The organism is Kribbella polygonati (assembly GCF_050320105.1).
GTDB lineage: Bacteria > Actinomycetota > Actinomycetes > Propionibacteriales > Kribbellaceae > Kribbella.
The window spans coordinates 4,788,046-4,843,406 of the sequence record NZ_CP190129.1; the positions used below are offsets into that span (position 1 = coordinate 4,788,046).

Sequence of the window (55,361 nt, forward strand, 5' to 3'; positions counted from 1 at the left end):
GTGGTAGGTGTTGGACTTCAGCTGCAGGTAGATGGCGGTGGAGAAGGTACCGAGCCCGATGACGGCCGCCAGCGGGATGCTGACGGTGCCGAGGTAGTCCGACGCGGTCTCGCCGATGCCGGTGGTCAGCAGCTTGACCACCCAGAACATCACGAACACCGCGGGGACCTTCGGGGCCGGGAAAACTCGTGGTCGCATGGCCCCGAAGGCTAGGCGGAACTCGCTGAGAGCTACCTGATTCCGGCGAGGAAGTCGAGCGTGCGCCGGATCAGCTGCTTCGCCGCGCCCGCGTCGTACCCGGGCAGCGAGGAGTCCGCGAACAGGTGCTCCTTACCGGGGTAGAGGAACAGCTCGACGGTGTCGGCCGCGGCGGTCAACGCGCGGGCCGCGTCGATGTCACCGCCCTCCTCGGCGAAGAACGGGTCCTCCTCCATCGCGTGGATCTGGGCCGGCACAGCTTGCGGCCAGCTGCCGAACTCCTCGGCCGGCAGGCACGAGTAGTAGAACAGTCCGCCGAGCGCCCCCGCGCGGGTCTGGGTGAGTTGCTGGGCGGGCACCACGCCGAGCGAGAACCCGGCGTACACGACGTTCGCCGGCAGGTCCTGCGCGGCCGCGACGCCGCGCTCCGCGATCGCGCCGAAGCCCGTCGTCCGGGCGTAGTCCATGCCCTCGTCGAGGGTCGCGTAGGTGTTGCCCTCGTACAGGTCCGGCGTGTGGACGGTGTGCCCCGCCTGCCGGAGCTCGTCGGCGAACGCCTTCACCCCGTCGGTCAGCCCCTGCGCGTGGTGGTACAGCACAACCTCGGCCATCATCAGCTCCAATGATCCAAATATCTCGAACAATCGGCGATGCTAGTCTATTCGAACCATGTCGATCAAGAAGCCGGTGCCCGACTACGAGCTCGCGGACACCGTCGAGCTGACCACCGCGGAGCAGGTACGGGCGATCAGCGACCCGCTACGGACCACGATCCTGGGGCTGCTGCACGAGCGCGCGGCGACCGTGACCGAGCTGGCCACCGCGGTCGGGCGGCCGAAGAGCACGGTCGCGCACCACGTGAAGGTGCTGACCGACGCGGGCATCCTGCGCGTGGTCCGGACCCGGCGGGTGCGGGCGATCGAGGAGCGGTTCTACGGGCGCGCGGCCCGGATGTTCTTCGTCGGCCTCGGCCGGCAGGGCGCGGACGGGCAGTTGCCGCACGACTTCAACGACTTCGAGGTGGCGGCCCAGGAGTCCAAGCAGGCCTACGACGCGGGCGAGCTGCGCTCGTTCATCCGGCACGCCCGGATCCCGGACGAGCGGGCCGCCGAGTTCTGGCAGCAGGTGGACGCGTTGATCCACGCGTTCGACCAGCTCCCGCGGGCGGGCGGTACGACGTACGGCTTCACCGTCGGGCTCTACCCGATCGGCGACTACCCGACGCTGCCGCCGGCCGAGGACGAGGACTGACCTTCCGCCGCGATCCGGTCGAGCAGGCTGATCAGGCGGTCGAGCACGTCCCGGACCACGGCGTACTCCTGCTCGCCGAACTCCTGCTCGAACCGCTCCTCGAGGTCCGCCAGGTACTCGAAGCCGTCCCAGGACACATCCAGCCCGTGCTCGGTGTAGGTGACGATCTTGGCCCTGCCGTCGGCCGGGTCGGCCTTCATCTCCAGCAGGTCGAGCGCGACCATGTCACGGATCACCTCGCCCATCGACTGCCGGGTGATCCCGGCCCGCGCCGCCATGTCCGCGGCCCGCGCACCCTCGCCGTGCAAGGTGCCGAACACCGAGTTGTGCGCCATCTTCACCTCGGCGTGCCCGTCGGCGTGTGCCTTCCGCACCATCTCCGTCTGGAGCGCGCGATTGGCCCGGTCGATCAGCGCGATCAGCGGTTTGTGCTTCGGGCGGCGCCTCTGAGCTCTTGACATACCGTAAGGATACCTTCCAATATTTTGACAGGATTCCTTACGGTATCAGGGAGGGGCCGATGGATCCCAGGGAGCTTCACCCAGTGGTCGCCGGACTGTTCGCGCGGGGACGCGGGCGGTCGACACGGGTCGCGATCGAGCAGGAGTACGTCGTGGCCGCGGCGGACGGCGCCGTCGTACCGATCGACGTCGTACGGCGGGCGGTGGCAGGATCGCCGTACGTCTCCTTCGAACCCGGCGGGCAACTCGAACTGAGCCTGCCGCCGTCGCTCGACCCGGTCCGCGACCTGCGCCGTACGACGGCCCGCCTGCGGCGCCGGCTGGGCGGGATCACGCTGCGGCCGATCCCGGTCGATCCGCGCGAAGACGTGCCGCTGCAGCTGATCGCTCCGCGGTACGTCGCGATGCAGCGGCACTTCGACCGCATCGGGCCGGCCGGTCGCGTGATGATGCGCCGGACCGCGTCCACGCAGTTCTGCCTGGACTGGTGGCCGGGTCGCGCCGGCCTCGAACAATGGCGGGTGCTGAACCTCGCCGGGCCGGCTCTGGCAGCACGTTTCAACCGCAGCTCGCGGCTCGCGGTCTGGCAGGCGGTCGATCCGGCGCGGACGGCGTTCGACGACCGGCTGCTGTACGGCGACGACCCGGTGGCGGCGTACACGGCCTTCGCCGCGGGCGCCACGGTCTTCGTCGACGGCCCGGCGGGGCACCTGAGCACGCTGTTCCCGCCGGTACGGCCGCGCGGGACCTACCTCGAGGTCCGCTACCTCGACGCCCAGGAACCGCACATGGTCGAGCGCATCGCCCGAATCCTCCGGCAACTCATGTACGACGACGTCGTCCGGCGCGACGTACTCCGCAAAACCCCTTGCACAGAAGGGATGTGGCACGATGATCGGCGTACTCTTCGTCACCGATCCGCTGCCCGGCTTGCAGGCTGAGATCGACGCGAGCATCGGACTGATGGCCGCCACCCAGGACCTCGACCTCGACGTCTGGTGCTGCGAGCCGGCGGACCTCGCCGTCGTGGACGGGCGGCTGCGCGTACGCGCCCGGCGGATCCGCCTGCGCCCCCGAGTGCCGGGCGACGACCATCGGTGGATCGTCGACCCGCAGTGGTACGACGACCTCGGTACGGCGGTCCTGGACGTCGCGTCGTTCGCGCTCGTACACCTCCGGATCGATCCACCGGTCGACGCACGCTACCTGCACACGACGTACCTGCTGGACCTCGCCGGAACCCGCGTCGTGAACCGCCCGGCAGGCATCCGCGCCCTGCACGAGAAGCTGATGGCGCTGCACCACCCCGAACTCTGCCCGCCGACCCACGTCGGGGCGGATCCACACGCACTGCGGGCGTTCGTGACGCAGGTCGGTACGGCGGTCGTGAAGCCGGTCGACGGGTTCGCCGGGAACGGCGTATGGCTGGTCCGCGACGACCACGGGGCGATCGCGCTGCTCGAGTCGGCGACCTACGGCGGCCGCCGGCCGGTGATCGCACAGCAGTACCTCACTGCGGTTGCACAGGGCAACAAACGACTGTTCCTGCTGGACGGCGAGCTCGTCGGCGCGGTCCTGCGCCGCCCGGCCGCCGGCGACTTCCGGATCGGCCCACCGGTGGCCGTGGCCGGGATCGACGCGCACGACCGCGCGATCGTCGCCGCCCTCGGGCCGGAACTTCGCGACCACGGCCTGGTCGTCGCGGGCGTCGACGTGATCGACGGCCGGCTGATCGAGGTCAACGTCACCTGCCCAGGCGGCATGCACAAGACCGACGCGCTGCTCGGGACGCGACTGAGTCACACCATCGTGAGCCACTTGTTCGAAGGAGCACTCCTATGAGCACCATCACCGTGATCTGCATTGCCCTGCTGGGCATCCTACTGTTCCTGCTAGGCGCCAACGTGACCCGCAACCGCGCGCTCCGCGGCGCCGGCAACCAGCTGCCGACGGACCCCGCCGACCCGTTGCTGATCGCGGTTCGCGCGCACGGCAACGCGGCCGAGTACATCCCCACCATGATCGTGCTGCTCCTGGTCTGCTCGACGCTCTCGCACAGCTGGGTGATCGACGCCCTGGCGATCGCGGCGGTCTTCGTCCGGTTCACGCACGCGTTGGGCATGCTGCGCTCGCGGACGCTGGCGTCGCACGGGCCGCTCCGCGACATCGGTGCCATGGGCACCTATCTGGTCGGGCTGGCGCTCGGCGTCACCGTGCTCGTGACGCTCTGACCGCGGTCGGCGTACTGCCGGTGAGCTGCCGGAAGACCCGCGCGAAGTGCTGGCTGGAGCTGAAGCCGAGGCTCAGTGCGAGTGCGGTGACCGTGACGTCGCTGGACTCGAGCAGCTGGCGGGCGCGGTCGATGCGGCGTTCGTTGAGGTAGCGGTGCGGCGGCTGGCCGAGCTCGGCGGCGAACAGCTCGGCCAGGTACGCCGGCGCGAGCCCGGCACGGTCCGCCAGCTCGGTCAACCTCCAGCGTTCGTGGAACTCCTCGTCCAGCAGGCGTTTCACCGTCCGTACGGCGGGATGCATCGGCAACTGCGGTACGGCGGACGGCGCGAGCGACCGGGAGAACGCGAGGACCAGGTGGTCGACGGCGAGCGTCAGTCCGGTATCGGCGTACTCGTACCGGGTCGTGAGCTCCCGGACCAGCTGCGTGAACGCGTACGTCAGCTCACCGGCCTCCCGGTGTACGACGCCCGACGGCATCGCGAGTCCGGGATGCCGGCGGCGGACGACGTCGAGGTCGACGGCGGCGAAGAAGAAGTGGTGGTTGCCGGAGCGGCCGGCCAGGTGGTGCCGGACCCCGGGAGGTACGGCGAACAGGTGGCCCGGGTGCAGCACGTAGCTCTCACCGCCCGCGACCCAGTGCGTGGTGCCGTGCTGCTGCAGGTAGATCTCCCAGACGGGGTGCTCGTGCGGCTCGATCAGGAACTGTGCGGGCACCCACTGCTCGCCGGCGTGCAGCAGGCCGCTGGCCGGGGCGAACCCTTCGGCGTGGAAGCCGGCGCGGAGCCCGTCGGGGCGGAACAGGGACACCTGAAGATTGTGTCCATCCGGCTGAACATCGGCAACGCTTCCACTGCGCGTTCTCCTTAGGTTGGTCACCATGGACGCTGACGACATTGCCTTCTACCGGCAGCACGGGTACTGGATCTCGCCGGTGATCGTGCCGCCCGACGTACTGGACGCGGCCGAGCGCGGGATGGAGCGGTTCTACGCGAACGACCACGACCACGTGCTGCCCGACATCGGGCCGACGCGGGGCTGGCGGCCGGAGCACGGCGACGTACTGCGGAAGAACGACTACTCGTCGTTGCGGGTCGACGAGCTGGCCGCACTGGTGCACCATCCGGCGATCGCGGAGGCGGCCGCCGCGTTGTCCGGGGCGGACGGGATCCGGCTGTGGCACGACCAACTGCTGTACAAGCCGCCGGGCGGGTCGGCGGCGAAGGTGGGGTGGCACACGGACCGGCAGTATTGGCAGTCGTGTACGTCGGACGACATGCTCACGGCGTGGGTCGGGTTCCACGACGTCGACGAGGTGAACGGGGCGGTCGCGTTCATGCCGGGCAGCCACCGCTGGTCGGTGACCGGGCTGGACTTCTTCTCGCAGGACGCCGCCGGGTTGGAGGCGTCGATCGTCGAGCAGGGCTTCGACCCGACTCCCGTCGTACCGCGGATGAAGCGCGGCCAGGTCAGCTTCCACCACTGCCGGACGGTCCACGGCAGCTCGGCGAACCTGAGTACGGCGCCGCGCCGGTCGATCGCGATCCACCTGCAGCCGTCGGACAACCGCTGGCGCCCCGGCCCCGGCCATCCGAACGACCAGCTCGTCCGCCGGAACCCCGACCCCGACTACTCGGACCCCGCGATCCAGCCGCAGCTCTGGCCGCTGGGTTGACGCGCGCACATCGCCGGGTGTTACCGCCGGTAGCGTGGTCGAGGCCGCTTTCAGGCCCTGGTCGGGCAGATTCCGGAATTTTCCGGGTTCTGGCGTCATGGATCGGCAGGGCGAGCGTCTCAGGGCGTACGGGTCACCTGTCGGCCAGGTAGGTGACCACGATCGGTAGTCAAACGGGGATCTGCCATGTTGATCGACAAGCTGCGCAAACCGCTGCCCGCACCGACCGCTCCGGAACCGGAGCAGCTGGTCTCAGATCCAGTCCCCGGACGCGGGCGACATCGGCTGAGCGGGCCCAGCAACGACACCGTTTTCCGCCCGCTGCTGCAGTCGCTGGCGGCCGGATCCGACCCGGTTCCGCACGCGGCCGCGGCGGGACGGCGGCTCGCGGAGCGGGAGGTCCCGCTGACGGTCGCGCTCGACGAACTGCGGAAGACGTACCGGACGATCGGCGAGGAGCCGTCGTTCGAGGCGATCCGGATCCTCTGCCAGAGCTGGACCGAGTGCACGCTGACGTACCTGCACGCGTCGTCCTGCGAGGACCACGGCACCGGCCTCGCCACCACGCCGCACCTGCGGACCCGGCTGACCGAGCTGTACCGGATCGCCGAGCGCCAGGGCTGGTACCTCCCCGACACCCACATCCTGGTGCTCGCCGAACCGGTCGCCGCGCAGCCGTGCGACTCCCAGCTCGCGAACCTCGGCGGCGCGATCCGGACCGCGTTCCGCGACCCCGAGGTGGTCGCCCGGCTCGGCGCCGTCCGGGTCGCCGCGATCGTGCACGTCGACGACCACTTCACCGAACACCTCGGCACCCTGCGCTCGATGATCGGCTACTGGCCGGACAACGGCGAACCGACCACGGCCGGCACCCCCCGCACAAAGGTCTGGTCCGAACGCCTCCCCACCCTGTCAGACTGGTCCGACAGCTTCGTCAACGACCTCGCGATGGGCTGACCGCGCGGGGGCGGGCGGTCCAACGGGGTTTTTCAGCGCGGGGCGAAGGCCGTGCCCCGGTAGACATCACCTGCGGCCGCGGACCGCAGTACGCGGTAGGTCTGCCCGCCCGGCTGCGTCGTGGCGCCGAGCTGGTCGGTGACGGTGACGACCTTGTTCGGATTCGCGCCCGGGTCGGTCACGCCGCCGACAGTGCTGGTGACGCCGTACAGGCTGACGCTCCCGTCGGCGTTGACCTTGCCGGTGATGTTGCGGACGCCGTCGACGGCCGGCTGCCATGGCAGGCCGGTCGCCACGTTCGTACCTGCCGGCAGGCCCGCGGCGGAGTACGGCCGTCCGAGTCCAAGGCCGTTCTGCAGCGTGTAGGCGTAGGTCCAGGTCCCGTTGACGAGTGACCACTTCTGGATGCCGGCGAGAGTCTGGGCGGCCGCACCGGTGTAGACGCCGCTCGAGTACGTGTCGTCACCGTTGCCGGCGTCCGCGACGTACAGCGTGGTGTCGTTCGCGAACCACATCGCGCCGAACGCGGTCGTGTTCTCCGGTCCGCCGACCTCAGGCGTGGCGACCGACTTGGCGAGCGCCGTCGGGAAACCCTTGAGGATGCACATGTTCGGAGCGATCTCACCGGTCGCGGCGTTGTACTGCTGCGCGGCCGTCGGTGCGGGGGCACCCGGTACCGGTACTCCGACGCCGTTAGGGCACGCGGCGCCGGTCGTGTCGACGAAGTACACGGTGTCGACGCCGTTGGAGCCGGAACCCTTGGTGTAGTAGACGACGCCGTTGTGTACGGCGACAGCTCCGAAGTTGGTGTCCTTGCCGAGCTTGTCGGCCTTCTTCACGCCGGGCAGCTGCAGCACGCTGAACCCGCCGAGCGGCGTCGGCTGACCCACCGTCTGCTCGGCCTCGGACTCGCGGGCCGGTGTGACCAGCTGCGCCCCGGTGCCGTAGATCGTGCCAGGCACGCTCGTACCCTCGCCGTTGTTGGAGTTGCCTGCCGCGTAGTACAGGCCGGTCGCGGCGTCGTAGATCGCGGCCCTTCCGTTGTCACCGGAGTAGGCGTTGGTCTGGGTGACGAAGAACTGTCCCTTGGCATCGACCTCGCCGATGCCGCGGTACACGGACTGGGCGTCGGGATTGGTCGGGTCGATCACGCCGGGTGTGTTGCCGTTCGACGCGTCGAGCGTGTTCGGCGCGGCGACGTACCCCATGACGGTCAGCCGCGAGCCGTCGGTCGACAGGTTCAGCGCGCCCTCGGACTTCGAGGAGAAACTGCCGGTCAGTACGTCGTGGCCGCGGCTGCTCGGGCCGGGCCGGCCGGTCGGCGCCTCGACGGACGCGACCGTCGCACCGGCGGCGTCGAGCTGGTCGAGGTAGATCGGCGCGGTGACGCCGAAGTTGCCGTCCACGGTGACGTTGTCCCACACCCGCGCGAACGAGCCGTCGGCGACGGCGGTCGCGCCGGTCGGCAGTACCTGACCCGGCGCGAGCAGGCCGGGCGTGCCGACGTAGTGGAGCCGGCTGACCACCAGGGAGCCCGGGGTGAGGCCGGTGCGAGGCGCGGCGTCGGCCGGTCCGGCGGCGCACAGCAGGCCGGCCATCGCGAGTGTGGAGACCGCCAAGGCGGCACGGCGACCGCGCAACGTGGGTCGGGACATCGATCCTCATCTCGTCCTGAGGAACCCCACCGGCCCCTCGAAAACACGCCACCCAGCACCGGCCAATACCACGGACCACCTGAACGGCCAGCAGGTGAACGCTCCCCCAACAGCCAGGACCAGTCCCTCAGGAATGCGTTTTCTAAGGGAGCTCTAAAGCCGACCGAAACCACAGCTGAAGCCGACTTGGTCCTCTTGTCCCCACGGCGCCGGTTCTCGTCCGGCGCGCTCGGTGACGAAAGGAAATCACGATGATGAAACGCACCCGGCTGATCGCGGCCGCGGTAACGCTGGCCGCACTGGCCACCACCGGTACCGCCTCGGCAGCGACGTCCGGCGCTGGCGCAGCACCCGGTGCCGCGAAATCCGGTACGACGACCAAGCTCGAGGGCAAGCCCAAGCCGGCTCCGGACGCCGACTTCGCCGCGATGGCCGCGAAGCTCGGCGTGACGACCGACCGGCTCGAGGCCGCGATGGTCGCGGCCAAGCGGTCGCTGGCCAACGCGCAGAACGTCACGCCGCAGGCCTTCATCGCGGCCGTCGCGACCAACCTGGGGATCCCGGCCTCGCGGGTCAAGAGCGTCCTGGAACCGATGCTCCTCAAGCCCGGACGTGACGACGGCAAGCACGACAAGGGCAAACAGGACGGCAAGGGCAAGAAGGGAGCGGACGACCCGCGCACGTCACCGTTCACGACCGACGCCGCGGCGGCACGGTTGGCCGCCTCGCTCGGGTGCAGCAAGGCCAAGGCCAAGGCCGCTCTGCTCAAGCTGGTATCGGCTCAGCGCGGAATCGAGCCGGCGTCGAAGGCCTTCCGGGACATCGCCAAGTCGCTGGGGGTGAGCCCCGACCGTCTTGACAACGCGTTGCGAGATCTGAAGCAATCGATGGCCAAACGCTGACAACTGCCGGCGACCTCATCACAACCTCATGACCGACGGCGAGGATGGCTGACCATGCGGATACTTGTCGTGGACGACGACCCGGCCGTACGCCGGTCCTTGGAGCACGCGCTCGGCCGCGACGGGTACGACGTGGCATCCGCGGTCGACGGGGTGTCAGCCCTTGCCCAGCACGGCGTGTTCCGCCCGGACGCGGTGGTGCTCGACGTTCTCATGCCCGAACCGAACGGGCTCGAGGTATGCCGGACACTGCGTTCGGGCGGGTACGACACACCGATCCTGATGCTCACGGCCCGGGACCTGGTCACCGACCGGGTCGCCGGGCTCGACGCGGGCGCCGACGACTACCTGGCGAAGCCGTTCGCCCTGGAAGAGTTGCGGGCGCGGCTTCGAGCCCTGTTGCGACGCAGTGGCGCGAAGGCCGAGGTACTGCACTTCAGCGATGTCTCCTTGGACCTGAGCGGCCGCCGCGCCGCCCGCGCGGGCCGGTGGCTGGAGCTGACCAAGACAGAGCTGTCCCTGCTGGAACTGTTCCTGCGCAATCCCCACAAGGTGCTGAGCCGGACCCAGATCTTCGAGTCCGTCTGGGGGTACGACTTCGGCCCGGAGTCCAACGCACTGTGGGTCTACATCAGCTACCTGCGCGGCAAGCTCGAGGCCGGCGATGCCAGCAGACTGATCCAGACGGTGCGCGGCCTGGGATACGTCCTGCGCGAGGAGCCATGAACCTACGCACCCGGCTGGCCATCGCCGGAGGAGCCATCGTCGCGGGCGCCTTGGTACTTGTGTCGACGGTCCTCTACCCAGCCGTGGAATCCAGCCTCCGCGGCCAGATCGACAACTCCCTCGTGACGGCGGCGGGCCAGGCACCGGATGTGGCGAGAGCCATCAAGGAGAAGTACCGGGACAAGTCGGGCGTCGAGCCGGAGTTCCCGGCCGTTCCGCTGGGGATCGGGAGCACCCAACTGCAGATCGTGCCGCCCCCGGTCCAGGCCGGCCCGTCGACGAAGTTCGTCGACGTCACCGTCCACGACGTCGCGGTCGCCGGAGGAACCGCTCCCGCCTACTTCCGGAACGCGGTCTACGACGGCATCGCGTACCGCATCTATACCGCCCCGATGGCAGACTCAGGCGGCGCGCTGGTGCGGACGGCGATCCCGCAGTCCGACCCGGCACCGACCCTGCGCGAACTCGGCTGGCTGCTGGCCGCGTCGACGGTGGGCGCCGCACTCCTGGCGGCGCTTGCCGCCCGCCTGGTCGCACGCCGCGTACTACGCCCCGTACGCCGGCTCACCGACACCGTCGAACTGATCCGCACGACCGGCGACCTGGCGATCCCGATCCCCGCCGAGAGCCAGGACGAGATCGGCCGGCTCGGCTCCGCCTTCGCCGGGATGACCGCCGCCCTGGACGCGTCCGTCGGCGCGCAGCGCCGCCTGGTGGCCGACGCCTCGCACGAACTGCGCACACCGCTGACGAGTCTCACGGTCAACCTCACACTGCTGGCGGAGGACGCGTCCGACCGGCAGGCCCCACGCCTGGCCGCCGAAGCACTCGAACAGGCCGGCGAACTCACGCGGCTGACCAACGATCTGGTCGACCTGGCGCGCTACGGTGAGCCGTCCTTCCATACCGAAGACGTCCGTCTGGATCTCGTCGCCGAGGATGTCGCGGCGCGCGCAGCACGCCGGGCAGCACACCTCGAGTTCGGGCTTACCTGCGCGCCGACGGTCGTTCACGGCGACCCTGACGCCCTGGAACGCGCCGTTGCGAACCTCGTCGACAACGCCGTGAAATGGAGCCCCCCGGGTGCCCGCGTCCAGATCACCGTCAAGGACGGCGTTCTCGACGTCGCGGACGGCGGGCCGGGGATTCCGGACAGCGACCTCGACTTCGTGTTCGACCGCTTCTACCGTTCACCCGCCGCCCGCGCACATCCCGGATCCGGACTCGGCCTGGCCATCGTCCGGCAGGTCGCCGAAGCCCACGGCGGAACAGCCGAAGTCGTCCCGCGCCCTTGCGGCGCACTACTACGCCTCACCCTGCCGACGTGCGGCGAACATACTGTCCTCTAGTTTTCGGCCGTAGAGCGGCAGGGCTCGACCCTCCTGGCCGGCCGCACACGTACTGGGCGCCGGCAAACGGCGAGCCGTGTACGGCCGGCGCACGCCTGACCAAGGTCTGGTCCGAAGCGGCTCCCCACCCCGCCGGACCGGTCGCGCAGTTGCCTCAACGACCTCGCGATGGGCTGAGCCCCCTCACCAGCGCGGTCAAACCGACCGCGAACTCGTGATCCGGCCCCAGCGCCTGAACCTCGGCGACAAGCCGGAACAGGCGCTCGGCCCCCGGCGGCACATCGGCCGGCCCCGCAACGGCGGCCTCAGAGCCCGGCAGCGCGTCGGCCAGCCCCTGGCCGATGACCCCAGAGCCGGGCGGTCCCTCAACCGGCCCCGGGACGGCGCCCTGGGCACCGGGCGGTGCGTCGGCCAGCCCCGGGACGGTGACCTCAGAGCCGGGCGGTCCCTCAGCCTGCCCCGGGACGGCGCCCTGGGTGGCGGGCGGGTCCGGGAAGCGGATCTTGTTGCCGTTGGGGGCGGTTTGTTGTTCTAGGGTGGCGCCGATTGTGTAGCGGGAGACCGCTACGTACGCGAGGATCGCGTCGGTGCCGGTGAAGCCGTGGTGTTCGAGGAACGTCACCTGGGCGAGGGCGTTGCCTAGTTTTGGTGCGCGTGGACCGGCTACGGCGAGCAGCCGGGCGCCGTCGCGGACGCTGAGCATTGCCCGGCGGAGGCTGTGCGCGTTGCGGGTCAGGAACGCCCGCCAGTCCTCGCCCGGTTCCGGGAGCCGGTCGGTGTGCCCGCGCTCCAGGACCTCCGCGGCGACCGCGCTGAGCAGCGCGTTCTTGTCCTCGAAGTGGTGGTACAGCGCCGGCTGCCGGACGCCGAGCCGGGCGGCGATCGCGTGCAGCGACAACTTGTCCAGCCCGCGCTCGTCCAGCACCGCGATCGCGGCCGCCACGATCGCGGCCCGATCCGTCCGTCGCTGCTGAGGCACCACCGCACCGTACCCGCGCGAGCACCCCGGACGCGAAACTTATCAGTGATAAGCTTCAGCCGCCCACGCACCGTGACGAAGGAGTGACCGATGGCCGACGGGGACGCCTGGACCGGAGTCGTCGTGAAGAAGTCCCGCGCGATGTACGACGGCGCGAACCTCTACCGCAAGCTCGAAGTACAGCTGGACGGCGGCGAGGTCCGCGACGTCAAGGTGAAACGCGACCTGTGGAAGTCCCTCGAGGTCGGCGACCGGGTCACCAAGGCGGCCGGCGCCGATCCAGAGCGCGGCTGACCGTCGTGTCCTGCCCGCGGGCGGGTCGGGCAGGACACGTCTACCGCGTCAGTGCTTGACTCTGCGTTTCCGGCTGATCAGCAGGAACGCTCCACCGGCGGCCAGCAGGACGCCGGCCAGGACGAACACCAGCGGTGACACGTCGGCACCGGTCGACGCCAGCGGACCACCCGGCTTCTGCGGCGGCTGGCTCGGCGACGGCACGACGGTCGGCGTCGCGCTCGGCGTGACCGACGGGCTCGGTGACGGCGACACCGTTGGGGTCACCGTAGGCGTGGGCGTAGGTGTCGGTGTCGTCGGCGGCACCGGCTCCGGGATGTACACCCCGGCGTCGATCGTGTGGTCGACTCCACCCGGCGTACTCGGCGCCGTGACCTCCGTGGACGCCTTGCAGAGCTGCCCGCTCGTCGGCGGCGTGGGGTTCGAGTCGTGGGCCCGATCGGTCCCCGCGACCGGCAGCGTGAACCGCAGGTCCGTCGCCGGCGGCTGCTTCGGCACGTTGCTCGTGTCCGCCGTACACACGTTGAACTCCACGGTGTACTTCGCTCCTGGCGTCAGCTCGTACTCCGCCCCGACCCTGCCGAAGTAGTACTCGCCGGCCGGATCGGTCTTCGTGGTCGCGACCTGCTTCCCGGCGGCGTCCAGCAGGTTCACGGTCGCGCCCGCGAGCGGCACCTCGTCCTCGTGGTACGGGTCCTGGATGCCGTTGTGGTCGCCGTCGAACCAGACGATGTTGCCGATCTGGATCGGCGCGTTCGCCGCGGCGTAGGCGACGTCGCCGAGACCGCCGGCCTTGCCGAAGCTGTTGGTCGGGCCCACGAACTGGTAGCCGTGTGCCGGGTTGTCCTGCCCGGGACCCACGCCGGTCTCCACGTTGTAGAAGCCGGCCCCGTTCGAGCTGACGTCGCGGGCCGGGTCCAGTTCGGTGCTGATCACCCACTGCTGCTGCGGGATGTACGCCACCGAACCCTGCGAGGTCTCCTGGTGCAGCCCGTTGCCGGAGCGGTTCGGGTCGAAGAAGTCGCCGTGGAAGTACTCCTTGACGTCGCCCGTCTCATGGCCGTTGGTCGCGAAGGTGCCGTGGTTCGGGCAGCTGCCGGTGCCCTCCCAGTCGTACCCGCCGCCCGGCTTCGCGCACGCCATGTTGATGTCGCCGCCGGACATGCCGGCCTCGATCGTGTTGTTCAGCGGCCGCGGGTCCATCCCGCTGCCGATCACGTCCATGAACCGGTCGCGGAAGCCGAGGATCATCGACCCGTTCCGGGTGAAGGCCAGCGACGCCAGCTCCGGCTGCGGGTTGACGTACAGGCTCGGGTTGATCGAGCGGCTGTCCCAGTTCAGCAGGCTGGTGTCCCACGGGTTCCAGTGGTTCGTGGTCGGCGTGGTCCACCCTTGCAGGACCTGGCCGCGCTCGAATCCGAGATCCTGCGTGAGGACCGGCGTGAACGTCGTACCGTCGTAGCTGTAGACGACCGCCTTCAGGTCGGCCCGCTGCTTGGTGCTCTCCGCCGAGCACACGCCGCCGACGTACAGCTTGGCGTCGTGGGTGCTCAGCGCGAACGGGCGCCAGTCGGTCGCGGACGCACAATCCGGGTCGGGAATCCGCACGGTCTTCGCCGGCAGCGCCGCGTCCGCGCCGGTCGCGTCGAAGCTGACGAGTTGCCGGCTGCGCAGGTTCACGGCGTACAGCGTCTTGCCGTCCTCGGAGAGTGCGAGGCCGCCGATGCTCTCCTTGCCCGGGGCATCGGTGAACAGCGCGTCCTTGCGCATGTCGCCCGGTCCGTGCGGCGTCAGCGCGGCGCCGGTCACCTTCGCGAACAGGGTCGGCGTACCGGAGCCGTCGAGCGGGGTCGTGTAGATCGCGTCGCCGCCGTCCGGGCCGTACTCGGTGTAGCGCTTCGCGAACGCGGCCTGGAACATCCGCTTGCGGTACTTGTCGTACGCGAGGCCCCACGTGGTGCCGACCTGCGACTGCGTGTTGACCACCTTCGGGCAGGCCAGTTGGTCCGGACACGTGCCGCGGGCGTCCTGGCCGAACGACACGAGCGCACGGGCGTTCGGGTCCGGCGCGCTGCCGTCGGAGTTCACGGCCGGGCTCTGCACCGGCACGTAGTACCTCGCGTCCGGCAGCGTGTAGTCCGCCGGGTTCCAGACCGCGGTGATCACCGAGTCCGCCTTGCCGTTGCGGACGTCCACGAACGACGTGAAGCTGTCGAAGTGGTTGTCCTTCGTCGACGCGGGCGCCGCGCGCAGGTACCCGTCGTACGGCGCCGGGATCGACACGTCCACGCGGTACTGGCCACCGACCAGTACCGCCGAGGGCTGTACGACGACCTTGCCGGTCGCGTCCGTCGTACCGCGGACGTGGTGTCCCGCGGTGTCGGTGACCTCGACGGCCATGCCCTGCTGGGGCGTGTCCATCGCGGCGTTGATGACGCCGGTCCCGAAGAAGTCCCGCAGCACCTGGACGGTCAGTGTGCCGTCGTCCTGCTGCACGGCGGCGGCACCTGCTGATCCGCTCGCCGAAACCATCGCGCCTGCAGCGCCGCCGGCCAGTAGGAGGCCGGACAACCCTGCACGCAACAGCCGTCTTGTCATAGTTGCTGCTGTCCCCTTTTGGTTGGTGCACTCAAATCGACTCAGCCAACCAGAACGACGCGGGACGTGACCTTCCGTATCGGGTGAATTACTGGGTGAATCTGCCGGGCTGTTAGCGTCCGGCACCATGCACATCCTGCGAAGCCGCGTGCTGATCGCGGCCGGGGCCGTCGCCTGCGCCGCGGTAGCCACCGTCGTGGTCGTCGTCAGCTCGAAGTCCGACGCGTCGGCGCCCCGGGCCCTCACCGCGGACGAGGCGAACCGGCTGGCGATCACCCGGTTCCGCAACTACGAGACCGGCGGCCGGGCGGTCCGGATCACCGTGCCGGACACCGCGGGCGGGCTGACGGTGACGGCGTCGGTCGACTTCCGGGCCAAGCGCGCGTACGGCGAACTCCGCGGGGCGGGGCGCAACTCGTCGAGCGACGGCGCGATCCGGTGGACGCCGACGCAACTGTCCGCCGCGTCGCCGACCGTCGGGTGGACCAACCGTCCGCTGCAGACGACGGGGAGCACCCTCGACACCGCGCTGCGGATCACGCTGGGCCTCGGATCCGACCGCTCTGACAACGCTCAACTGCTTCCGCAGAACGGCGCCCGCCAACTGGGCCAGGAAACGATCAACGGCCACCGAACCGACGTGATGCTAGGCCCGGGTGCCCGCGACCGCCCCGACACCGAAGGCACCGTGAAGTACTGGATCGGCGAAGACGGCACGATGTACCGCGTCCAACTGACCGTCGCCTCGGAACCACAACCAGTGGTCATCGACTTCGACACCCAGCCGTACGTCCCACCCAAGTAGGGGTGTGGGTTTAGTTGATGTGGGTCAGGGAGAGGGCGGCCAGGAGGGTGGGAGGTGGTGGTGTCATTCGGGTGAGGTTCGGCAGGGGTGGGGTGGGCGGGACGGTTGTGGGGGCGGTGGTTGTGGGGTTGGGGAGTTGGGGTTGGGCGGGGGGTGCTGCGACTTCGCTGAACGGGATGCCGGCGGGTGGGGTTGGGGGTGTCCAGGTGCCGGAGGGAGAGACGGCGGCGGCCGACGGCGGGAGCGGGGCGCCGGGTTGTGGGCAGGGGGCGGTTGTTGTCAGGCCGGCGGGGACTGTGCGGACGGTGGGGCCTGTCAGGCAGTTGTTGTGGCCCTTGGTGGCGGTGGGGAAGGTCCAGCCGACGTCGACGGCGTTGCCGGCGAAGGCGTTTGCCGTGATCTGGTTGGCGTTCGCGGGGATGTCCTGGGTTGCGGTGAGGACGACTCCGGCGTTGGCGTTCCCGGTGATGCGGTTGTTCAGGAGTTGGTTGTTGCTGCCGCCGTCGATGCCGACGCCGATCCCCCAGCCGCCGTCCGCCTGCTCCGGTGTCGCCGGCTGCTGATTGGCCGCGATCAGGTTGCCCGCGACAACGGCACCCTGCTGCGGCAGCAGCTTCTCCTGGTGATCGGAGCCCGTGGTCAGCCCGACCCGGTTGCCGACGATCCGGTTGCGGACGAAGTACATCTCGCCGCTCGCGTTCGTACCCTCGATCCCGACCGCGTTGTACTCCGCGACGTTGTCCTGCACCACCACGTGGCACGGCTTGCACTGCCCGACGTAGATCCCGGAGTCGGCCCCGCCGGACGTGTACGAGTCCCGGATCACCCCGTTCCGCGCCGAGAACGCGTAGATCCCGTACAACCCGTTCCGCGTCGACGTCACGTGCGACACCAGGAACGAGTCCAGGAACCGCACCGGCTCGTCCCCCGTGTCGTACCCGCCCTGCCCCGGCTGCGTGTCGGCCGCCTTCACCGAACCGGTCACGAGTACGCCGTTCTGCGTGTTGCCGCGGACCGTCAGGTTCTCGACCGCGACGCCGGGCGCGGTGACCACGATCCCGTTCGGCTGCCGCAGTTCGCCGTCGATGACGACCTGGTCCCGCGACTCCCCGCGGAGCGTGACGTGCGCGGTCGTGATCCGCACCGACTCGTGGTACGTGCCGGGCGCGACCAGGACCAGATCCCCTTGCCGTGCGACCGATACCGCGGCCGAGATCGTCGGGGCGTCGGCCGGCACCCGGATCGTCACGTGCTCGCCCGCGGGCCGCCGTACCTGATCTGCTTCTGCTCCGCTGCACCCCGCGAGGGCCAGGACTCCCGCAACGACGACTACCGCACGCAACATGGCCGAAAGTGTGACACGAAGGACCGATTCGCGAGTACTCCGGGTGATGTGGCACTCTCGCTCCGTGACCCGAGCCGACGACCGCCCGTCACGCCGCACCCTCCTCGGCGCAGCCTCCGCCGCCGTCATCACCGCCGGCTGCTCCACAACCACCAACCGGCCGACTCCCGCAACAGCAGCCGCCGCGGTGCCGCCGACAGGCAAGCACCAGGCAGGCATCACCACACCCCAGACCGCCCAACCCCACCTGCTGGCGGTCATCGCCGACCTCACCCCGCCCGCAGTTGCCGTCGTACGCCGGTTGCTCGCGGAGCTCGGTGAGACGATCGTCGCGCTGACCACCGGTACCGCACCCCGCCTGCTCGGCCTCGACCCAGGCGACCTCACCGTCACGGTCGGCATCGGCCCCCGCCTGGTACGACTGGCCGGCCGTACCCTCCCCGGCACCACCGACCTGCCGCCCTTCGCCCACGAAGAGATCCCGCCGGCAGCACGCGGCGGCGACGTACTCCTGCAACTCTGCGCCACCGACCCCCTCGTCCTCTCGGTAGCGGCAGCTGCCCTCCTGGAAACGACCGGCCTCCGCGAACGCTGGCGCCAGTCCGCCCACCGCGGCCCCGCGGTCAAGGTGACCGACAACCTCACCGCCCCGCGCAACCAACTCGGCTTCATCGACGGCATCGTCGGCCCCCACACCGACCCCGAGCAGAGCCTCAACCTGTGGCTCGACGAACCCCGGGCAGCCGGCGGCACCATCGCCGTACTCCGCCGGATGGAACTGGACCTCCCCCGCTTCGCAGGACTGTCGACCGACGAACAGGAAGCGGTCATGGGCCGCCACCGCGACACCGGCGTCCCGCTCTCCGGCGGAGTTGTTGCCGACGGCCCCGATCTCGGCGCGAAGACCCCCGACGGCCGCTACCTCGTACCGGCCGGCGCGCACGCCCGGCGCGCGCACGCGGCCGTGGTCGGCGTACGCATGATGCTCCGCCGTTCGTACAGCATCGACGACCCCGCGCCCGGCCTGCTCTTCGTCAGCTTCCAGAACGATCTGCGCACCTTCACCGCGACCCTCACTCACATGCAGAACGGCGACGCCTTGCTGCCGTTCACGAAAACGACAGCCAGCGGCACTTTCCTGATCCTCCCCGGCTTCGATCACCAGCACCCGCTGGGCAGCACTCTCTTCTAGAGCAGGCCGAGCGAGTACGCCCGCAACACCGCATCCTCCCGGCTGGTCGCGCCGAGCTTGCGATACACGCTCTTCACCTGAGTCCGTACCGTGTTCACCGAAACCACCAGTTTTCCGGCGATCTCCGGCGTACTCCCGCCGGCGTCCAGCTCGCTGAGTACGGCGTGTTCCCGGCTGGTCAGCTCCACCAGGTCCAGCCGATCCGGGAACACGCCCGGCGCCCGCGCCAGCCGCTCCCGAGCCGCATCGGTCAACGGAAAGTCCTTGATTTCCTGGATTTCCGCGCGATCCGCGGGCGACAGCGACGCCAGCGACAACACCTCGTCCGGCGTCCGCAGCCGATCCGTCAGCTCCGCCGCCGCCCGCGCCTCCGGCACGTCGCCGGTCCGCAACGCCGCGATCGCCTTCAGCAGCAGCAGTTGCCGAAGATCCCGGTACGACGTCACGTTGCCCCACGACAACCGCGACGCCAGCGCCCGTACGGCGGCGTACTCGCCGTTGAGGAACCGGATCCGCGCGACCGAAATGGTCAGCCACGGCTCGTGAACACCGGTTTCCTTGATCAGCCGCAACGCCCGAGTGCCCTGCCCGGTCGCGATCAGCAGGTCGATCCAGGCGCGCCGCAGTACCTGCGAGGCCGCGGTCAGTTCGGTGAGTTCCGGCGCGTGGCTGAGGCGGAGCGTGCCGAGATGCGCGAGCGCGGCCGCCTGGTCGCCGCGGTACAGCCCGTGCGCGAACACCAGCGCCGCCGCGAACGGCCACACCTCGATCCGGCGGGTGCCGTCGCCGATGATGTCGAGCAGCCCGGCCAGTTCGCTGTCGTCGTACCGGTCCAGCGCGTCCCAGCCCTCGGCGATCGAACCACCGACGGTGAGCAGATACCGGACCCGCCTGGACGGTGCCTCGAACTCCCGCATCCGCCCGAGCCACTGCTGCGCGGGACCGGTGTGCCCGAGATTGGCGAAGATCATCGCGAGGTTCGCCGAAGCGTTCAGCGCGGTCGCCGCCGTGACCGGTTCGAGCGTGGCGAGCTCGTACGCGTGCCGGTACAGCTCGACCGCGGCCGGCAGGTCGTCCATCAACGTCCGGGTCAGCCCACGCTGCAACGGCAACCACCCCGGCCGCCACGCCCCGTCGGTCCCCGGCAGCGGACTGAGCTGCGCGGCCCGCGCACTGAGCCGCTGCCCCAACTCCTCTGCCTCGACGCACCGCCCCTGCTCCCGCAGCGCGATCATCGCCGCGACGCCGACCGTCGTCAGCGTCGCCACCGACGTCTCCCGATCGATGTCCATCGACGCCGCCAGCCGCGTCCCGAGCTCCGTGTAGTGCCGCAGGTACGGCCGCAACTCGAGCGCATCCGGCTGCGTCGCCGCGTAGTAGACGCTCAACCACGACAGCATCAGCCGCGGCCGGGACCGCAACTCGTCATCGGGAACCAACGTCAGCACGCCGAGCAGCCGCGCCGCCAGTTCCCCGTCCACCGAGAGCAGATGCTGGTCACACACGACCTGCAACGCGTCCCAGTCCCGTTCCTCCCCGATCCTTGCCAACTCCCCCAGAGCAATCACTGAGGGATCATATTCGCTCTCAGGGAGTAGTCGCCTAGCTGATGCCCTTCAGGAGTTGGCGGGCCATCACGATGCGCTGGACCTGGTTGGTGCCTTCGTAGATCTGGGTGATCTTGGCGTCGCGCATCATGCGTTCGACCGGGTAGTCGTGGGTGTAGCCGTAGCCGCCGAGGAGTTGGACGGCGTCGGTGGTGACGGCCATCGCGGTGTCGGAGGCGAAGCACTTGGCGGCGGCGCCGAAGTAGGTGAGGTCCTTGTCGTTGCGCTCGGACTTCGCGGCCGCGGCGTACGTGAGCTGGCGGGCCGCCTCGATCTTCATGCCCATGTCGGCGAGCATGAACTGCAGGCCCTGGAACTCCGAGATCGCCTTGCCGAACTGCTTGCGCTCCTGGACGTAGCCGAGCGCGTAGTCGAGGGCTCCCTGGGCGATGCCGAGCGCCTGCGCGGCGATCGTCACGCGGGTGTGGTCGAGGGTCTGCATCGCGGTCGCGAAGCCGGTGCCCTCGGCGCCGATCAGCCGGGACGCCGGGATCCGGACGTTGTCGAAGTACACCTCGCGGGTCGGCGAGCCCTTGATGCCGAGCTTCTTCTCCGGCGCCCCGAACGACACGCCCTCGTCGGACTTCTCCACCACGAAGGCGGAGATCCCGCGCGAGCGCGCGTCCGGGTCCGTCACCGCGAAGACGGTGTAGAAGTCGGAGACGCCGGCGTTGGTGATCCAGCGCTTGACGCCGTTCAGGACGTACGAGTCGCCGTCACGCACCGCGCGGGTCTTCATCGAGGCCGCGTCCGAACCGGCCTCCGGCTCCGACAGGCAGTACGAGAACATCGAGTCGCCCGCGGCCACCGGCGGCAGGTAGCGCTGCCTCACCTCGTCCGAGGCGGACAGCAGCAGCGGCAGCGAGCCGAGCTTGTTCACGGCCGGGATCAGCGACGTCGAGGCGCACGCGCGGGCGACCTCCTCGATCACGATCACCGTCGCGAGTGCGTCCGCGCCGGCCCCGCCGTACTGCTCCGGGATGTGCGGCGCGTGGAAGTCCGACGCCTTCAGCGCGTCGTACGACGCCTTCGGGAACTCGGCCAGCTCGTCCACGTCCCCGGCGTGCGGGGCGACCTTGGCGTCGCAGACGTCGCGGACGGCGTCGCGGATCGCCTGGTGCTCCTCGGACAGCGCGTACAGCTCGAATGAGTTACTCACGAGTCACACAGTACGACGAACCTTCCGCCGGCGGGGGACGTCGTACGCCGAAAGTGATCAACCGGACATGAGCCGGTCACCGGCTGATAACCACGATGGGTAGAGTCCCCGGCATGAGTGATGCGACGTCTCGACCGCTCCGGATCGCCGTCATCGGCACCGGTTATCTCGGCTGCAACACCTCCGCCGGGATGGCCGAGTTCGGTTTCGACGTGATCGGGGTCGAGATCGACGAGCACCGGCTGAAGCTGCTGAACGACGGCAAGGCGCCGCTGTTCGAGCCCGGGCTGGATCCGCTGCTGAAGAAGCACGTGGACTCCGGCCGGCTGCGGTTCACCAGCGACTACTCCGAGATCGCCGACTGGGCCGACGTGCACTTCATCTGCGCCGGCACCCCGCAGCTCGAGGGCAGCGAGGCCGCGGATCTGTCCCAGGTGAACTCGGTCGTCGACATGCTCGCCCCGCTGCTCACCGAGCCGACCCTGGTGGTCGGCCGGTCCACCGTTCCCGTCGGTACGTCGAAACTCGTCGAGGAGCGGCTGCACCGCCAGGCCCCGGCGGGTACGGCGGTTGAGGTCGCCTGGCAGCCGGAGTTCCTCCGCGAGGCGCACGGCGTCGAGGACACGCTGCACCCGGACCGGCTGGTCTTCGGGGTGCAGTCGGACGCCGCCGAGACCCGGCTGCGCGAGGTGTTCGCGACCCCGATCGCCGAAGGCTCGCCGGTGGTCGTCTGCAACCTGCCGACCGCCGAACTGGTGAAGGCCGGCGCGAACGCGTTCCTGGCCACGAAGATCTCGTTCATCAACGCGCTCGCCGAGATGGCCGACGCGACCGGCGCCGACGTGACCCAACTGGCCGACGCGCTCGGGTACGACAAGCGGATCGGCCGCGGCATGCTGAACGCCGGGCCCGGGTACGGCGGCGGCTGCCTGCCGAAGGACCTGCGCGCGTTCATGCACCGGGCCGGCGAGCTCGGCGTCGAGGAGATCATCACGCTGCTCCGCGAGGTCGACGACATCAACCAGCACCGGCGTGCCGGGATCGTTGACATCACCCACGAGATGCTCGGCGGCGAGTGGGCCGGCAAGAACGTCACGGTGCTCGGCGCCGCGTTCAAGGCCGGTACGGACGACGTCCGCGACTCGCCCGCGCTGGACGTGGCCGGCCGGATCCAGCTGCACGGCGCGAACGTCACGGTCTACGACCCGGAGGCGATGGAGAACGCCCGCCGCGTCCGCCCGACGCTGCGCTACGCCCAGTCCGCCGTCGACGCCTGCCGCGACGCCCACGCCGTACTGCACCTGACCGAGTGGCCCGAGTTCCGCGAGCTGGACCCGGCCGCCCTGAAGGACATCGTCAGTACGCCGGTCGTCATCGACGCCCGGCTCAACCTGAACGCCGACGCCTGGCGCGCCGCCGGCTGGACCTACCGCGCCCCCGGCAAGCCCTAGGCGACAGTCGCCGCACGGACGACCGGCCGGGTCACCACGACCAGGCCGGTGATGGCTGCCAGCACCGAGATCCCCAGGCAGACACCGGTGATGCCCAGGCCGCGTACGTCGGCCAGGCCGCCGAGCAGCGGGTTCATCACCATCAGCGCGATGTTCTGGCTGAGTACGACGATGGACTGCAAGCGGGACTGGAACTCGCGCTCCACCGAGTTCATCAGCAACGGCAGGATGTGACCGGTGAACGTACCGACGCCGACACCGCTGACGACACCCGCCGCGAACGTCAGCGGCAACGGGTCGAACAACGACAGGCCGAGCAGTCCGACGGCCGCGAGCAACAGGCCGCAGGCCGCGACGATGCCCGGCCGCGGGAACGCGCCCCGCATCAGGATCCGCAGCGCGATCACCCCGACGCCGAGACTGCGGCTGGCGATCAGCAGACCGGCGGTGGCGGCGTTCCAGCCGTGGGCCCGGGCGAGCAGCGGGAAGAGCAGGGCGTCGAGCGGCATCAGCAGCCCGGCCGCGACGAACATCGTGATCAGCAACGCGCGGGTCAGCGGACGCCCGAACGCGACCCGGATCCCGGCGCCGATCGAGCGCAGCATCCCGGTCGGCATCCGGCCCGCCGGGGCCATCGTCTTCCGCAGTACGAGCAGTACGACGATCATGACGCCGAACGTCAGCGCGTCGAACCCGCCGGCCGCCTTCAGCCCGGACCAGCTGACCAGCACACCGCCGACCGCCGTACCGGTGACCGCGAACACCACACCCGTCACCTGGAAGCTCGCCAGCGCGCGCGGCACCTGCTGCGGCGGAACGAGCAACCGCGGCATCGCCCGGGACGACGGCAGGAAGAACGCGTCGATGGATCCGACCACCAGCGCCAGGATCACCAGCAGCCAGACCGGTTCGCCCACGGCCGCCGACGCCGGAACGAGCGCGGCCGTCACCACGAACATCGCCGTACAGCTGGCGAGCAGGACCCGGGGGGCGCCGTAGCGGTCGCCGACGGCGCCGCCGATCAGGAGGAGCGCGGCGCGGGGGGCGGCGGCGAGCAGCAGGATGAGCCCGGCGACACTGCCGCCGTGCCGGGTGGCGGACCAGCCGATGCCGAAGCTCATCGTCAGGTCACCGAGGAGGGACACCGCAGCGCCGAACAGCCAGATCCAGTAGCGGACCGGAATGCGCTGCGTGTCCGATTCAGTGGGCGGAGTCACGATCGACGACCTTAAACGACAACCGATGGGATCTCACGACTACCCGCCCCCGTCCTCCGGAAACCAGTCCAGACCTCAACCTTTACGCAGCTCTGCCGCCCCGTCACGCACCGTGCTGCCCTTCCCCCGTGCCAGCTCCGCGAGCGACTCCTGGAACGCGATCATCCGGTCCCGCAGCACCTCGTCGGAAGCGGCCAGGATCCGGACCGCCAGCAGCCCCGCATTCCGAGCGTTCCCGATCGAGACGGTCGCAACCGGAACTCCGGCCGGCATCTGCACGATCGACAGCAGCGAGTCCATCCCGTCCAGGTACTTCAGCGGCACCGGGACCCCGATCACCGGCAGCGGGGTGACCGAGGCCAGCATCCCGGGAAGGTGCGCCGCGCCGCCGGCGCCGGCGATCAGCGCCTTGAGGCCGCGCTCGTGGGCCGACTTTCCGTAGTCGATCATCTCGGTCGGCATCCGGTGCGCGGAGATCACGTCTGCCTCAAAGGGCACGTCGAACTCGGCGCACACCTCGGCGGCCGCCTTCATCGTCGGCCAGTCGCTGTCCGACCCCATCACGATGCCAATCATCAGCAAGTCCTATTCGTCGATCGTGCCGGTCAGATAGTCGGCCGCGTGCCGAGCCCTCGAGCGCGTCTCCTCGAGGTCGTCGCCGTACGCCGTCACGTGGCCGACCTTGCGGCCCGGCTGCACGGACTTCCCGTAGAAGTGGACCTTCAGCCCCGGGTCGCGGGCCAGGCAGTGCAGCAGCCCGCGGTGCATGTCCTCGACGTCGCCGCCGAGCACGTTGACCATCACGGTGTACGGCGCCCGCGCGGCCGGCGAGCCGAGCGGCAGGTCGAGCACCGCGCGCAGGTGGTTCTCGAACTGGGAGGTGACCGCGCCGTCGATCGACCAGTGCCCGGTGTTGTGCGGGCGCATCGCGAGCTCGTTGACCAGCAGCCGGCCGTCGCGGGCCTCGAACATCTCGACCGCGAGGACGCCGACGACGCCGAGCTCGCCGGCGATCCGGAGCGCGGTCTGCTGGGCCTGCGCCGCCTTCGCCGGGTCCAGCCCGGGCGCGGGCGCGGTGACCTCGACGCAGATCCCGTCGCGCTGGACGGACTCGACGATCGGGTACGCGACCGCCTGGCCGTGCGGCGAGCGGGCCACGATCGCGGACAGCTCGCGGACGAAGTCCACCTTCTCCTCGGCCAGGATCGGTACGCCGCTGCCGAACGCGGTCGCGACCTGCGGGTCGTCCGGCCCGTCGACGAACCAGACGCCCTTGCCGTCGTACCCGCCGCGGGTGGTCTTCAGGATGATCGGGAACCCGCCGACCCGTTTCGCGAAGTCCGCGACGTCGGCCGGTGTCTCCACCACCTGGTGCGCGGGCGCCGGCGCGTCGAAGGTGTCCAGCCGGGCGCGCATCACGGCCTTGTCCTGGGCGTGTACGAGCGCGTCCGGGCCGGGGTACACCTTGACGCCGTCCGCCTCGAGGGCGTGCAGCAGGTCGGTCGGCACGTGCTCGTGGTCGAACGTCACCACGTCGCACTCCGCGGCGAACCGGCGTACCGTCTCGGGGTCCTTGTAGTCGCCGACCGGCGCGTCCGCGACCGCCTGGGCGGCCGAGACGGCGGGGCCTTCGGCGAGCACGCGGAGCTGGACACCGAGCGCGACGGCGGTTTCCTGGGTCATCCGGGCCAGCTGCCCGCCGCCGACCATGCCGACCACGGGTGTACCGACGGGGAGATCCTTGCGATCGAACTTCACGCTTGTGAGCCTAACCGGGCCGATTTCGGCCTCGCCCCCTGGCCGGGTACCGTGGGAAGCTGCCCTGCCGTCGCGGTGTGATCACAGAAGGTTCCGAACCCCGTTGAAGCTCGTCACCAAGCTGTACCACCAGTTCCAGCACCTGGTGCACGAAGTGGCCAAGTTCGGGCTGGTCGGTGTGCTCGGTCTGGTCGTGGACCTGCCGATCTACAACTGGCTCGTGTTCGACAACCCGACGGTCCTCGGGGACTCCGGGATCGGCATGATGCACCACAAGCCGCTGACCGCGAAGCTGATCTCGACCACGGTGGCCACGGTCGCGACGTACTTCGGGAACCGGTACTGGACGTGGCGGCACCGCGAGCGCTCCGGCCTGCACCGCGAGTACGTGCTGTTCTTCGTGCTGAACGGGATCGGCCTGCTGATCGCGGCCGGCTGTCTGGCCTTCTCGCGGTACGTCCTGGACCTGCACACCTGGCTGTCGGACAACATCGCCGCGAACTTCGTCGGCCTCGGGCTCGGCACGCTGTTCCGGTTCTGGTCGTACCGGAAGTTCGTCTTCAAGGAAGAGCTCGCGCTCGACGAGGTCGAGCACACCCCGGCGCCGGACTCCCCGGCGGAGCTCGACGGGGAGTCCACGGGCGACCTGCCCGTCGTGCGCTGACCTACTCCCCGTTCAGGGGCGAGCCCGGGTCCTTCAGCCGGGCGTACACGGTGTCGGCGAAGGTCGCGGGGACCTTGCCGAGCGACTGGATCACGGTGGTCGCACCGGTGAAGCGGCCGACGGCGTACAGGTAGGCCACATCGGTGTCCTTGTCGATTCCGAGCAGCACCGTGCCGTACACGCCGCACTTCTGCGCGAGCAGCGTCTCGAACCCCTGCCAGGTCCTGCTCCGGACCTGCTTCACGACCGGCTTCAGCACTGCTGTGGTCGGGATGTGGATCGTGTACAGCGCGCCGCCCCGGGTGTTGGCGACGAACGTGTCGTACGTCGCGGCCTTGCTCACCAGCGCCATCGACTTCACCGCGGCGAACCCGGGCGCGGAGCCGGCACTCCGCCAGACGCCCTTCGAGCTGACGGTCCAGCGGAACAGTACGCCGTCGTTGCGCAGCCCGTAGACGGTCCAGCGGGAGATCCCGGCCTGGGTCGGGCCCTGGTACTCCGCCTCCTCGACCATCGTGAAGCGCCCCCAGCCGCCGCCGATCCGCCGCAGCCCGGCCGGCTGGTCGGCGGTCCCCTTGTGCGCGCCGTACCCCGCCTGGTACAGGCTGTCGCCGACGATGACGTAGCCGTACACGGAGTACCCGCCGAAGCCGTCGTCGAGCACCGCCATGCTCGCCATTTCCTTCACCTGGCCGGGCCCGAACGCGCCCCTTCCGAGCGGCGCCACGGTGGCGCGCGGCGGCGTGGTCGACACGATCGACACGTTGTCGTGGTCGCCCGCGGCGGTGACGGACGACGCGCCCACGACGCAGTTGGCCGCCCTCGCGGCAGCCGCACCGGTCGCCGGCACCAGCGTCCCGGTGACCAGCGCGGCCGCCGCGATCGTTCCGAGTGGTTTGATCATTGGTCCACCCCCTTTATCTGCCTTGATGATCGCGCGAGCCCGATGGTTGTATGCGGGCATGACTGAGATCGAGGTGCGGACGGCCGTCGCGGCCGAGATGGATGCGGTACGGGCGGTCTTCGGGGGCGCGATGATGTTCGACCCCGGGACCGAGAGCGACCTCGACCGGCAGCTGTCCGAGGTCGACCGGACGCTGGTGGCGACCGACGGCGCGGAGGTCGTCGGGACGGTGACCGCGCGGACCCGGGACCTCTCGGTGCCCGGCGCGGTGGTGGCCGCCGCGCATGTGACCGGTGTCGGTGTCCTCGCGACCCATCGGCGGCGCGGCGTGATGTCCCGGCTGATCGGGCAGCAGCTCCGCGGCGTACCGGAGGCGATCGCGGCGCTGTGGGCGAGCGAGCCGGCGATCTACGGGCGGTTCGGGTACGCCGCGACCGCCCGCGAGGTCGGGTACGAGATCGACCTGCATCGTGTTGGTCCGGCCAACGACCGGATCCGGCCGGGCGCACTCGGCGTACTCACGGTCGACGAGGCGCTGAAGGAGCTGCCCGCGGTCCTGCGCCGGCTGCAGGAGCAGCGGCCCGGCATCTCCGGGCGGTCGGACGCGCGGTGGCAGAAACGCCTGCTGGACAAGCCCGAGGAGCGCAACGGGCGGACCGCGCGGCAGGTCCTGGTGCACCGCGACGAGACCGGCGCCATCGACGGGTACGCCTTGTACCGCGGCAAGATGAACTGGCTCCCGGTCGGCCCGGCGAACGAGGTGCTGCTCGAGGAGCTCGTCGCGCCGGACGCCACGGCGTACCGGGAGCTCTGGCAGTACCTGCTGACGATGGACCTCAGCGCGAAGCTGACCTACGAGCACGCCGCGCTGGACGAGCCGGTCCAGCAGCTGGTCAGCACGCCGACCGCGCTCGACCGGCGGGTCAGCGAGTCGCTGTGGTTGCGGGTGACCGACGTACCGCGGGCGCTGGCGCAGCGGCAGTACGTCGTACCGGTCGACGTCGTGCTCGACGTACGGGACGAGCTGATCGAGGCGAACACCGGGCGGTTCCGGCTGACCGCCGACGGGTCTTCCGTGACCTGTGAGCGGACCGGCGACCCGGCCGACCTCAGCCTCTCGGTGACCGAGCTCGGCGCGGTCTACCTCGGCGACCGCGCGCTGGCCGAGTTCGCCGCCACCGGCCGCGTCGTCGAGCACACGGCGGGTGCCCTGAACCGGACGACCGCGGCGTTCCGCTGGCCGGTCGCGCCGGTCAGCCTCGAAATCTTCTAGCGCTCGTCGTCCGAGCTGAAGATCGTGTCGCCGTCGTCCTCGCGCGGCTGCTTCGGCGGCTGCGCCGGACGGCGGCGCATGTGCTCCGGCGGCTCCTCGTCGTCCAGGATGCCGTCGCCCATCTTGCCGTCCGGCCCGCCGAACAGCAGGTCGGACATCTGCAGGTGGACGTGCTCGACGTGCGGTACGTCGGGCAGCACCACCTGACCGCGCTCGCCGGCGGACTCGATGTGCAGCGTGCCGCAGCCGAGCATCCGGTCGATCAGGCCGTGCTCGTAGGACACGTCGTTGATCCGCATCAGCGGGATGTCCCGCCCGGTCCGGGTGAGTACGCCGTGCCGGGTGATCAGCCGCCGGTTGGTGATCGTGTACGTCGAGAAGAACCAGTCCAGGAACGGCCGGACCGCGAACGCGGCCAGGATCACCACGCCGACCGCGAGGATCGCGATCCGGGCCGGCTGCTGCAGCGACCCGTTCGGCACGATCGCGGCCAGGAAGCCCCCGAGGCCGGCCACCACCAGCAGCAGGAAGACCGGCCCGATCAGCGCCTTCCAGTGCGTCCGGGTGCTGACGACGACGTACTCGTCCTCACCCAACAACTTCGCCGAGATCGCCATGGCCCCAGTCTCACAGGTCGCGGGTCCGAATGTCGTCTCCCGACACGATCGCCTTGCAAAAGTGGTTTAACACTTCACAAAGTGCATACAGTGAGCCAAGATGCGCGAAGAGTCGTCACCTGGGGGACGAGAGGAAGCTGTGATGCCAGTCTTGTCGATACTCGACCGCGAGCACACCGTCGCACCGCCGGGATACAGCCGCTGGCTGATCCCACCGGCCGCACTGGCCGTTCACCTCTGCATCGGCCAGGCGTACGCGACCAGCGTCTACAAGACCTCGATGGTCAAACACTTCGGCAGCAGCCAGACGGCCGTCGGCGTGGTGTTCAGCATCGCGATCGTGATGCTCGGGCTGTCCGCCGCGGTCGGCGGCACCTGGGTGGAGCGCAACGGCCCGCGGAAGGCGATGTTCGTCGCGGCCTGCTTCTGGGCGTCCGGGTTCCTTGTCGGCGCACTCGGGATCGGCACCGGCCAGCTCTGGCTGGTCTACCTCGGGTACGGCGTGATCGGCGGCATCGGGCTCGGGATCGGGTACATCTCGCCCGTCTCCACGCTGATCAAGTGGTTCCCGGACCGGCCCGGGCTCGCGACCGGCCTGGCGATCATGGGTTTCGGCGGCGGCGCGCTGGTGGCCAGCCCGCTGTCCCGGCAGCTGCTCAGCGTGTACGACTCCGGCTACGACCCGAACGTCAGTACGTCGGTCGCGGGCGGCGGCGCGCTCGTCGGGCTGTTCCTGACGCTGGGGGTCGGGTACTTCGTGATCATGATGTTCGGCGTCTTCACCATCCGGGTGCCGGCCGACGGGTGGGCGCCGGACGGCTTCGACGCGGCCGCCGTGCAGCAGAAGGCGCTCGTGACCAGTGGGAACGTGTCGGCGGCGAACGCGATCAAGACGCCGCAGTTCTGGTTCCTGTGGCTCGTGCTGTTCTGCAACGTGACCGCGGGGATCGGCATCCTCGAGCAGGCCAGCCCGATGATCCAGGACTTCTTCCGCGGCGCGAGCGGCACGTCGACGGTCGCCGTCGCGGCCGCGGCCGGGTTCGTCGGGTTGCTGTCGATCTTCAACATGGGCGGGCGGTTCGGCTGGTCGACGACGTCGGACGCGATCGGGCGGAAGCCGATCTACGCGATGTACCTCGGCGTCGGGATCGCCGCGTACCTGCTGCTCGGGACCGTCGGGCACACCAGCACGGTGGTCTTCGTGCTGCTCGCCGCGATCATCATCTCGTTCTACGGCGGCGGTTTCGCGACCGCGCCGGCGTACCTGCGGGATCTCTTCGGGACGTACCAGGTCGGCGCGATCCACGGCCGGCTGCTGACCGCGTGGTCCGCGGCCGGGATCGCGGGGCCGCTGATCATCAACGGCTTCCTCGACCACGAGGGCAAACCCGGCACGCTGACGGCATCGGCGTACCGGCCCGCGCTGTTCACGATGGTCGGCGTACTCGCGGTCGGCTTCGTCGCGAACCTGCTGATCCGCCCGGTCGCCGAACGATTCCACGAACAGCCCGCGTCGACGGTGGAGGCCAGGTCATGAATCAGAGCGCACGCCTGGTGGTCTCCTGGCTCCTGGTCGCCGTACTCCTCGGCTACGGCATCATCGAAACCCTGATCACCGCGGTCAAGATCTTCAAGTAGAGCGAAAACGATCAAGTACTACAACGCGAGCGGCGGCACGATAGGTGGCATGACCACCGACGTGCTCGCCGCTTTCGTCTCGGTGCTGGCCGATGCTCTGGACGACCGGGGCGCGACCGGGGACGAGCTGGCGGCGCGGGTGCGGTTGTCGCGGTCGCACCTGGACCGGATGGTGCGGGCGGCCGCGGGTGAGCGGCCGGCGCGGCTGCGGCGGCGGATCCTGCTCGAGCGGGCGGCGTACCGGCTGCTGACCGGTGGCGGGAGCATCCTCGACGTCGCGGTCGAGGCCGGGTACGGGTCGCACGAGGCGTTCACGCGCGCCTTCGCCCGGGAGTACGGCGTGCCGCCGGCGCACTGGCGTGGGCGGCCGGACCGGATCCGGCTGGACGCGCCCAGCGGTATCCACTTCCACCCGCCGAACGGGTTGCGGGTGCCGGCCAGGGACGAGGTGAGTTCGATGGATCTGGTGCGTTCGATGATCGACCATCATGTGTGGCTGCTCGGGCAGATGCTCAGCCAGGCAGCGCGGCTGGACGACGAGGAGCTGGACCGGCCGATCGAGATCTCGGTCGAGGGCATCGACGCCGAGCCGACACTGCGGTCGCTGCTGTCCCGGCTGGTCGGGCAGCTCGGGATGTGGCACGCGAACCTGGCCGGGCAGGAGTACGACTTCGCCGTCGAGCAGGGCGAGAGCGTGCAGAGCATGCGCCGACGGCTGGACGTGGTGGGGCCGGCGTTCGCGGGTGAGGTCGGAGAGCTGTGTACGGCGAACCGGCTGGACGAGCTGATCGTCTGCCCGGGCGACAGCGTCGAGGTGTACACGGCGGGCGGGATGATCGCGCACGTGCTGACGTTCGCGGCGTACCGCCGGACGCTGGTCGCCGGCGCACTGCACGACGCCGGCTGCGACGACCTGGACAGCGGCGACCCGATCCGGTGGATCAGCTGATGACCGGCGTGCTGGTGGCGGTCAACGTGGTGCACAAGCTGATCCGCGGGCCGACGCGCTGGACCGCGATCGACAAGCGCCCGGTGGACGGACCGGTTTCCGTTGGTGTGCTGGGTCTGGACGGCGACCGGCAGTGCGACACGCGGTACCACGGCGGCCCGGACAAGGCGCTCTACGCGTACGCCGCGGAGGACGCGGAGTGGTGGGCCGCGGAACTCGGGCGGGAGATTCCCCCGGGCTTGTTCGGGGAGAACCTGACGACCCGGGGCCTGGACATCACCGGCGCGGGGATCGGTGAGCGCTGGCGGATCGGCGAGGTACTGGTGGAGGTTCGGTCACCCCGGACCCCGTGCGGAAACCTGTCCGGGCGGATGGGCATCAAACGCTTCCACCAACGCTTTGCTCGCGTCGGCCGGGTCGGCGTCTACCTCAAGGTGCTGCAAACCGGCGTCGTCCAAGCCGGCGACCCCATCAGGCTCGACGCAAGTGCGTGACATCCCCCGCAGCCAACGGTCGAGGGCCATCAGCTGTGTCGACCATGAGACGACCATCGTCGGCCAGGTCGCGCGCCGTTCCTTCGAGGAAGGTGCCGTCGGGGAGTTCTACGCGTACTGCTTGTCCAAGGGTGGCGGACAACGCGCGGTACTCCGGAAGCACGACAGCCGGGTCCCCGTCCGCGTCGACCCAGGACTGGTAGCGAGAGGCGAGTTCTCGTAGTACTGCGGCCAGGATGGTGGCTCGGTCGGTTGTGGTGGCGTGTTCTAGGGCTAGGGACGTGGCGGCCTCGTGGGGTTTCTCGTCTTCGCGGAGGGTGACGTTCAGGCCGATGCCTACTACGGCAGCCGGGCCTTCGACGCGTTCGAGCAGGATCCCCGCCAGCTTGCGGTTCTCCACCAGTACGTCGTTGGGCCACTTCACCTCGGCAGGCACCTCAGCAACCCGCCGTACGGCGGCCGCCACCGCAAGAGGTACCAGCAGGCCCAACCACGGCCACCGTGCCGCGTCAACACTCGTAGGACGCAGCAAGGCCGACATCAACAGCGCAGAACGCGGCGGTGTGGTCCACGTACGTCCCAGCCGCCCGCGACCGGACGACTGGTACTCGGCAGCGACAACCAGACCCTCAGGCTGACCACCTGCGGCAGCAGCCGCAACAACAGCATTCGTCGACGGTGTCTCGGCGACAACGTCGATCTGCGTCCAGAACGAACCAGGACGCACCAACCGCCCCCGCAGGAACTTCTCGTCCAGCGGGGGCCGCTCCAGGTCGTTGAAACTCATCCTGTGTTCTGCAGACCTGCGGCAACGCCGGAAACGGTCAGCAACAGCAGCCGTCGGGTCCGGACGATCTGCTGCTCGTCCAGCGAGTCGTCGGTCCGCAGCGTCCGCAACGCCCGCAGCTGCAGGTAGCTGAGCGCGTCGACGTACGGGTTCCGCAGCTCGACCGCACGGCCCAGCACCCGCCGTCCCTGCAGCAGGCGCTCCTGGTCGAGGACCTTGAGCACCCACTCGGTGGTCAACGCGTGCTCGTCCAGCATCTGCTGGGTCAGCTCCGGCCGGTCCCCCAGCTCCAGGTAGCGGCCGAGGATGCGCCGGTCCGTCTTGGCCAGCGACATCTCCGCGTTCTCCAGCATCACCTGGAACAGCGGCCAGTTCTGGTTCGCGTCCCGCAGCAGGTCCACGTCGCCGACCGCGGCCAGCGCCGTACCGAGGCCGTACCAGCCGGGAGCGTTCACCCGGGCCTGCGACCACGCGAACACCCACGGGATCGCCCGCAGGTCCTCCAGCGACGACACCGCGACACCACGCCGCGCCGGCCGCGAGCCCAACGGCAGCTGCCCAAGCTCCTCCAGCGGGGTCACGGTGCTGAACCACTCCGCGAACCCGTCCGCCTTCACCAGCCGGTGGTACGCCGTCCGCGCCGCCTCGTCGAGCGTCTTCTCGACCACCGCGAACCGGTCCGCCGCCGCCGCGGCCCGCTCCTCGACGGCCGGCGTCGACGCCAGCAGGGTCGCCGCGGTCACCTGCTCGATGTGCCGCTGCGCGATCGGCGCGTTGCCGTACCGGGCCGGGATCGCCTCACCCTGCTCGGTGAGCTTGAACCGCCCCGCCACCGATCCGGGCGCCTGCGCGAGTACGGCGCGGTTCGCCGGGCCGCCGCCCCGCCCGAGGGCGCCGCCGCGGCCGTGGAACAGGGTCAGCCGGATCGCGTTCCGCTGCGCCCACGCGGTGATCCGCGCCTGCGCGTCGTACAGCGCCAGCGTCGCCGAGACCGGGCCGACGTCCTTCGCGGAGTCGGAGTACCCGAGCATGACCTCGAAGCGCCGGTCGTTTGCGGTCAGCCGGTGCCGCACGCGGGTCAGCTGGATCGCGTTGTCCAGCACCTCGACCGAGTTCTGCAGGTCCTCGCCGGTCTCGAACAGCGGTACGACGTCCAGCTCGATCGGGCGGCCGTCGAGCGCGGCGTCGGCCAGCTCGTACACGGCGGCGAGGTCCGCGGCGTTGCGCGTGAACGACACGACGTACCGCCGGCAGGCCTCCGGGCCGAACCGCTGCTGGATCTGCGCGATCACCCGGAGGGTCGCGAGCACCTCCTCGGTCTGGTCGGAGAGCTCGCCGCCGCCGAGGACCTCCTCGAGCGCCTTCGCGTGCACGGAGGAGTGCTGGCGGATCTCCAGCTCGGCCAGGTGGAAGCCGAACGAGTTCACCTGCCAGATGAGCTGCTGCAGCTCACCGAACGCCTGGCGCGGCGCGCCCGCCGTCACCAGCGAGTCCTGCAGGACCTTGAGCTCGTGCAGGAAGTCGGCGGACCGCGGGTACCCGAAGTCGGCGTCCCGGGACCGGGTCGCGGCCAGCCGGCGCGCAGCCAGCAGCAGGAGCTGCCGGTGCGGCTCGGCCGGCGACCGGGTCTCGATGTCCGCGATCAGCTCCGGGTTGACCGCGCGGGCGTCCTCGAGGATCCGGCGTACCGGCGCGGACGGCGGGGTGGTCGCGGCGTCCAGCGTCAGGGACCGGCCGAGGGCCTCGGTGGCCCGCTCCAGCGCCTGCAGTACGTGGTCGGCCTGGATCTGCATCGCCTCGCGGGTGATCGCGGCGGTGACGTTCGGGTTGCCGTCCCGGTCGCCGCCGATCCACGAACCCAGGTGGACGAACGGCGCCACCACCGGCGTCCGGGTCCCGGCCGCGTCCCCGGCCAGCGCGTCGTCGAGCCGGCGGTACACGTTGGCGACGACGTCGAACAGGGTCTCCTCGAAGACCGCCATCGCCGACCGGACCTCGTCCAGCGGCGTCGGCCGGCTGGTCCGGAGTTGCGACGTACGCCAGAGGATGTCGACCTGCTCGACCAGCCGGCGCCGGTTCTCCGCCAGGTCGCTGTCGCCGGCGCGCGGGTCGTGGCGCTCGTCCAGCAGCGACGTGATCCGGCGGATCGTCGCCAGTACGGCGCGCCGCCGGGCCTCGGTCGGGTGCGCGGTCAGCACCGGGCGGAACTCCAGCCCGTTCAGCAACGCCCGCGCCTGCTGCTCGCCGCTGTCGCGGGAGATCTGCTCGACGGCCTGCGCCAGCTCGGACACCACCGCCTCGCTGCCGGCCCGGTCCCGCTCGCGCAGCACCCGGGCGCGGTGCAGTTCCTCGCTCAGGTTCGTCAGGTGGAAGTAGCAGGTGAACGCCCGGGCCACGTCCTCGGCCCGCTCGTGCGGCCACGACGCGACCAGTTCCTCGGCAGCGGCGCCGTCACCGGCGATGGTCAGCTCACGCAGTTTCTCGACGTCGTCGAGCAGCGGCTGACCGGCGTACTCGACGAGCACCTTGCCGAGGATCTCGCCGAGCAGGCGGACGTCGGCCCTGAGTTCCTCAGGCACCTCGAACCGCGCGCGGGTACGGGTCTCACTACCGGTCTCGGTCACGTTCGCCCACCCTATCGGCGGACGCCCGTCCGTGCTGCCGAGTCCGCCCACTGGAAGCCGATCGTGACCGTGTGTTCAGCTACTTCACAGTATGTGAATCAAACGTTTCGGAAACCGGCCGCGACGACGCGGGACACCGTTTCGGCGAGTTCGGCCGGGGTGCGGTCGGTGGCGTCGTTGACGAGCATCCGGGCGCAGGCCTCGGTCATCGCGGCGAGCAGCTCGGCCAGCACCGGCAGCTGGGCGTCCGGGTCGGAGACGTCCGGGAGCGACTTCATCAGCGTCAGCCGGAGGCTCTCGACCAGGAACGCGCGGGCCGCCCGGACCCGCTCGGCGACGACGGGCGCGGCGCCGTACTGCGCCCCGAACACGATCCGCCAGGACTGCGGCTGCTCCGCGACCGCGGTCAGGAACGCGGTCAGGCCGTCGCGGACGTGCTCCTCCGGCGTACCGACGCTCGGGTCCGGGGGCAGCGCGCCGACGATCGTGATCACCAGGTGCTGCTCCTCGCGGGCGAGCAGGGCCAGGAGGAGCTCGTCACGGTTCGCGAAGGAGTCGTACACGACGGGTTTGGTGACGCCCGCGGCGTCGGCGACGGCCTGCATCGACGTACCGGAATATCCCTTGGCCGCGAACACCTCCAACGCAGCGTCCAGGATCAAGGGCCGCCGCCGCTCCGGCCCGAGGTGCGGCGCCCGCCGGCGTTTCTCGACCTCCCCGACCACTTGACAAAGCTACAACACCGTAGGAAATTCCTACAGTCTGGTAGGGAAGCACGCCGGACACGCTTCCGGCGACGGCGCCGAAGGGGCGTCCGGCGTGCTTCCCTTACGAACTGCCGCGGGGGTGGTCGATGACCGAACGAGGCAGTGCCCGCTGGCTCGAGTCCGAGGGTGTGACCGCCCTGGACGCGAGCGAGCTCGCTCGCTGGTCGACCGGACGTCGGAGCGGGAGCTTCGGCATCGACTCATCGGGGGAGTACGAGAGGTCGCGTTGCGCGAGATCTTTCGGCGGATGCCGGAGTACCTCCGACCCGCCCGGGCCGCCGGATTCGACGCTGTCATCAACTGGCAGATCACCGGCGCGGGCGGGACCGGCCGCCAGGTCGACGAGTACTGGCTGCACGTCCACGACGGCCGCTGCACCCCACTCCCCCCGCAGCCCACTCCCCCCGACATCGCGATCCGCACCGACCCCACCACCCTGCTGCGCATCGTCACCGGCAACGAGGACCCGATCCTCGCCCTCCTCAAACAACGACTGACGGTCCGCGGCGACCTGGCCGCCGCAGCCCGCCTCCCCAAACTCTTCACCACCGGCCCCACCTGAGCCGGGCGAGGCTGTCGCTACGGCTCCCAGAGTTCCCCGCCGTCGAGCATGTCGATGATCGACATCAGCAGTCCGTTCATCTCGAGCGCGGCGTCCCGCTCGCCCACAGTCGGCGCGGCGTACGCGATCCGGCTGATCTCCTCGATCCCGGCCTCGGCCCGGGCCCGCCGCTCGGCGGGCGTACCCTCCAGCCTGGAGGCTTGCAGCATCACGTCGGACGCCTGCTGCACCGGAACGCTTTCCGGGGTCCGAGCGGCCAGGACGAGGTCGTCCATCACTGTCAGGTAGCGGATCGCTTTGGCCCGCTCCGTCTCGCCGTTGACGGTCGGCGCCTGCTCCCGCAGCCGGTCGACGGCCTGCGCGAGTACCTCGGGGTCGGTGATCGATCGGCCCCAGGCGTGGACGATGCGGCGGCGTTCAGCGTCGAACTCGGCGTACTCCACGGGGCAATCCTTGCAACTCGTCGGTCCGTACGGGTCAGCTTGCGGAGTGCGGCCTGTCTATCTACTCGGAGTGTCGGTGGCCCGTCCGGCCGACTGCTCGCTCCCCTGGGAACCACTACGCCGCGCCGCAGCCGCCTGCCCCCGAGGCACCCGCGTTGCTCCAGCCGCCGGCGCCTGATGATCAAGCACCGCACGCAACGCAGCCACATCCTGATCCGGAGCCGGCGAACCCCCACCAGCCCCGCCCGAACCCACCTGCCCTCCCCGCGAACCACCCTCCTGCGACCGCCCCTGCTGCGACCACTGCCCCAGTTGCACGCCAGGCTGCTGGTGCGGTGCCTGCTGCTGGCGCGGTGCCTGCTGCTGGCGCGGTGCCTGCTGCGGGTGCGGTGCCTGCGGTTGTTGCGGTTGATGCCAACGCTGCTGCGGCTGGGCTTGTGGCTGCGGAGGCTGTTGGTGCGGCTGAGCCGACTGCTGGTACTGGGTCTGCGGTTGGGAAGACTGCGGCCCCCGCACGGGCTGCCCGGCACCCGGCTGTTGCTGAGTCTGGCCCTGCTGCGAGTACGGCGACTGCTGCGGCTGCTGGTACTGCGCCTGTGCTGGCTGCTGGTACTGCGCCTGTGCTGGCTGCTGGTACTGCGCCGGGGGCGCCTGCTGGTACTGCGGCTGCTGGTACTGCACCGGCTGGGCCCGCTGCTGCGCGTACTGCTGCGTCTGCGATTGCTGCGGCTGCTGGTACTGCGCCGGGGGCGCCTGCTGGTACTGCGGCTGCTGGTACTGCACCGGCTGGGCCTGCTGCGCGTACTGCTGCGTCTGCGACTGCTGCGTCTGCTGGTACTGCGCCGGGGGCGCCTGCTGGTACTGCGGCTGCTGGTACTGCACCGGCTGGGCCTGCTGCGCGTGCTGCTGCGTTTGCGATTGCTGCGGTTGCTGGTACTGCGTCTGGGGTGGCTGTTGGTGCTGCGGTTGTTGCGGCCGCTCGTTTGGGGGCTGCGGAGCGGCGTACTGGGGCTGCTGGTTGGCCTGGCTCGGTGGCTGCCACTGCTGGTGCTGCGGCTGTTGTTGGGCCGGGGACGCGGGCGGCTGCTGGTACTGCGGGTTCTGCTGAGCCGGCTGTTGCGTGGCCGGCGTCGGGGACCACCACTGCCCTCGCGCTTGCTGCTGCACAGGCGTCTGCTGCGGATTCCCAGGCTGCGGTTGCTCCTGGGACGACCACCACTGGGCTTGCGGCTGCAGACCTGGGGTCTGCTGCGGCTGCTGATGCGGCTGCGTCTGCTGACCGTGTGTTTGTTGTTGGCCCGCAGTCAGCCGGTACGCGGACTGCTGCGGCGTCGTCTGCGCCGGCTGTTGAGGCTGGTTCCACCACTGCCCTGGCGCCTGCTGCGGCTGAGCCTGCTGTGCCTGCGGGTAGGCCACCGGCGCCTGCTGAGGTCGCGCGGCAACCTGCTGCGACTGCGCCGTCGGCTGCTGGGCAATCGGCTGCGGCTGTTGCTGCGGCTGGGAGGGGAGCTGCTGGGTGGGGAGCTGCTGGGTGGGGAGCTGCTGGGTGGGGAGCTGCTGGGTGGGCTGGACCTGTGTTGGTCCTTGTTGTGTCTGCGCCGGCTGCTGCTGTGGCTGCTGGGTGGGGAGCTGCTGGGTGGGCTGGACCTGTGTTGGTCCTTGTTGTGTCAGCGCCGGCTGCTGGGTGGGTTGTTGCTGCGGCTGCTGCTGTTGTTGAAGTTGTTGAGACTGCTGGAGGTTTCGGTAGTAGTCGCGGTAGTGGGTTTCGGCGTCCCGGACCGAGGCGGCGGCACCGTCTGCTATTTCGATGCCGCGTTGGGTGGAGATCGAGTAGGTCTCGGCGGTGATGTTGGAGTTGAGCGGCTTCAGATCCGCGAAACCCTTGTCGATGTCGTCTGCGAGCTTCTGGCGAATGGTCTCGTGGTGCTCGGCGGGTGCGAGGTTCGGGAGGTCCGACGACTCGAACAGCAGGTCGGCGGCGGCTCGTGCCTTGCCGGCGCGGGGTTCGGCGGCCAGCCTGCGCAGTACTTCGTCGCCGTCCTGGCCCGACTCCGCGCCGAGCTGGTCGGCGAACGACCGGGCGGCCGGTTCCCAGCCGGGATAGGAGTGCGGGGCGTTCCGTGCCGACTTGATCTGGTCGGCCAGGTCCTTCGGCAACGCACGGTCGGCGAGCCGGTCGACGGCCGTCTGACTCCAGGCCTCGGTGACGCCTTCCTCGAGCGGCGTGAGCGTCAGGTTCCGCATCCCGGCGGCGCGGTCGTGGTGCGAGTGGCCGTTCGGGGACGCGAGGTGGGTGAACTCGTGGCCGATCGTCTTCAGCGCGTTCCGACGCTGAGTCCACTGCTCAGGGGTAGCCGGCTGTCCCCGGGTCGCGTACATCTCCTGCAGCGGCTCGATGACCATGTGGTCGCTGAACCGGACCTGGCCGTCCCAAGCCGCCGACCCGCGGTGTGTCGGCTCGGTCGTGTAGTCGAGTCGCCCGTTCCACAGCGACGTATCGGCCCTCATTTCGGCCTGGACGGCGTCCCGGACCCGTTCCCAGAGGCCGTTGTCGAGATCGGGGATCTCGCTGTCGGAGGCCCGGCCGATCGCCACGTCAGCCCACCCGGCCGTCGAGCACGTCGACGGTCTCGACGAGCGGCTCGATCATCTCCAATGCCGAGTCCCGTTCCGCGAGGGTGGGCGCCGCGGCGGCGATCCGGCCGATCTCGGCGATCGCTGCCTCGGCACGGGCGCGCTGCTCAGCCGGCGTACCGGCGGGTGTCAAGGCCCGCATCATCACATCGGAGGCCGCGCGGATCGTCGGGCTGACGGGGGTCCGCGCCGCGTCGACCAGGTCGTCCATGGTCTTCAGGTAGCGGATCGCCTTCGCCCGGGCGGCGTCGCCGTCGACGGTCCGGGCCTGTTCGTGCAGCCGCTCGACGGCGGCCGCCAGCTCGTCCGGATCGGTGATCTCGCGGCCCCACGCGGCCACGATTCGCCGCCGCGCAGCGTCGAAGTCCCCGTATTCCATCCGACCATCATCACATCGATCGTTTCACCGGGCACCGATTTCCCTGCCCGAGCGGCGATTGTCACAGGCCGCGATCGGGCGACGTGGGGCCGCTACCGGTGTTCGCCCGCCCGGTCGCCGCCCCGCTCGGGGCCGGCATCCGGGTCGGTGGCGCGATCGCGCGGTCGTTCGCGAACCCGGCGGTCCGTACGTCGACCGGCCGGCCGGATCCGCTGTCCGGAGTCGCGTCCAGTACGTCGAGAGTCTCGAAGAGCGGCTCGTTCATCTCGAGAACGGCGTCGCGTTCGGCGAGGGTGGGCGCACTGTCGGCAATCCGGCCGAGCGCGGCGATCCCTTCCACGGCGCGGGTCCTGATCTCCTCCGGAGTACCGTCTGCCCGGGCCGCCTCCTGGAGAACCTCCCCGGCTTTCCGGAGCGTCTCACTCACTGGTGTGCGGGCGGCCGTGACGAGGTTGTCAAGGTTCCGCAGGTGGCGCACGGCCCGAGTCCGATCGGCACCGTCCTGGATGGTGGCTGCCTGCTCGCGAAGAGCTTCTGCCGCCCCGGCCAGCTCGTCCGGGTCGGTGATCGAGGTGCCCCAGGCCTTGACGATCCGGCGGCGTTCGGAGTCGAAGTCGGCGTAGTCCACGGATCAATCCTCGCCAGGTGGAGGGTCAGCGCTCGAGGGGTTCGGGTCAGCGGTCCAGTGTGGGGTGCTTCTGGTCGGGGATGGTGGCGGGACGGTTCGTGGTGGTGGCCGGGTCGGGTTGCCGGCCCTGCGGATAGCTGAGGGCCGGGTCCGCGGAGGCGAAGCGCGACATCGGGTCCTGCTGGGCGGCGACCACTTCGGCCTGTGCCAGGCCCGGGTTCTCTGCGTAGGTTTCGGCCATCGACACGGCGACCTTGCCGATGGTGGCGCCGTAGTCCGATGCCGCCGTACCGTGCTCCAGAACCGTCGGCAGGTCCGCGAACTGGACGTTGGTCTCGTCGGCGATGCGGCGGATCGCGAACGGGCGTTCGGCCTGCGGTACGCCGGCCGCCGCCATCAGCTGCCCCGCCGCCGCGTCGGCCATCCGGACCGGGTTCTCACCGGCCATTCGGCGGAGCGTCTCGCCCTTGTCGAGGCCGGCCTCGTCGTCGATCACGGCCGCGAACGCGCGGGCCGCCGGGGCGAGGCGCCGATCCGGCTCGGGCGGTTGCGCCTGCCGTACCTGGGTCGCCAGCTCGTACGGCAGCACCCGGTCGGCGACGGCGGACAGTTCGTCCTCGGCGAACGCCGTACCGACGGCCTGCTCGATCGTCGCGTAGCGCGGCGCGACCTGTTCGGCGGCGAGCTCGTGTCGCGCGTCGTAGTCCTCCGGAACGGCCCAGCGCGCGTACGACGATGCCGCCGCCTGCAGCCCCGCCCGGGCGACGGCCGCGTCCGCCTTGCCGAGCGGATGGAGGTGGCTGCTCTCGAGCAGCTCGCCGAGCGCCACCGCCTGTTCGCGGGTGAGGCGCAGAGTGGTGTCGGGGGTCTGTCCGAGCTCCGGCTCGAGCCGGCCGTCCCACCGGGAGTTGGGTGCGTCGGTGAGCTCGCCGACAGCGGTCCGGACCTGGCGGCACAGATCGTGGACCGACTCCGGGCGCGGCACCGCGGCCGGCCGCCCGACCTCGTCGAAGAACCGCTCCAGGTGGGCGATCTCCTCGGTCGCGTCCCGGCTGGCCGTCGTGATCGCGGCCGAGCCGAACTCCGCCGTCCGCTGCCGGTCGGCGAGTACGGCGGCGATCTCCGGACCGGGCCGCTGCCGCTCGTGGTTCTCGAACTGGGCCTCGAGGTGATCGGCGATCCCCAAGGTGAGCGCGTTGCGCTCCGGCGCGGGCAGTGCGGCGAAGCCGGGCCTGGACTGCAGCAGCATCCGCGCTGCCGCGGTCGCGTGGGCGCCGCGGCCGGCGGCGACCAGCTCGGCCACCACGGCGCGCGCCGGCCGTCCGGTCCGCGCGCTGATCGCCACCGCGGCCGCGTGGGCGGCGAGCAGGTCGCCCTCGAGCGCCGGCGGCGGGAAGATGCCGAGATCGTCGGGCCGCCCGCCCGGCCGGAGCCCGGCGACGAACCCCGGCGCCTCGTACCGCGCGTACAGCCGGCTGTTGGCCGTCTCGTACCGCGCCTGGCCGTAGGAGTACAGCGGCTCCTGGACCGGCTCCCGCGGCTGCAGCACACCGGCGCAGCTCGCGATCGTCTCGGTCACCGCCGCCCGGATCTCGGCCCGCTGGTCCGCCTCGCCGGCCCGCGGCGTGAGCCGGACCGGGAGGTCGAGGTTGGCCGCGAGCGCCCGCAGCCGCCGCTGGTCGGACCGGATCACCCGCCGCGTGATCTGGTCGCCGACCGCGATCGACCGGCTGCCGGTGTCCGCCTCGACGAGCTCGTTGATCTTCCGGATCAGAGCACTGACCTGCGCGTCCGCCACGCCGGAAACCTACCGGCCGGACAGGTTCAGCTCACGGCTGCGGCGGAGGTCACAGGCGGTACGGCGTACTGGCGCGTAGGCTGCCCGTTCATGGGAGAGACCGTGAACATCCACACCACCGCCGGGAAGATCGCGGACCTCGAGCACCGGCTCGACGAGGCCGTGCACGCCGGGTCGGAGCGGGCGGTGGAGAAGCAGCACGCGCGCGGGAAGAAGACTGCCCGCGAGCGGATCGAGCTGCTGCTGGACGAGGGCTCCTTCTCCGAGCTGGACGAGTTCGCCCGGCATCGGTCGACGAGCTTCGGGCTGGAGTCGAACCGGCCGTACGGCGACGGGGTGGTGACCGGGTTCGGCACCATCGACGGCCGCCAGGTGTGTGTGTTCGCGCAGGACTTCACGGTCTTCGGCGGCAGCCTGGGCGAGGTGTTCGGCGAGAAGATCGTCAAGGTGATGGACCTGGCGATGAAGATCGGCTGCCCGCTGATCGGCATCAACGACTCGGGCGGCGCCCGGATCCAGGAGGGCGTGGTCTCCCTCGGGCTGTACGGCGAGATCTTCCGCCGCAACGTCCGCGCGTCCGGCGTGATCCCGCAGATCAGCCTGATCATGGGCCCGTGCGCGGGCGGCGCGGTGTACTCCCCCGCGGTCACCGACTTCACCGTGATGGTGGACGAGTCGTCGTACATGTTCATCACCGGCCCGGACGTGATCAAGACCGTCACCGGTGAGGACGTCACGCAGGAGGAGCTCGGCGGCGCCCGGACGCACAACACGAAGTCCGGCAACGCGCACTACCTCGGCTCCGACGAGGAGGACGCGATCGAGTGGGTGAAGGCGCTCGTCGGTCACCTCCCGCAGAACAACCTCGAGGATCCCCCGGTGTACGACGCGCCCGCGGACCTGGAGCCGAACGAGACCGACCTCGCCCTCGACACGCTCGTACCCGATTCCCCCAACCAGCCGTACGACATGCACACCGCGATCGAGGCGGTGGTCGACGACGGCGACTTCCTCGAGGTGCAGACGCTGTTCGCGCCGAACCTGATCGTCGGCTTCGGCCGGGTCGAGGGCCGCCCCGTCGGCGTGGTCGCGAACCAGCCGATGCAGTTCGCCGGCACGCTCGACATCGACGCGTCGGAGAAGGCGGCGCGGTTCGTCCGTACCTGCGACGCGTTCAACCTGCCGATCCTCACGTTCGTCGACGTACCGGGGTTCCTGCCCGGCACCGACCAGGAGTGGAACGGCATCATCCGCCGCGGCGCCAAGCTGATCTACGCGTACGCCGAGGCGACCGTGCCGATGATCACCGTGATCACGAGGAAGGCGTACGGCGGCGCGTACGACGTGATGGGGTCGAAGCACCTCGGCGCCGACATGAACATCGCCTGGCCGACCGCGCAGATCGCGGTGATGGGCGCGCAGGGCGCGGTGAACATCCTGCACCGCCGCGAACTCGCCGCCGCCGACGACGTCGAGGTACGCCGCCAGGAGCTGATCACCGAGTACGAGGACCACCTGGCGAACCCGTACATCGCGGCCGAACGTGGGTACGTCGACGCCGTGATCAAGCCGAGCGAGACCCGCGCCGAGATCGTCCGCGCCCTCCGCCTGCTGCGCACCAAGCGCGACACCCTGCCGCCGAAGAAGCATGGGAACATCCCACTGTGAGCACTGTGAAGGTCATCAAAGGCAACCCGACGCCGGAGGAACTGGCCGCACTCGTCACCGTGATCGCGGCCCGTGCCAACGCTCCACAACCAGCGGCCGGCACGGACCGCGCGAGCAGCTGGGCGACGTACTGGCGCAACACCCGCACCCCGTTCCACCCCGGCCCGGGTCAGTGGCGGGCGTCCGCGCACCCCTGACCGGTTCAGCGGCGGCGGAAGCGGACCAGCGGGTACGTCGGGGCGTTGCCGGTGTTGCGGACCGGGCCGGGGAAGGTGGTGGCGCCGTCGAGGACCAGGCCGTGGCGGGCGGCGACCGCGGTCAGGTGGGCGAGGGAGTCCTGGGAGCGGGTGTTGTCCGGGCCGCGGGTGTCGGCGTACCGGCTGGCGTCGGACTTCTCGGTGGTGGTGATGAAGACACCGTCGGTGCGGAGGACGCGGGCGACCTCGGCGATCACCGGTTCGCTGTCGTCGAGCAGATGCAGGAGCCAGACCGCGACGACGGCGTCACAGCGGCGGTCGGCCACCGGTAGCCGCGCGGCATCCGCGGCCGCCACATGCCCGGGCAGGCGGACGTTCGCCCGCTTCAGCATCGCGGTGGACAGATCGAACCCGTGCACCAAGTTGCCAAGAGCAACAAGCTCCGCCCCGACAATCCCAGTCCCCACAGCAAGTTCCAGCACCCGGCTACCCTTGGGCAGCAGTTCGTCGACCGCGTACGCCGCAGCCTGGGCTCGGGTTTCGCCGCCGCGGGTTTCGTCGTAGGTGGCGGCTACTGATTCGTCGTAGGTGTAGGGGTGTTGGGAGTTCCAGAGGGCGGGCCAGGTGATGCCTACCTGGATGAGGAGTTCGCGGAGCAGGGGCAGGGAGAGGCCGACGACGTTGTGGTAGTCGCCCTCGATCGCGGTCACGAACGGGCCGCCGAGGCCGTCGACGGTGAACGCGCCGGCGACCACGAGCGGCTCGCCGGTGGCGACGTACGCGTCGATCTCCTCGTCGGTGAGGTCCGCGAACCGCACCTTCGTCGACGACAGCTCGCGCAGCTCCTGGTGGGAGTTCGTGTCGATCAGGCAGTGCCCGGTGTGCAGTACGCCGGTCCGCCCGCGCATCATCCGCCAGCGCTCGCGGGCCGCCTCCGGGGTCTCGGGCTTCCCGTACGGCGCACCGTCGAACTCCAGCACCGAGTCGCACCCGAGCACCGTCGCGTGGTCGGTCAGCCCGGCCACCACCGCGCGCGCCTTCAACGTCGCGAGCAGCCGCGCGAGCTCGCCCGGGCTCTCCGCGGTGATGTGGTCCTCGTCGACGCCGGACACGATCACCTCCGGCTCGATCCCCGCGCTGCGGAGCGTCTTCAGCCGGGCCGGTGACGCCGACGCCAGCACCAACCGGATGCTCACAGCTTCGCCAGCGCCCGGCGCAGCGGGTCCAGGCCGAGCGATCCGAGGTTCAGCGCGTCCCGGTGGAACTCGCGCAGGTCGAACGCGGATCCCTTGCGCTGCTTGGCTTCCTCGCGCGCCTGCAGCCACATCCGCTCGCCGACCTTGTACGACGGCGCCTGCCCCGGCCAGCCGAGGTACCGGTTCAGCTCGGCCTGCAGGAACTCCGTCTCCATCCGGCAGTGCGCGCGCAGGAACTCGAACCCGAGCGCGGCGTTCCAGCGCTCCCCCGGCCGCCAGCCGAACGGGTTGTCCCGCGGTACCTCCAGCTCCAGGTGCATGCCGATGTCGACGATCACCCGCGCGGCCCGGAAGCCCTGCGCGTCCAGCATCCCGAAGCGCGCGCCCGCGTCCTCCAGGTAGCCCAGTTCCTCCATCAGGCGTTCGGCGTACAGCGCCCAGCCCTCGCCGTGACCGGAGACCCAGCAGGCGATCCGCTGCCAGCGGTTCAGCAGGTCGGTCCGCAGCATGGTCTGCGCGACCTGGAGGTGATGTCCGGGCACGCCCTCGTGGTAGACGGTGGTGACCTCGCGCCAGGTGGCGAACTTCTCGACGCCGTTCGGCACCGCCCACCACATCCGGCCCGGCCGGGTGGTCAGGTCCTCGCTCGGCTGTGTGTAGTAGATCGAGCCGTCCGAGGTCGGCGCGATCATGCACTGCAGCGTACGGATCTCGTCGGCGATGTCGAAGTGGGTGCCGCCGAGCTCCGCGACGGCCGCGTCGGACAGCTGCTGCATCCAGTCCCGGAACGCGTCCTTGCCCTGGATGGTCCGCGCCGGGTCGTTGTCCAGCAGCGCGGCGGTGGCCTCGATGTTCCGCTCACCATCGTTCAGCCCGGCGGCGATCTCCTGCATATCGTTCTCGATCCGGGCCAGCTCCTGCCAGCCCCAGGCGTACGTTTCCTCCAGGTCGACCTTCGCGCCGAGGAAGTTGCGCGAGGCCAGCTCGTACACCTCGCGTCCGCACGCGTCCCGCTCCGGCGCCCGCGGCGCGAGCTCGGCGGTCAGCCAGGCACCGAACTGCTCGAACGCCTTCCGCGCCGACGCGGCCGCGGCCTCCACCGCCGGTTTCACCGCACCCGACGGCGCCTGCGCGGCGAGGCCGGCGAAGAAGTCGTCGCCGTCGGCACCGGTCCAGCTGGCGATCCGGTCGGCCAGGCCGGTGACCTGCCGGACCGCGGACACCCGGCCCTGCGCGGCCTGGTCGAGCAGCGTGTCGCGGTACCCGTCCAGCGTCGTACCGATCTGGTTCAGCCGGATCGCGACGATCTCCCAGTCCTGCTGGGTTGCCGTCGGCATCAGGTCGAACACCTGCCGGAGCGCGGCCGGCACCGACGAGATCGCGTTCAGCTGGTGCTGCGGTACGCCGGCCTCGTACGTCTCGAGCTGCAGCCCGAGCCGCTCCACGAACGCGTCCTTCGCGACCTCCTCGCGCGGGCTCGACGGCTCGATCGCGCGGGCCTCGGCGAGCGACCGCCGGGTCAGGTCGATCCGGGCGGCGAACCCGGCCGGGGTGAAGTCCGGCAGTTCGTGGTCGTGGCCGGCGATGCCCATCTCGGTGGCGCCGATCGGGTCGAGGACGACGTCCTGCTCGAGGTGCCGCTCGGCGAGCTGATCGATCGGGCTGTTCGGTGTGGTCACAGGCCGACCCTACCCGTCAGGGGTCGCGCGGGCTGACCCGTTTGGCGGCGGATACTGTGGCGGTCGCGAATGCCAGCACGAGGGACGAGAGGAACGGCGCGTTGAGCCAGCCACCCTACGGGCCGCCGGGCCAGAACCCGCCGTACCAGCCGAACCCGCAGTACCAGCAGCCTCAGCAACCAGGTCCGCCGCCTCCGCCGCCGGGCCAGTACGGACCGCCACCGCAGTACGGCGCTCCGCAGTACACGCCGCAGTACGGGCCGCCGCAGCAAGGCCCCGGCTTCGGCTGGGGACCGAACTTCGGGCCCGGCCCGGGTCCCGGCTGGCAGCCGCCGCGGCGGAAGAAGTCCAAGGCCCCGCTGATCGCGATCCTCGCGCTGGTGGCCGTGGGCGTGGTCGGCGGCGCGCTGATCAGCCTGATGCGGAAGGCCGCCGACGACGTCACCACGCCGCCGGTGACGCCGAGCCGCTACACGCCGAAGCCGACCGCCTCCCCGACCGGCCGGCCGACCTCGACCTCGACCGGGTCGCCCACGCAGGCGTCGAACGCGACGATCGTCGCGAAGAACGCGATCTACACCGTCGGCCAGATGGCGGCGGTGGGCTGCACGGAGCCGAAGGTCCGGCCGACGAACGCGAAGAACGCGGCCGCCTACTGGGCCGCGCTCAAGCCGTGCCTGGACAAGTCCTGGAAGCCGCTGGTCGAGAAGGCCGGGTACACGTTCGACTCGCCGCAGATGACGTACTGGTCCGGGACCACCGTCACGAACCCGTGCGGCGGGGGTGCGATCAACGTGCCGTTCTTCTGCTCGGCGAACAACATGCTGTACATGAAGGTCGACGTGTTCGTGCAGGCCTACACCGAGTACCCCGGCGATCCGATCGCGCAGGCGTACGCGCGGATGTGGTACACCCGGTCGATCGCGCACGAGTTCGGGCACGGCGTACAGAACATGACCGGCATCCTGCAGGCGGCCAGCAAGCTGCGGTACGAGCAGACCGACTACGCGGGCCAGACCCGGATGACCCGGCGGATGGAGTTGCAGGCGAACTGCTTCGCCGGTGTGTTCCTGGCGATGAACAAGGCCAGCTACCCGATCAACGGCAACATGCTGTACGTCTGGAACAAGTACGTCGTCACCGCGGGCGACAAGCCCGAGGAAGGCGACCACGGCAGCGTGGCCAGTCAGGGCCGGTTCATGGGCCAGTCGTTCAAGACCGGGAACCCGGCCAGCTGCAACACGTTCTCGGCGTCACCCGCGAACGTCAGCTGACAACTCGGGCGGCGCAACCTGCTGCCAGGAGTCCCACAGGATGTCGTGCAGCTCGTCGGCATCCTCCAGCGCGCCGAGGCGGGCTCGAACCCAGTTCGAGCCCGCTTCGTGTTTCGGCACCCAGAACTTCTCCGGCTCCGCGGCGATCAGCTCGTCCCGCTCCAGCCGCGGGCACCGCACCGCGAACGACGTCCGGTCGTCCGGGACCGTGACGAACATCCGCCCCGCGACGTCGAACGTCGGGTGCCCCCAGCGCTGCTTCTCCACGGTCTCCGGGAAGGACAGCGCGATCCGTCGTACGTCGTCTGCGTCGAGCACCGTCACACTGTAGAACGCCGGCGGCCCGGGAGCAGAAGCCCGACCACCGCGCCGGCCGCGACCACCGCGGCGCCGGTCCAGACGGCGGGGACGAGCCCGTCGACGTACTGCGCCGGCGACCCGTACGAACCGGCCGACGCGAACACCGACGCGAGTACGGCGACACCCATCGCGACACCGACCTCGCGGATCGTGTTGTTCGTCCCGGACGCCACGCCCCGATCCGCCTCGGACGCGCTGTCCATCACCACACTCGCCGACGGCGCGAACGTCAGCCCCATGCCGACTCCGGCCAGCACGAACGGCGCGACCATGTCGCCGTACTGCGTGGTCGCCGTGGTGATCAGCGCGATCCAGCCGAGCGCGGTCGCGAGCAGGAACTGCCCGGTCACGATCAGCGTCCGGGCACCGACCCGGTCGACGATCAGGCCCGCGATCGGCGCGACGACGAGCGGCGCCGCGGTCCACGGCAGCGTCCGTACGCCGGACTGGAACGGCGTGAAGCCCTGCACGACCTGGAAGTACTGCGCCAGCAGGAACACCGACCCGAACACCCCGACCGCGAACGTGAACGCCAGTACGTTCACCACGCTGAACGCCCGCACGGAGAACAACCGCAGCGGCAGCATCGGGGCCGCCGTACGACGCTCCCAGCCGAGGAACGCCGCGAGCAGGACGCCGCCCGCGATCAGCGAACCGAGTACGCCGGCCGAGGTCCACCCGTCGTCGGCCCCGTGCACGACGCCCCACACGATCGACAGCACGCCGGCTGTCGCGAGCACGACTCCGAGCAGGTCGAGGCGCCGCGCCGTACCGGTGGACTCGGCCAGCATGCGGGCCGCGAGCAGTACGGCGACGACGCCGACCGGGACGTTCAGCCAGAAGATCCACTGCCAGTTCAGGCCGTCCACGACCGCGCCGCCGACGACCGGTCCGACCGCCACGCCGAGCCCGGAGATGCCGCCCCAGATACCGATCGCGGCACTCCGCTGCCGTTCCGGTACGGCGTCCGCGAGCAACGTCAGCGACAACGGCATCACGGCCGCGGCGCCGATGCCCTGGATCGCCCGCGCGCCGGTCAGCATCCACGGCTCGGTGGCCAGCGCGCAGACCGCCGACGCCAGCGTGAACAGCGTGATGCCGGCCAGGAACATCCGCCGCCGGCCGAGCCGGTCGCCGATCGCGGCCGCGGTCAGCAGCAGCGCGGCGAACGCCAGCGTGTAGGCGTTCACGAACCACTGCAGGTCGGACAGCGACGCGTTCAGCTCGCGCTTGATCACCGGGAGCGCGTTCGTCACCACCAGGTTGTCCAGCGTGACCATGAACGTCGGGATCCCCACCGCCGCGAGCACCCAACCGAACCCGCGGGCCGTTCCCACCTGTTGCCTCTCACCGAGAGCGGTCGATGTCATCTCGTACCCCTTGTTGTAATTGACTGATAACAACCTCGGTCACGAGAGTATGCATCGACTGATAACATGTCAACCGACGAGAGGGGAACGGGTGACTCCGAAGGTGCGGCTGACGGCGAAGGAACGCGGCGACGAGGTGCTGCGGGCGGCGGTGCGGGCGTTCGCCGAGTCCGGGTACGAAGGCACCAAGACCGACGAGATCGCCCGGCTGGCCGGAGTCTCCCAGCCGTACGTGATCCGGCTGTTCGGGACCAAACAGCAGCTGTTCCTGGCCGCCGTACGGAGCGTGTGCGACCGGATCGAGGAGATCTTCCGCGAGGCCGCCGCCGACTCACCGGATCTGGGCGCCCTCGGTCGCAACTACAAGCGGCTGCTGGCCGAGCGCGAACTCCTGCTGGTCCTCCTGCACGGCTTCTCCGCCAGCAGCGACCCCGCGATCGGCGACTGCGTCCGTGAACGCTTCGGCAGCATCTACACCTTGATCCGCGATCTCACCGGCGCTACCCCGCAGCAGGCCCGCGAGTTCCTCTCCGCCGGCATGCTGATGACCGTCATGTCCGCCATGCAGGTTCTCGGCCCGGACCCGATCCCGATGCCCTGGGCGGCCGAGATCGCGAAGACGTTCGACTAGTCGCGGTTGAGTTTCTGGCCGGCGGTCAGCCAGATGGTGGCGGCGGTCAGGGCGATGGCGGCGGACGTGACGGCCAGGGAGCCGGAGACGTTCGCGTGGTGGACGAGCGCGGCGGCGCCGGCGATCAGGCCGGTCAGGACTATGGCTGTTGCCGTGGGCAACCACCAGCGTTGCAGGGCGGCGCGGTGGACGCGGGCGTACGACGGGAGCTGGGCGGCGAAGGCCGACGCCAGGTGCAGGACAACCAGGGCGATCGCGGTGAGGACCAGGCTCCAGCCGACCGTGGCCGGTGCGCGCAGCACCCAGCCGAGCGCGATCACGAGCATGAACGCCAACCCGGCGAACGAGTCCGGTACGACGACGGCGAGCAGCAGCAGCGGTACGCCGACGTACGGCACGAGGTCCAGTTGGTCCCACGGCTGCACTGCCGACACCACCAGCGCGACCGCCCCGCTCACCGCGATCACCAACCGAGCAAGCAACACCGTTCGCCCGGCAGCACGCAACTGCGCGAGCCAGAGCGTGATCTTCTCGTCAGCCGTCATGAGCGGATCCTTGGTGCGGCGGACAGGCGGGCGGCGTCTCGCAGGACCTCGTCCAGCGTGCCGGATCCCTGCCACGGGACGGTCGGTACGCCGAGGTCGCTGAGGCGGTCGAGGTCGCGCCGGCGTTCGAGCAGCCGCAGGCGCCAGGCGAGCGGCCAGGAGCGTGCGTCGTGGGCGTCGACGTCGATGATCGACGCGACGTCGGGCGGCAGCGTGTCGATCGCGATCACCGTGCAGCCGGAATGCACGAGCGTGACGATGTAGCCGAGCATGGTCCGGCGCAGCAGCGGGCTGAGCACCAGCACGAGGCTGTCCGAGCGCACCCGGTTCCGCCGGGCGAGCTGTTCCTCGTCCTGCTGCCGGCCGCGCCGGTCCGCGTGTACCAGCGTGTCCAGGATCCGCCGCAGGTGCCCGCGTCCGCTGCCCGACCGGACGCCGCGGAACAGGCTGCCGGTGTCGATCAGCCGCACCCGGTCGCCGTTGCGCAGGTAGTGCTCGGCGATCGCGGCGGCCGCCCGTACGGCGGTGTCGAGGCTCGACGACCGTCCGTCGATGCCTTCGCTGATCCCGATCTCGCCGCCGGTGTCGACCATGATCACCACCTCGGTGTCCCGGTCCGACCAGGTCGACGTGACGTGCAGCTCCTGCGTCCGCGCCGACACCGCCCAGTTGATCCGGCGCAACCGGTCACCGGTCCGGAACGGCCGTACGCCGGACAGCTCCGTCCCCTCGCCCGGCCGCCGCGACCGGTGCAGCCCGACCAGCCCGGCCGGCCGCGGTACGGCGTCCACCGCCTCGAACCCTTCCCGCAACGGCAGCGTCGTGACGGCCTGCGGCTCCGCCGACGTCACCTGGACCCGGTACGCCCCGAGCACCGACGTCGCCGTCACCGTTGGCCGCTCCAACGACCGCAGCCCCCAGCGCTTCGACCGGACGCCGACCTCCAGCGTCACCTCCCCGTTCGCGACGGGTTCGGCGATCGCGGCCTGCGGCGGGTCGTACTGGAACCACAACGTCCGCGGCAGCGCCGCCACCACCAGGTCGATGTCCGGATCCACGTCCTCCGGCACCCGCAGCCGGTACGTCGTACCCTGCCCCTCGAACAGCACGTCCGCGTCCAGCTCGGTGTGTACGTCGGGACGCCCGTGCGGCCGGAAGTACCGCCCCCAGCCGGCCAGGAACGCGATCGGCAACCCGAACACCGCCGCGTCCGGACGCCGCAGCAGCACCGCGACCCCGAGCAGCACCGCGGCGACACAGACCGCCCGGATCTGCGCGTGGGTAGGACGCCAGCTCATCGCACTACGGCAACGGTGGGCGGCGCGGGCACCGACCCCAGCACGGTCCGTACGACGGTCGCGCCGGTCACCTCGTGCAGCCACAGCTCCGGCCGCACCGTGATCCGGTGCGCCAGCGCGGCCACGGCGACCGCCTTCACGTCCTCCGGTACGACGTAGTCCCGGCCCTGGATCACGGCGTACGCGCGCGCCGTCAGCAGCAGCGCCAGCGATCCACGCGGCGAGGCCCCGACCAGGACCTGCGAGTCGCGACGGGTCGCGGTCGCGAGGTCCACGCAGTACTGGCCGACCGTGTCGTCGACCGTCACGGTCTCGACGGCCCGCTGCGCGGCGAGCAGCCCGGCCGCGTCGGTGACCGCGTCGACCGACTGGTCCTCACGGCGGCGGCTCATCCGGCGACGCAGTACCTCCCACTCCTCCGCGGGGCTCGGGTAGCCGAAGCCGATCCGGAGCATGAACCGGTCGAGCTGCGCCTCCGGCAGCGGGTACGTGCCCTCGTACTCTACCGGGTTCGCGGTCGCGAGCACGTGGAACGGCACCGGCAGCGGGAACGTCTGGCCCTCGACGGTGACCTGGTGCTCCTGCATCGACTCCAGCAGCGCGGCCTGCGTCTTCGGTGGCGTCCGGTTGATCTCGTCGGCCAGCAGCAGGCCGGTGAAGATCGGGCCCGGCCGGAAGACGAACTCGGACTCCTTCTGGTCGTACACGAACGCGCCGGTCACGTCCGACGGCAGCAGATCCGGCGTGAACTGCACCCGCCGGAACTCCAGCCCGAGCGCCTGCGCGAACGACCGCGCGGCCAGCGTCTTCGCCAGGCCCGGGTAGTCCTCGAGCAGCACGTGCCCGCCGGCCAGGATGCCCGCCAGCACCAGCTCGAGCGCCTCGCCCTTCCCGACCACGGCCTGGCCGACCCGGTCCAGCACCTGCCGGCTCAGCGCGGAAACCTCTCCGAGCGTCAGCTCCTCAGTCACTATCCCTCACAGGTTCTCGATGGTGTGGATCGCGCCCTCGATCTCGTCCAGGGACGCGGTGCGTCTGTCGTCGCCGGTGATCAGCGACCAGAGCCGGTCGCCGAGCAGCTCGCGGGCCCGGTCCGGCTCCAGTTCCGGGTCGATGCCGTGCCGGTGCACCAGGCGGTCGGTGGCCAGCTCGAGCAGCAGCGGGCGGATCCGGCGGGCGAAGGTCTGCGAGCCTTCGCCGGCCCGCCGTTCGCGGCTCGACTCCTGCAGCCAGGTGGCGAGGAACTGGGTCCGGTTGTCGCTGTTGCGGATCCGGAGCGCCGCCAGCCGGTCGTCGTTCCGGCCGGGCCAGTTGGTCTCCAGCACCTCCGGCATCAGCAGCCGGATCGCCAGCGTGACCAGCCCGACGCCGAGCGCCGCCACCACGAACCACAGCGGCCGGGGCGCCATCCCGGCGGCGCCGAAGATGCCCACGAGGATCAGGCTCGCCAGCACGGACAGGCCGAGGTGCTGGACCAGCATCTTGTTCGGCAGCCGCCGCTTCTTGACCTCCGGCGGCGGGCCTTTCTCCTCCAGTGCGGACCAGCGGTAGGTCATTGGGCGACCTCCGCGGCGTTGGCCGGAGCGTGGGCGAGTTCTTCGCGCAGCCGGAGCAGGGCGGTGCGGGCGATCGTGCGGGCTTCCTCGGTGGAGCCGTGCGTGGAGTACCGCGCCTCGCGGTAGAGCCGGCCGAGCCGGACCAGCTCCGGCTCGGAGATCCCGCCGACGCCGAGCACCCGGACGGTGAACTCGGCCGGCGTCTCCGACGGTTCCCGCGCCGCGCCCGCCGACGCGGCCGCCTCCTCGAGCGCGACCCAGCACGCGACCACCGCGTCGGACGCCGTACCGCTGTCGATCTGCGCGAGACCGGTGTCGACCGCCGCGGCCAGCCGCTCGGCCTTGACCCGCTCCCAGCCCTCGTCCGCGGGCTCCGCCTTCGGCAACCGGATCCGGCGGACGACCCGGACGATCACCAGCACGACGAACACCAGCACCGCCGCGATGATCAGGTAGATGATCGCCTGCCACAGCCCGAGCAGCCAGCCTGGCGTGTCGTGCTGCGGCAGCAGCCGCGGCGACGGCGTGGCTGCGTCCGGCGGCGTCTGGGTGAACGACCGGGTCGGCAGCGGACGCGGGCTCGCCTTCAGCGTGCTCTGGCTGACCGGACGCACCGGC

Annotated in this window: 56 protein-coding genes (2 of these 56 only partly in view); 24 read left to right on the forward strand and 32 right to left on the reverse strand. The window is 70.5% G+C overall.

The genetic code is table 11. From position 1 onward, the window contains the following. Positions 1–198: the 5' portion of a hypothetical protein gene (locus tag ACQHIV_RS22685; RefSeq protein WP_427884989.1), read on the reverse strand. It extends 594 nt beyond the left edge of the window; only the first 198 of its 792 coding nucleotides appear in the window; it begins with the start codon at positions 196–198; its stop codon lies off the left edge, out of view. Between the two features lie 32 nt (positions 199–230). Then, positions 231–809: a dienelactone hydrolase family protein gene (locus tag ACQHIV_RS22690; RefSeq protein ID WP_427884990.1), complete on the reverse strand. Its 579-nt coding sequence runs from the start codon at positions 807–809 to the stop codon at positions 231–233. A 58-nt stretch (positions 810–867) separates the two neighbouring features. On the opposite strand from ACQHIV_RS22690, the gene ACQHIV_RS22695 reads away from it, so the two are divergent. Next, positions 868–1,449, forward strand: a complete 582-nt coding sequence (locus ACQHIV_RS22695; protein WP_427884991.1) for an ArsR/SmtB family transcription factor — start codon at positions 868–870, stop codon at positions 1,447–1,449. Here ACQHIV_RS22695 and ACQHIV_RS22700 read toward each other — a convergent pair. Continuing rightward, positions 1,413–1,910 (reverse strand): MarR family winged helix-turn-helix transcriptional regulator, encoded by a 498-nt coding sequence (locus tag ACQHIV_RS22700; RefSeq protein WP_427884992.1) that lies wholly within the window; start codon positions 1,908–1,910, stop codon positions 1,413–1,415. The genes ACQHIV_RS22695 and ACQHIV_RS22700 overlap by 37 nt on opposite strands. A 59-nt stretch (positions 1,911–1,969) precedes the next feature. Here ACQHIV_RS22700 and ACQHIV_RS22705 point away from each other — a divergent pair, with 59 nt between their 5' ends. Genes ACQHIV_RS22705 through ACQHIV_RS22715 form a run of 3 tightly spaced genes read left to right on the forward strand, consistent with a single transcriptional unit; the run spans position 1,970 to position 4,141 of the window. After that, on the forward strand, positions 1,970–2,851 hold the full coding sequence (locus ACQHIV_RS22705; protein WP_427884993.1) for a glutamate-cysteine ligase family protein: 882 nt from the start codon (positions 1,970–1,972) through the stop codon (positions 2,849–2,851). Next, on the forward strand, positions 2,802–3,752 hold the full coding sequence (locus tag ACQHIV_RS22710) for a hypothetical protein (RefSeq protein WP_427884994.1): 951 nt from the start codon (positions 2,802–2,804) through the stop codon (positions 3,750–3,752). Before ACQHIV_RS22705 ends, ACQHIV_RS22710 begins: the two co-directional genes overlap by 50 nt. Further along, positions 3,749–4,141: an MAPEG family protein gene (locus ACQHIV_RS22715; protein WP_427884995.1), complete on the forward strand. Its 393-nt coding sequence runs from the start codon at positions 3,749–3,751 to the stop codon at positions 4,139–4,141. The genes ACQHIV_RS22710 and ACQHIV_RS22715 overlap by 4 nt, the downstream gene beginning before the upstream one ends. Here the strand turns inward: ACQHIV_RS22715 and ACQHIV_RS22720 are convergent. Further along, positions 4,119–4,949, reverse strand: a complete 831-nt coding sequence (locus tag ACQHIV_RS22720; protein WP_427884996.1) for an AraC family transcriptional regulator — start codon at positions 4,947–4,949, stop codon at positions 4,119–4,121. The genes ACQHIV_RS22715 and ACQHIV_RS22720 overlap by 23 nt on opposite strands. Before the next feature lie 70 nt (positions 4,950–5,019). Between ACQHIV_RS22720 and ACQHIV_RS22725 the strand changes: the two genes are divergently transcribed. Both ACQHIV_RS22725 and ACQHIV_RS22730 read left to right on the forward strand, forming a co-directional pair. Then, positions 5,020–5,814 carry a phytanoyl-CoA dioxygenase family protein gene (locus ACQHIV_RS22725; RefSeq protein ID WP_427884997.1) on the forward strand — a complete coding sequence of 265 codons (795 nt, stop codon included), beginning with the start codon at positions 5,020–5,022 and terminating at the stop codon, positions 5,812–5,814. 186 nt (positions 5,815–6,000) lie between these two features. Continuing rightward, positions 6,001–6,771: a hypothetical protein gene (locus ACQHIV_RS22730; RefSeq protein ID WP_427884998.1), complete on the forward strand. Its 771-nt coding sequence runs from the start codon at positions 6,001–6,003 to the stop codon at positions 6,769–6,771. Between the two features lie 32 nt (positions 6,772–6,803). On the opposite strand, the gene ACQHIV_RS22735 is transcribed toward ACQHIV_RS22730, so the two are convergent. Then, the gene (locus ACQHIV_RS22735; RefSeq protein WP_427884999.1) at positions 6,804–8,426 is read right to left on the reverse strand and encodes a hypothetical protein; all 1,623 of its coding nucleotides are present in this window, start codon (positions 8,424–8,426) and stop codon (positions 6,804–6,806) included. Positions 8,427–8,677: 251 nt separating this feature from the next. On the opposite strand from ACQHIV_RS22735, the gene ACQHIV_RS22740 reads away from it, so the two are divergent. Genes ACQHIV_RS22740 through ACQHIV_RS22750 form a run of 3 tightly spaced genes read left to right on the forward strand, consistent with a single transcriptional unit; the run spans position 8,678 to position 11,403 of the window. Continuing rightward, positions 8,678–9,328 (forward strand): hypothetical protein, encoded by a 651-nt coding sequence (locus ACQHIV_RS22740; RefSeq protein WP_427885000.1) that lies wholly within the window; start codon positions 8,678–8,680, stop codon positions 9,326–9,328. 54 nt (positions 9,329–9,382) lie between these two features. Beyond that, positions 9,383–10,054: a response regulator transcription factor gene (locus tag ACQHIV_RS22745; protein ID WP_427885001.1), complete on the forward strand. Its 672-nt coding sequence runs from the start codon at positions 9,383–9,385 to the stop codon at positions 10,052–10,054. Then, positions 10,051–11,403, forward strand: coding sequence for a HAMP domain-containing sensor histidine kinase (locus ACQHIV_RS22750; RefSeq protein ID WP_427885002.1), 1,353 nt, complete (start codon positions 10,051–10,053; stop codon positions 11,401–11,403). Before ACQHIV_RS22745 ends, ACQHIV_RS22750 begins: the two co-directional genes overlap by 4 nt. A 154-nt stretch (positions 11,404–11,557) precedes the next feature. On the opposite strand, the gene ACQHIV_RS22755 is transcribed toward ACQHIV_RS22750, so the two are convergent. Continuing rightward, positions 11,558–12,382 (reverse strand): TetR/AcrR family transcriptional regulator C-terminal domain-containing protein, encoded by an 825-nt coding sequence (locus ACQHIV_RS22755; RefSeq protein ID WP_427885003.1) that lies wholly within the window; start codon positions 12,380–12,382, stop codon positions 11,558–11,560. A gap of 90 nt (positions 12,383–12,472) precedes the next feature. Between ACQHIV_RS22755 and ACQHIV_RS22760 the strand changes: the two genes are divergently transcribed. Further along, complete coding sequence (locus ACQHIV_RS22760) at positions 12,473–12,676, forward strand: DUF7489 domain-containing protein (protein ID WP_427885004.1); 204 nt, start codon at positions 12,473–12,475, stop codon at positions 12,674–12,676. Positions 12,677–12,724: 48 nt separating this feature from the next. On the opposite strand, the gene ACQHIV_RS22765 is transcribed toward ACQHIV_RS22760, so the two are convergent. Further along, positions 12,725–15,274 (reverse strand): SdrD B-like domain-containing protein, encoded by a 2,550-nt coding sequence (locus tag ACQHIV_RS22765; protein WP_427885005.1) that lies wholly within the window; start codon positions 15,272–15,274, stop codon positions 12,725–12,727. A gap of 127 nt (positions 15,275–15,401) precedes the next feature. Between ACQHIV_RS22765 and ACQHIV_RS22770 the strand changes: the two genes are divergently transcribed. Then, complete coding sequence (locus ACQHIV_RS22770) at positions 15,402–16,079, forward strand: hypothetical protein (protein WP_427885006.1); 678 nt, start codon at positions 15,402–15,404, stop codon at positions 16,077–16,079. 10 nt (positions 16,080–16,089) lie between these two features. On the opposite strand, the gene ACQHIV_RS22775 is transcribed toward ACQHIV_RS22770, so the two are convergent. Further along, positions 16,090–17,424, reverse strand: coding sequence for a right-handed parallel beta-helix repeat-containing protein (locus ACQHIV_RS22775; RefSeq protein WP_427885007.1), 1,335 nt, complete (start codon positions 17,422–17,424; stop codon positions 16,090–16,092). Positions 17,425–17,488: 64 nt separating this feature from the next. Here ACQHIV_RS22775 and ACQHIV_RS22780 point away from each other — a divergent pair, with 64 nt between their 5' ends. Then, positions 17,489–18,616: a Dyp-type peroxidase gene (locus ACQHIV_RS22780; RefSeq protein ID WP_427885008.1), complete on the forward strand. Its 1,128-nt coding sequence runs from the start codon at positions 17,489–17,491 to the stop codon at positions 18,614–18,616. Here ACQHIV_RS22780 and ACQHIV_RS22785 read toward each other — a convergent pair. Both ACQHIV_RS22785 and ACQHIV_RS22790 read right to left on the reverse strand, forming a co-directional pair. Next, the gene (locus ACQHIV_RS22785; RefSeq protein WP_427885009.1) at positions 18,613–20,184 is read right to left on the reverse strand and encodes a LuxR C-terminal-related transcriptional regulator; all 1,572 of its coding nucleotides are present in this window, start codon (positions 20,182–20,184) and stop codon (positions 18,613–18,615) included. The two genes, ACQHIV_RS22780 and ACQHIV_RS22785, sit on opposite strands and share 4 nt — an antisense overlap. Before the next feature lie 34 nt (positions 20,185–20,218). Then, positions 20,219–21,382 carry an acyl-CoA dehydrogenase family protein gene (locus ACQHIV_RS22790; protein WP_427885010.1) on the reverse strand — a complete coding sequence of 388 codons (1,164 nt, stop codon included), beginning with the start codon at positions 21,380–21,382 and terminating at the stop codon, positions 20,219–20,221. Positions 21,383–21,495: 113 nt separating this feature from the next. On the opposite strand from ACQHIV_RS22790, the gene ACQHIV_RS22795 reads away from it, so the two are divergent. Next, positions 21,496–22,833, forward strand: a complete 1,338-nt coding sequence (locus ACQHIV_RS22795; protein ID WP_427885011.1) for a UDP-glucose dehydrogenase family protein — start codon at positions 21,496–21,498, stop codon at positions 22,831–22,833. Here the strand turns inward: ACQHIV_RS22795 and ACQHIV_RS22800 are convergent. From ACQHIV_RS22800 to ACQHIV_RS22810, 3 genes are all read right to left on the reverse strand, one after another. Beyond that, on the reverse strand, positions 22,830–24,050 hold the full coding sequence (locus tag ACQHIV_RS22800; protein WP_427885012.1) for an MFS transporter: 1,221 nt from the start codon (positions 24,048–24,050) through the stop codon (positions 22,830–22,832). The two genes, ACQHIV_RS22795 and ACQHIV_RS22800, sit on opposite strands and share 4 nt — an antisense overlap. A 75-nt stretch (positions 24,051–24,125) precedes the next feature. Beyond that, positions 24,126–24,626, reverse strand: a complete 501-nt coding sequence (gene purE / locus ACQHIV_RS22805; RefSeq protein WP_427885013.1) for a 5-(carboxyamino)imidazole ribonucleotide mutase — start codon at positions 24,624–24,626, stop codon at positions 24,126–24,128. Positions 24,627–24,635: 9 nt separating this feature from the next. Beyond that, positions 24,636–25,808, reverse strand: coding sequence for a 5-(carboxyamino)imidazole ribonucleotide synthase (locus ACQHIV_RS22810; protein ID WP_427885014.1), 1,173 nt, complete (start codon positions 25,806–25,808; stop codon positions 24,636–24,638). Between the two features lie 103 nt (positions 25,809–25,911). On the opposite strand from ACQHIV_RS22810, the gene ACQHIV_RS22815 reads away from it, so the two are divergent. Further along, positions 25,912–26,472, forward strand: a complete 561-nt coding sequence (locus ACQHIV_RS22815; RefSeq protein ID WP_427885015.1) for a GtrA family protein — start codon at positions 25,912–25,914, stop codon at positions 26,470–26,472. Between the two features lies 1 nt (position 26,473). Here the strand turns inward: ACQHIV_RS22815 and ACQHIV_RS22820 are convergent, their stop codons facing one another. Then, positions 26,474–27,376 carry a hypothetical protein gene (locus tag ACQHIV_RS22820; protein WP_427885016.1) on the reverse strand — a complete coding sequence of 301 codons (903 nt, stop codon included), beginning with the start codon at positions 27,374–27,376 and terminating at the stop codon, positions 26,474–26,476. Between the two features lie 58 nt (positions 27,377–27,434). On the opposite strand from ACQHIV_RS22820, the gene ACQHIV_RS22825 reads away from it, so the two are divergent. Further along, positions 27,435–28,649 (forward strand): GNAT family N-acetyltransferase, encoded by a 1,215-nt coding sequence (locus ACQHIV_RS22825; RefSeq protein ID WP_427885017.1) that lies wholly within the window; start codon positions 27,435–27,437, stop codon positions 28,647–28,649. On the opposite strand, the gene ACQHIV_RS22830 is transcribed toward ACQHIV_RS22825, so the two are convergent. Then, complete coding sequence (locus ACQHIV_RS22830) at positions 28,646–29,266, reverse strand: PH domain-containing protein (RefSeq protein WP_427885018.1); 621 nt, start codon at positions 29,264–29,266, stop codon at positions 28,646–28,648. The genes ACQHIV_RS22825 and ACQHIV_RS22830 overlap by 4 nt on opposite strands. A 142-nt stretch (positions 29,267–29,408) precedes the next feature. On the opposite strand from ACQHIV_RS22830, the gene ACQHIV_RS22835 reads away from it, so the two are divergent. The 4 genes from ACQHIV_RS22835 to ACQHIV_RS22850 are packed head-to-tail and all read left to right on the forward strand — an operon-like array spanning position 29,409 to position 32,347. Then, positions 29,409–30,803: an OFA family MFS transporter gene (locus ACQHIV_RS22835; RefSeq protein WP_427885019.1), complete on the forward strand. Its 1,395-nt coding sequence runs from the start codon at positions 29,409–29,411 to the stop codon at positions 30,801–30,803. Beyond that, positions 30,800–30,904, forward strand: coding sequence for an MFS transporter small subunit (locus tag ACQHIV_RS22840; protein WP_427885020.1), 105 nt, complete (start codon positions 30,800–30,802; stop codon positions 30,902–30,904). Before ACQHIV_RS22835 ends, ACQHIV_RS22840 begins: the two co-directional genes overlap by 4 nt. A 49-nt stretch (positions 30,905–30,953) precedes the next feature. Next, positions 30,954–31,853 (forward strand): helix-turn-helix domain-containing protein, encoded by a 900-nt coding sequence (locus ACQHIV_RS22845; protein WP_427885021.1) that lies wholly within the window; start codon positions 30,954–30,956, stop codon positions 31,851–31,853. Then, positions 31,853–32,347, forward strand: a complete 495-nt coding sequence (locus ACQHIV_RS22850; RefSeq protein ID WP_427885022.1) for an MOSC domain-containing protein — start codon at positions 31,853–31,855, stop codon at positions 32,345–32,347. The genes ACQHIV_RS22845 and ACQHIV_RS22850 overlap by 1 nt, the downstream gene beginning before the upstream one ends. Here ACQHIV_RS22850 and ACQHIV_RS22855 read toward each other — a convergent pair. From ACQHIV_RS22855 to ACQHIV_RS22865, 3 genes are all read right to left on the reverse strand, one after another. Continuing rightward, positions 32,325–33,134: a biotin--[acetyl-CoA-carboxylase] ligase gene (locus ACQHIV_RS22855; protein WP_427885023.1), complete on the reverse strand. Its 810-nt coding sequence runs from the start codon at positions 33,132–33,134 to the stop codon at positions 32,325–32,327. The genes ACQHIV_RS22850 and ACQHIV_RS22855 overlap by 23 nt on opposite strands. Then, positions 33,131–35,758 (reverse strand): phosphoenolpyruvate carboxylase, encoded by a 2,628-nt coding sequence (locus ACQHIV_RS22860; protein WP_427885024.1) that lies wholly within the window; start codon positions 35,756–35,758, stop codon positions 33,131–33,133. Before ACQHIV_RS22860 ends, ACQHIV_RS22855 begins: the two co-directional genes overlap by 4 nt. A gap of 98 nt (positions 35,759–35,856) precedes the next feature. Next, positions 35,857–36,483 carry a TetR/AcrR family transcriptional regulator gene (locus tag ACQHIV_RS22865; RefSeq protein ID WP_427885025.1) on the reverse strand — a complete coding sequence of 209 codons (627 nt, stop codon included), beginning with the start codon at positions 36,481–36,483 and terminating at the stop codon, positions 35,857–35,859. Positions 36,484–36,772: 289 nt separating this feature from the next. Here ACQHIV_RS22865 and ACQHIV_RS22870 point away from each other — a divergent pair, with 289 nt between their 5' ends. Beyond that, positions 36,773–37,087 (forward strand): SCP2 sterol-binding domain-containing protein, encoded by a 315-nt coding sequence (locus tag ACQHIV_RS22870; protein WP_427885026.1) that lies wholly within the window; start codon positions 36,773–36,775, stop codon positions 37,085–37,087. A 17-nt stretch (positions 37,088–37,104) separates the two neighbouring features. Here ACQHIV_RS22870 and ACQHIV_RS22875 read toward each other — a convergent pair whose 3' ends face one another. From ACQHIV_RS22875 to ACQHIV_RS22895, 5 genes are all read right to left on the reverse strand, one after another. Beyond that, complete coding sequence (locus ACQHIV_RS22875) at positions 37,105–37,530, reverse strand: hypothetical protein (RefSeq protein WP_427885027.1); 426 nt, start codon at positions 37,528–37,530, stop codon at positions 37,105–37,107. A gap of 57 nt (positions 37,531–37,587) precedes the next feature. Beyond that, positions 37,588–40,125: a hypothetical protein gene (locus tag ACQHIV_RS22880; protein ID WP_427885028.1), complete on the reverse strand. Its 2,538-nt coding sequence runs from the start codon at positions 40,123–40,125 to the stop codon at positions 37,588–37,590. Between the two features lies 1 nt (position 40,126). Continuing rightward, positions 40,127–40,543 carry a hypothetical protein gene (locus ACQHIV_RS22885; RefSeq protein ID WP_427885029.1) on the reverse strand — a complete coding sequence of 139 codons (417 nt, stop codon included), beginning with the start codon at positions 40,541–40,543 and terminating at the stop codon, positions 40,127–40,129. A gap of 61 nt (positions 40,544–40,604) precedes the next feature. After that, on the reverse strand, positions 40,605–41,171 hold the full coding sequence (locus ACQHIV_RS22890; RefSeq protein WP_427885030.1) for a hypothetical protein: 567 nt from the start codon (positions 41,169–41,171) through the stop codon (positions 40,605–40,607). A gap of 46 nt (positions 41,172–41,217) precedes the next feature. After that, positions 41,218–42,969: a hypothetical protein gene (locus tag ACQHIV_RS22895; protein WP_427885031.1), complete on the reverse strand. Its 1,752-nt coding sequence runs from the start codon at positions 42,967–42,969 to the stop codon at positions 41,218–41,220. A gap of 90 nt (positions 42,970–43,059) precedes the next feature. Between ACQHIV_RS22895 and ACQHIV_RS22900 the strand changes: the two genes are divergently transcribed. Beyond that, positions 43,060–44,637, forward strand: coding sequence for an acyl-CoA carboxylase subunit beta (locus ACQHIV_RS22900; protein WP_427885032.1), 1,578 nt, complete (start codon positions 43,060–43,062; stop codon positions 44,635–44,637). Continuing rightward, complete coding sequence (locus tag ACQHIV_RS22905; protein ID WP_427885033.1) at positions 44,634–44,834, forward strand: acyl-CoA carboxylase subunit epsilon; 201 nt, start codon at positions 44,634–44,636, stop codon at positions 44,832–44,834. The genes ACQHIV_RS22900 and ACQHIV_RS22905 overlap by 4 nt, the downstream gene beginning before the upstream one ends. 5 nt (positions 44,835–44,839) lie before the next feature. On the opposite strand, the gene ACQHIV_RS22910 is transcribed toward ACQHIV_RS22905, so the two are convergent. Both ACQHIV_RS22910 and ACQHIV_RS22915 read right to left on the reverse strand, forming a co-directional pair. After that, the gene (locus ACQHIV_RS22910) at positions 44,840–46,030 is read right to left on the reverse strand and encodes a Maf family nucleotide pyrophosphatase (RefSeq protein WP_427885034.1); all 1,191 of its coding nucleotides are present in this window, start codon (positions 46,028–46,030) and stop codon (positions 44,840–44,842) included. Beyond that, a complete protein-coding gene (locus tag ACQHIV_RS22915) occupies positions 46,027–47,709 on the reverse strand; it encodes a DUF885 domain-containing protein (protein WP_427885035.1) in 1,683 nt (560 codons plus the stop codon). The genes ACQHIV_RS22910 and ACQHIV_RS22915 overlap by 4 nt, the downstream gene beginning before the upstream one ends. 101 nt (positions 47,710–47,810) lie before the next feature. Here ACQHIV_RS22915 and ACQHIV_RS22920 point away from each other — a divergent pair, with 101 nt between their 5' ends. After that, positions 47,811–48,983 (forward strand): neutral zinc metallopeptidase, encoded by a 1,173-nt coding sequence (locus tag ACQHIV_RS22920; RefSeq protein WP_427885036.1) that lies wholly within the window; start codon positions 47,811–47,813, stop codon positions 48,981–48,983. Here the strand turns inward: ACQHIV_RS22920 and ACQHIV_RS22925 are convergent. After that, on the reverse strand, positions 48,963–49,301 hold the full coding sequence (locus tag ACQHIV_RS22925; RefSeq protein ID WP_427885037.1) for an MmcQ/YjbR family DNA-binding protein: 339 nt from the start codon (positions 49,299–49,301) through the stop codon (positions 48,963–48,965). The genes ACQHIV_RS22920 and ACQHIV_RS22925 overlap by 21 nt on opposite strands. 2 nt (positions 49,302–49,303) lie before the next feature. Continuing rightward, positions 49,304–50,713 carry an MFS transporter gene (locus ACQHIV_RS22930; RefSeq protein ID WP_427885038.1) on the reverse strand — a complete coding sequence of 470 codons (1,410 nt, stop codon included), beginning with the start codon at positions 50,711–50,713 and terminating at the stop codon, positions 49,304–49,306. A 91-nt stretch (positions 50,714–50,804) separates the two neighbouring features. Between ACQHIV_RS22930 and ACQHIV_RS22935 the strand changes: the two genes are divergently transcribed. Continuing rightward, positions 50,805–51,344 (forward strand): TetR/AcrR family transcriptional regulator, encoded by a 540-nt coding sequence (locus ACQHIV_RS22935; protein ID WP_427885039.1) that lies wholly within the window; start codon positions 50,805–50,807, stop codon positions 51,342–51,344. Here ACQHIV_RS22935 and ACQHIV_RS22940 read toward each other — a convergent pair. The 5 genes in view from ACQHIV_RS22940 to ACQHIV_RS22960 are tightly spaced (at most 6 nt apart) and all read right to left on the reverse strand, a layout consistent with a single transcriptional unit that may run on beyond the window. Then, the gene (locus ACQHIV_RS22940; protein ID WP_427885040.1) at positions 51,341–51,889 is read right to left on the reverse strand and encodes a hypothetical protein; all 549 of its coding nucleotides are present in this window, start codon (positions 51,887–51,889) and stop codon (positions 51,341–51,343) included. The genes ACQHIV_RS22935 and ACQHIV_RS22940 overlap by 4 nt on opposite strands. Further along, positions 51,886–53,187 (reverse strand): DUF58 domain-containing protein, encoded by a 1,302-nt coding sequence (locus ACQHIV_RS22945; RefSeq protein ID WP_427885041.1) that lies wholly within the window; start codon positions 53,185–53,187, stop codon positions 51,886–51,888. The genes ACQHIV_RS22940 and ACQHIV_RS22945 overlap by 4 nt, the downstream gene beginning before the upstream one ends. Further along, complete coding sequence (locus ACQHIV_RS22950) at positions 53,184–54,158, reverse strand: AAA family ATPase (RefSeq protein WP_427885042.1); 975 nt, start codon at positions 54,156–54,158, stop codon at positions 53,184–53,186. Before ACQHIV_RS22950 ends, ACQHIV_RS22945 begins: the two co-directional genes overlap by 4 nt. 6 nt (positions 54,159–54,164) lie before the next feature. Continuing rightward, entirely contained in the window at positions 54,165–54,743 is a 579-nt protein-coding gene (locus ACQHIV_RS22955) for a hypothetical protein (RefSeq protein ID WP_427885043.1), read from the reverse strand. After that, positions 54,740–55,361, reverse strand: the 3' portion of a protein-coding gene (locus ACQHIV_RS22960) for a DUF4129 domain-containing protein (RefSeq protein WP_427885044.1). Its footprint extends 95 nt past the window's final position; the window shows 622 of its 717 coding nt (coding positions 96–717); its start codon lies off the right edge, out of view; its stop codon occupies positions 54,740–54,742. Before ACQHIV_RS22960 ends, ACQHIV_RS22955 begins: the two co-directional genes overlap by 4 nt.

Excerpts from the sequence above, each read along its gene's own strand:
- ACQHIV_RS22695 (WP_427884991.1), top strand. The coding sequence starts at position 868 with ATGTCGATCAAGAAGCCGGTGCCCGACTACGAGCTCGCGGACACCGTC.
- ACQHIV_RS22900 (WP_427885032.1), top strand. The coding sequence starts at position 43,060 with ATGGGAGAGACCGTGAACATCCACACCACCGCCGGGAAGATCGCGGAC.
- ACQHIV_RS22820 (WP_427885016.1), bottom strand. The coding sequence starts at position 27,376 with ATGATCAAACCACTCGGAACGATCGCGGCGGCCGCGCTGGTCACCGGG.
- purE (WP_427885013.1), bottom strand. The coding sequence starts at position 24,626 with ATGATTGGCATCGTGATGGGGTCGGACAGCGACTGGCCGACGATGAAG.
- ACQHIV_RS22690 (WP_427884990.1), bottom strand. The coding sequence starts at position 809 with ATGGCCGAGGTTGTGCTGTACCACCACGCGCAGGGGCTGACCGACGGG.
- ACQHIV_RS22760 (WP_427885004.1), top strand. The coding sequence starts at position 12,473 with ATGGCCGACGGGGACGCCTGGACCGGAGTCGTCGTGAAGAAGTCCCGC.
- ACQHIV_RS22845 (WP_427885021.1), top strand. The coding sequence starts at position 30,954 with ATGACCACCGACGTGCTCGCCGCTTTCGTCTCGGTGCTGGCCGATGCT.
- ACQHIV_RS22735 (WP_427884999.1), bottom strand. The coding sequence starts at position 8,426 with ATGTCCCGACCCACGTTGCGCGGTCGCCGTGCCGCCTTGGCGGTCTCC.
- ACQHIV_RS22955 (WP_427885043.1), bottom strand. The coding sequence starts at position 54,743 with ATGACCTACCGCTGGTCCGCACTGGAGGAGAAAGGCCCGCCGCCGGAG.
- ACQHIV_RS22830 (WP_427885018.1), bottom strand. The coding sequence starts at position 29,266 with ATGGCGATCTCGGCGAAGTTGTTGGGTGAGGACGAGTACGTCGTCGTC.
- ACQHIV_RS22855 (WP_427885023.1), bottom strand. The coding sequence starts at position 33,134 with ATGAGTTTCAACGACCTGGAGCGGCCCCCGCTGGACGAGAAGTTCCTG.
- ACQHIV_RS22850 (WP_427885022.1), top strand. The coding sequence starts at position 31,853 with ATGACCGGCGTGCTGGTGGCGGTCAACGTGGTGCACAAGCTGATCCGC.
- ACQHIV_RS22710 (WP_427884994.1), top strand. The coding sequence starts at position 2,802 with ATGATCGGCGTACTCTTCGTCACCGATCCGCTGCCCGGCTTGCAGGCT.
- ACQHIV_RS22940 (WP_427885040.1), bottom strand. The coding sequence starts at position 51,889 with ATGACGGCTGACGAGAAGATCACGCTCTGGCTCGCGCAGTTGCGTGCT.
- ACQHIV_RS22705 (WP_427884993.1), top strand. The coding sequence starts at position 1,970 with ATGGATCCCAGGGAGCTTCACCCAGTGGTCGCCGGACTGTTCGCGCGG.
- ACQHIV_RS22770 (WP_427885006.1), top strand. The coding sequence starts at position 15,402 with ATGCACATCCTGCGAAGCCGCGTGCTGATCGCGGCCGGGGCCGTCGCC.
- ACQHIV_RS22930 (WP_427885038.1), bottom strand. The coding sequence starts at position 50,713 with ATGACATCGACCGCTCTCGGTGAGAGGCAACAGGTGGGAACGGCCCGC.
- ACQHIV_RS22765 (WP_427885005.1), bottom strand. The coding sequence starts at position 15,274 with ATGACAAGACGGCTGTTGCGTGCAGGGTTGTCCGGCCTCCTACTGGCC.
- ACQHIV_RS22700 (WP_427884992.1), bottom strand. The coding sequence starts at position 1,910 with ATGTCAAGAGCTCAGAGGCGCCGCCCGAAGCACAAACCGCTGATCGCG.
- ACQHIV_RS22740 (WP_427885000.1), top strand. The coding sequence starts at position 8,678 with ATGATGAAACGCACCCGGCTGATCGCGGCCGCGGTAACGCTGGCCGCA.
- ACQHIV_RS22840 (WP_427885020.1), top strand. The coding sequence starts at position 30,800 with ATGAATCAGAGCGCACGCCTGGTGGTCTCCTGGCTCCTGGTCGCCGTA.
- ACQHIV_RS22825 (WP_427885017.1), top strand. The coding sequence starts at position 27,435 with ATGACTGAGATCGAGGTGCGGACGGCCGTCGCGGCCGAGATGGATGCG.
- ACQHIV_RS22775 (WP_427885007.1), bottom strand. The coding sequence starts at position 17,424 with ATGTTGCGTGCGGTAGTCGTCGTTGCGGGAGTCCTGGCCCTCGCGGGG.
- ACQHIV_RS22745 (WP_427885001.1), top strand. The coding sequence starts at position 9,383 with ATGCGGATACTTGTCGTGGACGACGACCCGGCCGTACGCCGGTCCTTG.
- ACQHIV_RS22870 (WP_427885026.1), top strand. The coding sequence starts at position 36,773 with ATGCCGGAGTACCTCCGACCCGCCCGGGCCGCCGGATTCGACGCTGTC.
- ACQHIV_RS22750 (WP_427885002.1), top strand. The coding sequence starts at position 10,051 with ATGAACCTACGCACCCGGCTGGCCATCGCCGGAGGAGCCATCGTCGCG.
- ACQHIV_RS22885 (WP_427885029.1), bottom strand. The coding sequence starts at position 40,543 with ATGGAATACGGGGACTTCGACGCTGCGCGGCGGCGAATCGTGGCCGCG.
- ACQHIV_RS22945 (WP_427885041.1), bottom strand. The coding sequence starts at position 53,187 with ATGAGCTGGCGTCCTACCCACGCGCAGATCCGGGCGGTCTGTGTCGCC.
- ACQHIV_RS22725 (WP_427884997.1), top strand. The coding sequence starts at position 5,020 with ATGGACGCTGACGACATTGCCTTCTACCGGCAGCACGGGTACTGGATC.
- ACQHIV_RS22715 (WP_427884995.1), top strand. The coding sequence starts at position 3,749 with ATGAGCACCATCACCGTGATCTGCATTGCCCTGCTGGGCATCCTACTG.
- ACQHIV_RS22835 (WP_427885019.1), top strand. The coding sequence starts at position 29,409 with ATGCCAGTCTTGTCGATACTCGACCGCGAGCACACCGTCGCACCGCCG.
- ACQHIV_RS22795 (WP_427885011.1), top strand. The coding sequence starts at position 21,496 with ATGAGTGATGCGACGTCTCGACCGCTCCGGATCGCCGTCATCGGCACC.
- ACQHIV_RS22730 (WP_427884998.1), top strand. The coding sequence starts at position 6,001 with ATGTTGATCGACAAGCTGCGCAAACCGCTGCCCGCACCGACCGCTCCG.